50 protein-coding genes, 1 tRNA gene and 3 rRNA genes (2 of these 54 running past the window's edge) are annotated in these 57,671 nt (G+C 45.8%); 42 read left to right on the top strand and 12 right to left on the bottom strand.

The genetic code is table 11. From position 1 onward, the window contains the following. From argF to FQV43_RS04770, 14 genes are all read left to right on the top strand, one after another. On the top strand, positions 1–331 hold the final stretch of the coding sequence (gene argF, locus FQV43_RS04700) for an ornithine carbamoyltransferase (protein WP_146339181.1). The gene continues 635 nt to the left of window position 1, outside the view; only the last 331 of its 966 coding nucleotides appear in the window; its start codon lies beyond the left edge, outside the window; the stop codon is at positions 329–331. Positions 332–556: 225 nt separating this feature from the next. Next, positions 557–1,081, top strand: coding sequence for an arginine repressor (locus FQV43_RS04705; RefSeq protein ID WP_144274920.1), 525 nt, complete (start codon positions 557–559; stop codon positions 1,079–1,081). A 53-nt stretch (positions 1,082–1,134) separates the two neighbouring features. Then, complete coding sequence (locus FQV43_RS04710) at positions 1,135–2,337, top strand: argininosuccinate synthase (protein WP_146339183.1); 1,203 nt, start codon at positions 1,135–1,137, stop codon at positions 2,335–2,337. 60 nt (positions 2,338–2,397) lie between these two features. Beyond that, positions 2,398–3,831, top strand: coding sequence for an argininosuccinate lyase (argH, locus tag FQV43_RS04715; RefSeq protein WP_144274924.1), 1,434 nt, complete (start codon positions 2,398–2,400; stop codon positions 3,829–3,831). A 38-nt stretch (positions 3,832–3,869) separates the two neighbouring features. Next, complete coding sequence (locus tag FQV43_RS04720) at positions 3,870–4,049, top strand: Trm112 family protein (RefSeq protein ID WP_144274926.1); 180 nt, start codon at positions 3,870–3,872, stop codon at positions 4,047–4,049. A 35-nt stretch (positions 4,050–4,084) separates the two neighbouring features. After that, positions 4,085–5,368, top strand: coding sequence for a tyrosine--tRNA ligase (tyrS, locus tag FQV43_RS04725; protein ID WP_146339185.1), 1,284 nt, complete (start codon positions 4,085–4,087; stop codon positions 5,366–5,368). Positions 5,369–5,784: 416 nt separating this feature from the next. Continuing rightward, positions 5,785–7,298, top strand: a 16S ribosomal RNA gene (locus FQV43_RS04730). Between the two features lie 324 nt (positions 7,299–7,622). Then, a 23S ribosomal RNA gene (locus FQV43_RS04740) occupies positions 7,623–10,684 on the top strand. Between the two features lie 158 nt (positions 10,685–10,842). Then, positions 10,843–10,959, top strand: a 5S ribosomal RNA gene (rrf, locus tag FQV43_RS04745). Together the 16S, 23S and 5S rRNA genes form the textbook arrangement of a ribosomal RNA operon. Positions 10,960–11,468: 509 nt before the next feature. Next, the gene (locus tag FQV43_RS04750; protein WP_146339187.1) at positions 11,469–12,110 is read left to right on the top strand and encodes a hypothetical protein; all 642 of its coding nucleotides are present in this window, start codon (positions 11,469–11,471) and stop codon (positions 12,108–12,110) included. 790 nt (positions 12,111–12,900) lie between these two features. Continuing rightward, the gene (locus tag FQV43_RS04755; protein WP_146339189.1) at positions 12,901–13,497 is read left to right on the top strand and encodes a class I SAM-dependent methyltransferase; all 597 of its coding nucleotides are present in this window, start codon (positions 12,901–12,903) and stop codon (positions 13,495–13,497) included. Between the two features lie 286 nt (positions 13,498–13,783). Then, positions 13,784–14,419: an ABC transporter ATP-binding protein gene (locus FQV43_RS04760; protein WP_168195048.1), complete on the top strand. Its 636-nt coding sequence runs from the start codon at positions 13,784–13,786 to the stop codon at positions 14,417–14,419. Then, on the top strand, positions 14,416–15,081 hold the full coding sequence (locus FQV43_RS04765; protein WP_144272828.1) for a hypothetical protein: 666 nt from the start codon (positions 14,416–14,418) through the stop codon (positions 15,079–15,081). Before FQV43_RS04760 ends, FQV43_RS04765 begins: the two co-directional genes overlap by 4 nt. A 20-nt stretch (positions 15,082–15,101) precedes the next feature. Further along, a complete protein-coding gene (locus FQV43_RS04770; protein WP_146339193.1) occupies positions 15,102–15,332 on the top strand; it encodes a hypothetical protein in 231 nt (76 codons plus the stop codon). On the opposite strand, the gene FQV43_RS04775 is transcribed toward FQV43_RS04770, so the two are convergent. Together FQV43_RS04775 and FQV43_RS04780 are read right to left on the bottom strand one after the other, a co-directional pair. Continuing rightward, entirely contained in the window at positions 15,301–17,094 is a 1,794-nt protein-coding gene (locus FQV43_RS04775; protein WP_146339195.1) for an ABC-ATPase domain-containing protein, read from the bottom strand. The genes FQV43_RS04770 and FQV43_RS04775 overlap by 32 nt on opposite strands. Before the next feature lie 11 nt (positions 17,095–17,105). Further along, positions 17,106–17,798, bottom strand: a complete 693-nt coding sequence (locus FQV43_RS04780) for a hypothetical protein (RefSeq protein ID WP_146339197.1) — start codon at positions 17,796–17,798, stop codon at positions 17,106–17,108. 70 nt (positions 17,799–17,868) lie between these two features. Here FQV43_RS04780 and FQV43_RS04785 point away from each other — a divergent pair, with 70 nt between their 5' ends. From FQV43_RS04785 to der, 21 genes are all read left to right on the top strand, one after another. Then, on the top strand, positions 17,869–19,575 hold the full coding sequence (locus FQV43_RS04785; protein ID WP_146339199.1) for an ABC transporter ATP-binding protein: 1,707 nt from the start codon (positions 17,869–17,871) through the stop codon (positions 19,573–19,575). Positions 19,576–19,774: 199 nt separating this feature from the next. Then, a complete protein-coding gene (locus FQV43_RS04790) occupies positions 19,775–20,773 on the top strand; it encodes a hypothetical protein (RefSeq protein ID WP_371710933.1) in 999 nt (332 codons plus the stop codon). A gap of 34 nt (positions 20,774–20,807) precedes the next feature. After that, positions 20,808–21,791, top strand: a complete 984-nt coding sequence (locus tag FQV43_RS04795) for an HAD-IIA family hydrolase (RefSeq protein WP_146339201.1) — start codon at positions 20,808–20,810, stop codon at positions 21,789–21,791. Positions 21,792–21,797: 6 nt separating this feature from the next. After that, positions 21,798–21,977 carry a hypothetical protein gene (locus FQV43_RS04800; protein WP_146339203.1) on the top strand — a complete coding sequence of 60 codons (180 nt, stop codon included), beginning with the start codon at positions 21,798–21,800 and terminating at the stop codon, positions 21,975–21,977. 18 nt (positions 21,978–21,995) lie between these two features. Next, positions 21,996–22,811 (top strand): TlyA family RNA methyltransferase, encoded by an 816-nt coding sequence (locus FQV43_RS04805; protein WP_146339205.1) that lies wholly within the window; start codon positions 21,996–21,998, stop codon positions 22,809–22,811. 4 nt (positions 22,812–22,815) lie between these two features. Further along, positions 22,816–23,739: an NAD kinase gene (locus FQV43_RS04810; RefSeq protein WP_144272837.1), complete on the top strand. Its 924-nt coding sequence runs from the start codon at positions 22,816–22,818 to the stop codon at positions 23,737–23,739. Between the two features lie 118 nt (positions 23,740–23,857). Beyond that, positions 23,858–25,600 (top strand): DNA repair protein RecN, encoded by a 1,743-nt coding sequence (gene recN, locus FQV43_RS04815; RefSeq protein ID WP_146339207.1) that lies wholly within the window; start codon positions 23,858–23,860, stop codon positions 25,598–25,600. A gap of 57 nt (positions 25,601–25,657) precedes the next feature. After that, entirely contained in the window at positions 25,658–26,851 is a 1,194-nt protein-coding gene (gene steA, locus FQV43_RS04820; protein WP_146339209.1) for a putative cytokinetic ring protein SteA, read from the top strand. A gap of 7 nt (positions 26,852–26,858) precedes the next feature. After that, entirely contained in the window at positions 26,859–27,824 is a 966-nt protein-coding gene (locus tag FQV43_RS04825) for a copper transporter (protein ID WP_146339211.1), read from the top strand. A gap of 222 nt (positions 27,825–28,046) precedes the next feature. Next, positions 28,047–29,714, top strand: coding sequence for a CTP synthase (locus FQV43_RS04830; RefSeq protein WP_146339213.1), 1,668 nt, complete (start codon positions 28,047–28,049; stop codon positions 29,712–29,714). Positions 29,715–29,719: 5 nt separating this feature from the next. Beyond that, positions 29,720–30,415, top strand: a complete 696-nt coding sequence (locus FQV43_RS04835) for an NUDIX domain-containing protein (protein ID WP_146339215.1) — start codon at positions 29,720–29,722, stop codon at positions 30,413–30,415. Further along, positions 30,405–31,349, top strand: a complete 945-nt coding sequence (xerD, locus tag FQV43_RS04840) for a site-specific tyrosine recombinase XerD (RefSeq protein WP_146339217.1) — start codon at positions 30,405–30,407, stop codon at positions 31,347–31,349. The genes FQV43_RS04835 and xerD overlap by 11 nt, the downstream gene beginning before the upstream one ends. A gap of 195 nt (positions 31,350–31,544) precedes the next feature. Further along, the gene (locus FQV43_RS04845) at positions 31,545–32,420 is read left to right on the top strand and encodes a ParA family protein (RefSeq protein ID WP_144272844.1); all 876 of its coding nucleotides are present in this window, start codon (positions 31,545–31,547) and stop codon (positions 32,418–32,420) included. A gap of 6 nt (positions 32,421–32,426) precedes the next feature. Beyond that, positions 32,427–33,278: a ScpA family protein gene (locus FQV43_RS04850; RefSeq protein WP_146339219.1), complete on the top strand. Its 852-nt coding sequence runs from the start codon at positions 32,427–32,429 to the stop codon at positions 33,276–33,278. A 14-nt stretch (positions 33,279–33,292) separates the two neighbouring features. Then, positions 33,293–34,609 (top strand): adenosylmethionine--8-amino-7-oxononanoate transaminase, encoded by a 1,317-nt coding sequence (locus tag FQV43_RS04855; RefSeq protein ID WP_146340410.1) that lies wholly within the window; start codon positions 33,293–33,295, stop codon positions 34,607–34,609. Between the two features lie 15 nt (positions 34,610–34,624). Beyond that, positions 34,625–35,302 carry a dethiobiotin synthase gene (gene bioD, locus FQV43_RS04860; protein ID WP_146339221.1) on the top strand — a complete coding sequence of 226 codons (678 nt, stop codon included), beginning with the start codon at positions 34,625–34,627 and terminating at the stop codon, positions 35,300–35,302. 52 nt (positions 35,303–35,354) lie between these two features. Then, a complete protein-coding gene (locus FQV43_RS04865) occupies positions 35,355–36,932 on the top strand; it encodes a sodium:proton antiporter (protein ID WP_144273412.1) in 1,578 nt (525 codons plus the stop codon). A 42-nt stretch (positions 36,933–36,974) separates the two neighbouring features. After that, positions 36,975–37,523, top strand: coding sequence for an SMC-Scp complex subunit ScpB (gene scpB, locus FQV43_RS04870; RefSeq protein WP_146339223.1), 549 nt, complete (start codon positions 36,975–36,977; stop codon positions 37,521–37,523). A 246-nt stretch (positions 37,524–37,769) separates the two neighbouring features. Then, a complete protein-coding gene (locus FQV43_RS04875; protein WP_371710935.1) occupies positions 37,770–38,591 on the top strand; it encodes a pseudouridine synthase in 822 nt (273 codons plus the stop codon). Further along, positions 38,591–39,304 carry a (d)CMP kinase gene (gene cmk / locus FQV43_RS04880; protein WP_146339227.1) on the top strand — a complete coding sequence of 238 codons (714 nt, stop codon included), beginning with the start codon at positions 38,591–38,593 and terminating at the stop codon, positions 39,302–39,304. Before FQV43_RS04875 ends, cmk begins: the two co-directional genes overlap by 1 nt. Beyond that, positions 39,297–40,805 (top strand): ribosome biogenesis GTPase Der, encoded by a 1,509-nt coding sequence (gene der, locus FQV43_RS04885; RefSeq protein WP_246846972.1) that lies wholly within the window; start codon positions 39,297–39,299, stop codon positions 40,803–40,805. Before cmk ends, der begins: the two co-directional genes overlap by 8 nt. Positions 40,806–40,815: 10 nt before the next feature. Here the strand turns inward: der and FQV43_RS04890 are convergent, their stop codons facing one another. The 4 genes from FQV43_RS04890 to FQV43_RS04905 form a co-directional block, all read right to left on the bottom strand. Further along, the gene (locus FQV43_RS04890) at positions 40,816–41,622 is read right to left on the bottom strand and encodes a class I SAM-dependent methyltransferase (RefSeq protein WP_146339229.1); all 807 of its coding nucleotides are present in this window, start codon (positions 41,620–41,622) and stop codon (positions 40,816–40,818) included. An 85-nt stretch (positions 41,623–41,707) separates the two neighbouring features. After that, positions 41,708–42,373 (bottom strand): hypothetical protein, encoded by a 666-nt coding sequence (locus FQV43_RS04895; RefSeq protein WP_144272852.1) that lies wholly within the window; start codon positions 42,371–42,373, stop codon positions 41,708–41,710. Between the two features lie 510 nt (positions 42,374–42,883). Further along, a tRNA-Pro gene (locus FQV43_RS04900) sits at positions 42,884–42,957 on the bottom strand. A 163-nt stretch (positions 42,958–43,120) separates the two neighbouring features. Beyond that, positions 43,121–44,311 carry an alpha/beta fold hydrolase gene (locus FQV43_RS04905; RefSeq protein WP_144272853.1) on the bottom strand — a complete coding sequence of 397 codons (1,191 nt, stop codon included), beginning with the start codon at positions 44,309–44,311 and terminating at the stop codon, positions 43,121–43,123. Positions 44,312–44,494: 183 nt separating this feature from the next. On the opposite strand from FQV43_RS04905, the gene secA2 reads away from it, so the two are divergent. The 5 genes from secA2 (at position 44,495) to FQV43_RS04930 (ending at position 49,846) form a co-directional block, all read left to right on the top strand. Continuing rightward, a complete protein-coding gene (gene secA2 / locus FQV43_RS04910; protein ID WP_146339231.1) occupies positions 44,495–46,789 on the top strand; it encodes an accessory Sec system translocase SecA2 in 2,295 nt (764 codons plus the stop codon). A 334-nt stretch (positions 46,790–47,123) separates the two neighbouring features. Continuing rightward, the gene (gene odhI / locus FQV43_RS04915) at positions 47,124–47,552 is read left to right on the top strand and encodes an oxoglutarate dehydrogenase inhibitor Odhl (protein ID WP_144272855.1); all 429 of its coding nucleotides are present in this window, start codon (positions 47,124–47,126) and stop codon (positions 47,550–47,552) included. A 108-nt stretch (positions 47,553–47,660) separates the two neighbouring features. After that, entirely contained in the window at positions 47,661–48,389 is a 729-nt protein-coding gene (locus tag FQV43_RS04920) for a MerR family transcriptional regulator (RefSeq protein ID WP_146339233.1), read from the top strand. Between the two features lie 59 nt (positions 48,390–48,448). Further along, the gene (locus tag FQV43_RS04925) at positions 48,449–49,033 is read left to right on the top strand and encodes a bifunctional nuclease family protein (protein WP_146339235.1); all 585 of its coding nucleotides are present in this window, start codon (positions 48,449–48,451) and stop codon (positions 49,031–49,033) included. Positions 49,034–49,297: 264 nt separating this feature from the next. Further along, positions 49,298–49,846 carry a MerR family transcriptional regulator gene (locus tag FQV43_RS04930; protein ID WP_146339237.1) on the top strand — a complete coding sequence of 183 codons (549 nt, stop codon included), beginning with the start codon at positions 49,298–49,300 and terminating at the stop codon, positions 49,844–49,846. A gap of 51 nt (positions 49,847–49,897) precedes the next feature. On the opposite strand, the gene FQV43_RS04935 is transcribed toward FQV43_RS04930, so the two are convergent. The 5 genes from FQV43_RS04935 to gndA all read right to left on the bottom strand — a co-directional run bounded on the left by FQV43_RS04935 (position 49,898) and on the right by gndA (position 56,172). Continuing rightward, positions 49,898–50,773, bottom strand: a complete 876-nt coding sequence (locus FQV43_RS04935; RefSeq protein WP_146339239.1) for a 3-methyladenine DNA glycosylase — start codon at positions 50,771–50,773, stop codon at positions 49,898–49,900. 1 nt (position 50,774) lies between these two features. Next, entirely contained in the window at positions 50,775–51,830 is a 1,056-nt protein-coding gene (locus FQV43_RS04940) for a hemolysin family protein (protein WP_144272859.1), read from the bottom strand. Then, the gene (locus FQV43_RS04945) at positions 51,830–53,251 is read right to left on the bottom strand and encodes a hemolysin family protein (RefSeq protein ID WP_146339241.1); all 1,422 of its coding nucleotides are present in this window, start codon (positions 53,249–53,251) and stop codon (positions 51,830–51,832) included. Before FQV43_RS04945 ends, FQV43_RS04940 begins: the two co-directional genes overlap by 1 nt. 79 nt (positions 53,252–53,330) lie before the next feature. Further along, the gene (locus tag FQV43_RS04950) at positions 53,331–54,695 is read right to left on the bottom strand and encodes a DEAD/DEAH box helicase (protein WP_146339243.1); all 1,365 of its coding nucleotides are present in this window, start codon (positions 54,693–54,695) and stop codon (positions 53,331–53,333) included. 19 nt (positions 54,696–54,714) lie between these two features. Beyond that, entirely contained in the window at positions 54,715–56,172 is a 1,458-nt protein-coding gene (gene gndA, locus FQV43_RS04955) for an NADP-dependent phosphogluconate dehydrogenase (protein ID WP_146339245.1), read from the bottom strand. Positions 56,173–56,343: 171 nt separating this feature from the next. Between gndA and FQV43_RS04960 the strand changes: the two genes are divergently transcribed. Next, entirely contained in the window at positions 56,344–56,805 is a 462-nt protein-coding gene (locus FQV43_RS04960) for a PaaI family thioesterase (protein WP_146340414.1), read from the top strand. A 76-nt stretch (positions 56,806–56,881) separates the two neighbouring features. Continuing rightward, entirely contained in the window at positions 56,882–57,196 is a 315-nt protein-coding gene (locus tag FQV43_RS04965) for a GlsB/YeaQ/YmgE family stress response membrane protein (RefSeq protein ID WP_144272863.1), read from the top strand. 87 nt (positions 57,197–57,283) lie between these two features. On the opposite strand, the gene FQV43_RS04970 is transcribed toward FQV43_RS04965, so the two are convergent. Continuing rightward, on the bottom strand, positions 57,284–57,671 hold the 3' portion of the coding sequence (locus FQV43_RS04970) for a magnesium and cobalt transport protein CorA (RefSeq protein ID WP_246846994.1). Its footprint extends 692 nt past the window's final position; 388 of the gene's 1,080 nt are visible here — the last part of the coding sequence; its start codon lies off the right edge, out of view; it ends in the stop codon at positions 57,284–57,286.

The raw sequence follows: 57,671 nt of genomic DNA on the forward strand, positions 1-57,671 counted from the left end.
ACTTACTGGTGCTCATGTGCTAGTCACTGATGATGTAGCCCATGTGCGTGATGCAGATGTTGTGATTACCGACACGTGGGTTTCAATGGGAATGGAAAATGATGGCATTGATCGTCGTACGCCTTTTTTGCCTTATCAAGTCAATGATGAACTTATGGCTCAAGCGGGTGAGAATGCCATTTTTATGCATTGTCTACCGGCTTATCGAGGTAGTGAAGTAACTGCTAGTGTCATTGATGGTCCACAATCGGTGGTGATTCAAGAAGCGCATAATCGATTGCATGCACAAAAGGCCTTAATGGTATGGTTGATTGAGAATCAGCCACAATAATATGTGCATTCTCTGCGCATGGTTCTGCTGTGTGTTTTAGACATCGTACCCATGTAAAGGGTGATGTGTGTTCCCCGAAAGCAAGTTGTATTTATTCCATTTCTTTAATAATATGAATACTTATCGGCTTGATGACATTCGCTTAACCGAGGTCTTATGCCAGATATTTCCATATTATGCATGGCTTTATGTCAAATGATTGCTACAAATTGAGGATACTAATTAATGGCTATGGGGCAGATGACACGCACAATGCGTCAAGCATTGATTGTGGATCTTTTGGAGACGCAGCAGGTGACAAGTCAGAAACAATTATCTGACTTGTTAAAAGAAAAGGGTGCAGAGATTACCCAGGGAACACTATCGCGTGATCTTGACGAGCTTGGTGCTCGAAAAGTACGTCCTGATAATGGTGCTTCGTTTTATGTTGTAGGTGAATTAGAAAATCCTCAAGTAAATGCGGGGAGTGGTACCTGGGAACGATTGCGGAAAATGCTTGAAGATCTTTTGGTTTCCACGGACTATTCTGCGAATATGGCAGTTTTGCGTACTCCACCGGGAGCTGCTCAGTTTTTAGCTAGTTTTATTGATCGAGTTGGCATGGAAGAAGTAGTGGGAACAATCGCAGGTGATGATACTGTGTTTGTTTTGGCACGTGATCCTATGACCGGCAAAGAGCTCAGTGAAATCATTAGTCAGCGAAAGTACCGGATGCCTGATACAGAGTCGGTCGACGCAAAGAAGCAATAGAGTTCATTAAATAAGTGCTAATTAAGTATTAATTTATTAATTAAGGAGAAACAATGACAAATCGTGTAGTGCTCGCATATTCAGGAGGCCTTGATACCTCCGTAGCAATCCCATACTTGGCAAAGATGACTCAGGGAGAAGTGGTTGCTGTATCGCTTGATCTTGGTCAAGGCGGGGAGGACATGGAAAATGTTCGCCAGCGTGCCCTTGACTGTGGAGCCGTAGAGTCCATCGTGATCGATGCTAAAGATGAATTTGCAGAAGATTATTGCTTACTGACGATCAAAGCCAATGGTATGTATATGAAACAATATCCACTGGTATCTGCAATTTCACGTCCATTGATTGTGAAACACCTGGTGCAGGCAGCTCAAGAACATGGTGGTACGCACGTATCTCATGGCTGCACTGGTAAAGGTAATGACCAAGTGCGTTTCGAGGTTGGTTTCCGTAGCCTTGCTCCCGATTTGGAGATTATCGCTCCAGCACGTGACTATGCTTGGACGCGCGATAAAGCTATTGCGTTTGCAGAAGAGATTAATCTACCAATTGAGCAATCCAAAAAGTCTCCTTTCTCTATTGACCAAAATGTATGGGGTCGTGCTGTGGAAACAGGATTCCTAGAAGATTTGTGGAATCCACCAACGAAAGACCTCTACGCATATACCGAGGATCCTGCATTAGGAAATGCACCTGATGAGGTCATCATTTCTTTCCAATCTGGTGTTCCAGTTGCAATCGACGGTCGTCCAGTGACTGTGCTTGAAGCAATTGAAGAGCTTAACCGCCGCGCAGGTGCGCAAGGCGTTGGTCGTCTTGATATGGTTGAGGACCGTTTAGTTGGTATTAAGTCTCGCGAAGTATATGAGGCGCCAGGGGCGATTGCCTTAATCACTGCTCATGAAGCACTTGAAGATGTGACTGTTGAGCGTGAGCTTGCTCGTTATAAGCGCGGTATTGACGCGCGTTGGTCTGAAGAAGTCTATGACGGTTTATGGTATGGACCGCTAAAACGCTCACTTGATGCGTTTATTGAGTCTACTCAACAGCACGTTACCGGTGATATTCGTATGGTGCTTCATGCTGGAAAATGTGTGGTCAATGGTCGTCGATCAGCTTCATCGCTTTACGACTTTAACTTGGCAACATATGATACCGGCGACACTTTCGACCAGACCTTGGCTAAAGGTTTCGTCGAATTGCATGGTTTATCATCTAAGATCGCTAACAGCCGTGATCGCAAATCAGCTGAATAAATCTTGCTAGAATAGCGCTGAAAACTAAGCGTTGAGGATGAATTAAGGAGCTTGATAGCAGTGGAAAAGCATGGCACAAATCAAGGTGCATTATGGGGCGGTCGTTTTTCAGGCGGACCAAGCGACGCAATGTTTGCCTTGAGTGTGTCTACACATTTTGACTGGGTATTGGCTCCTTATGATGTGTTGGCGTCGAAGGCTCATGCAAAGGTTTTGCATAAGGCTGGGCTTTTGAGTGATGCTGACCTCGATACCATGCTGTCTGGACTTGATGAGCTTGGAAAAGCTGTCGCAGATGGTAGTTTTGCACCATTGCCTACTGATGAGGATGTGCATGGGGCAATGGAGCGTGGCTTGATTGATATAGTCGGTGCTGAAGTGGGAGGTCGATTAAGAGCTGGACGTTCCCGAAATGATCAAGTTGCCACACTATTTCGTATGTGGGTGCGTGATGCAATCCGCGCATTGGCATTAGATGTTAGTGAGTTAGTAGATGCATTATCTGCACAAGCGGCTCAGCACCCTGGTGTTATTATGCCAGGGAAGACACATTTTCAAGCAGCTCAACCAGTGCTTTTAGCTCATGCGCTCTTAGCTCATGCACATCCATTGTTGAGAGATATCGAGCGATTGCAAGATCTCGATAAGCGTTTGGCAGTCAGTCCTTATGGATCAGGTGCATTAGCGGGTTCATCGCTGCAGTTAGATCCAGAGGCGATTGCAGCTGAACTTGGTTTTGATAGTGCAGCCGATAATTCTCTCGACGCCACAAGTTCGCGTGATTTTGCAGCTGAAACTGCATATGTCTTGGCTCAAATTGCGGTTGATATGTCACGGCTTGCCGAGGAGATCATTGCATGGTCCACACCAGAGTTTGGGTATATAACTTTGCATGATTCCTGGTCTACGGGATCCTCTATTATGCCGCAGAAAAAGAATCCGGATGTTGCAGAATTGGCGCGTGGAAAAACTGGACGCCTTATTGGCAATTTATCTGGTCTTATGGCTACGCTGAAAGCGATGCCATTGGCATATAATCGTGATTTGCAAGAAGATAAAGAGCCTATTGTGGATTCAGTTACTCAGCTTAAGCTGTTACTGCCAGCAATGACTGGGTTGGTATCTACTCTGGTATTCCATCCAGATCGTATGTTGGAGTTAGCACCAGCAGGATATACCTTGGCTACCGATTTGGCAGAGTGGATGGTGCGTCAGGGAGTACCATTCCGAGAAGCACATGAGGCATCGGGAGCTTGCGTGCGTATCGCTGAGCAACGTGGTGTCGAATTAGATGAATTAACCGATGAAGAACTCGCTAGCGTCGATGAGCGACTTCATCCAGCTGTTCGAGAAGTGCTTACTGTAGAAGGCGCAGTTGCTGCCCGTAGTACGCGTGGTGGCACTGCGCAGCCCTGTGTGGATGAACAGCGTGTGCGCGTGAATGAACTTAATGCACAGTACAAAGAGTGGGCTGAGCATGGTGTACGCGATTAGCGCACCTGTCTTTGGTCTTCTAGAGTAGGGTGGAACACATGGCTATTTCTGCTGAGCTTATGGATATTCTTGTATGTCCTATTGACAAAGGTGATCTGACGTATATTCCAGAAGATAATGTTCTTCTCAATGAACGCTTAGGGAAGGCATATCGAATCGAAGATGATATTCCAGTGCTTCTTGCCGAGAAAGCCTTTGACTGGAATAAAAATTCATAATTCACAAACATACTGATGTAAGTAAAAGGATTTCTATGCCTGATAATATTATTGATGAGCTGCAGTGGCGCGGTTTGATTAACGACTCAACCGATATAGAGGCATTGCGCCAAGAGTGTGAAAAACCAATTACGTTATACTGTGGATTTGATCCGACAGGTGATTCTTTGCACGCTGGACATCTAGTTCCTATGCTCATCATGCGCCGATTCCAGCAATATGGGCATCGCCCTATTATGTTGGCTGGTGGGGCTACTGGCATGATCGGCGATCCACGTGATGTAGGTGAGCGTGTGATGCTTACCGAAGAAAAAGTTGCCCAGAATTTGGAGTCCATCAAAAAGCAACTTCGACGTTTCGTTGATTTTGATGGTGGTGAGACTGGTACAACAGCACATAAAGCACTCATGGTCAATAATGCTGACTGGACTTCTGGTATGTCTGTAATTGAATTTTTGCGTGATGTTGGAAAAAACTTTTCACTTAATACCATGCTTGATCGCGATACTGTGAAGCGTCGTTTGGAAAGTGACGGCATCTCTTACACCGAGTTCTCCTATATGCTGCTGCAAGCTAATGATTTCGTGCAGTTACGTCGTCAGTATGATTGCGTTCTGCAAGTAGGAGGCGGGGATCAATGGGGAAATATTGTCTCTGGTGTTGATCTGAATCGTCGTGTTGATAGTGCAAAGGTGCATGGAATAACAGTGCCTTTGGTTACTGACGCGCAGGGAAATAAGTTTGGTAAGTCTACTGGTGGCGGAAAACTATGGCTTGACGATCAATTAACTAGCCCGTATGCGTGGTATCAGTATTTCCTTAATGCGGGTGATTCAGTTGTTTTGGATTATCTGCGTTGGTTTACTTTCCTGACTCAAGAAGAAATTGCCGAGTATGAAGTTGCTGTGCAGGAGCGTCCGCATTTGCGTGAAGCTCAACGACGACTAGCGCAAGAAATGACTAATCTAGTGCATGGTGAAACTGCCACCCATGCTGTTGAGTTAGCTGCTTCTGCCTTATTCGGACGCGCAGAATTAGCGGATCTTGATGAGGAAACACTTTCCGGAGCCTTGCATGAAACAAAAGTTGCTGAATTATCACTAGACAATGGCTACACAATTATTGATTTGTTAGTAGAAAGTGGTCTAGTTGATTCTAAGGGAGCTGCGCGACGAACAATCAAAGAAGGTGGCGCCTATGTTAATAATCAGCGGATTAGCGATGAGAACTGGCAACCTGAGTCAGTGGATTTATTGCATGATGCATGGTTAGTGTTGCGCAAAGGGAAGAAGAATTTTGCTGGTATTCACTTTTCATAGACCCTAATTCGTTATCGGAGCAAGTATATTGCTCCGATTTTTTTTCTAAAAACCTGTTGTGTGCTGTGTGTTTGACAGTGGTGGGGTGTTGTTTGTATTGTTTATTTTCGCTGCTGTTGAGTGCTGGCTTCTTTGTTGGGGGTTGGTGTTTGGTGGTGGGTGTTGTTTGAGAACTCGATAGTGTACTGATAGTGATCATTTTTTGATGGTTGATTAACATTGTTTTTTGTGGGGAGTGTTTTTGTCTCGTCGATGGGATGCTCTTCATTTGTTTTTTTGGTGGATTGATTGATTGCGCTGCATGGCATGGTTGTGTGTTGTGTGGGTGTGGTTGGTTGGTTTGCTGGTTTTTGTTTTTTGTTGGGTATTGGGCTTTTCACGGCCTGTGCTTGCTTACTTTTTTGTTTGTGAGTGTTTTTGTGGAGAGTTTGATCCTGGCTCAGGACGAACGCTGGCGGCGTGCTTAACACATGCAAGTCGAACGGAAAGGCCCTGCTTGCGGGGTGCTCGAGTGGCGAACGGGTGAGTAACACGTGGGTGATCTGCCCTTCACTCTGGGATAAGCCTGGGAAACTGGGTCTAATACTGGATAGGACCATGCTTTAGTGTGTGTGGTGGAAAGTTTTTTCGGTGGAGGATGAGCCCGCGGCCTATCAGCTTGTTGGTGGGGTAATGGCCTACCAAGGCGTCGACGGGTAGCCGGCCTGAGAGGGTGGACGGCCACATTGGGACTGAGATACGGCCCAGACTCCTACGGGAGGCAGCAGTGGGGAATATTGCACAATGGGCGCAAGCCTGATGCAGCGACGCCGCGTGGGGGATGACGGCCTTCGGGTTGTAAACCTCTTTCGCTAGGGACGAAGCGTAAGTGACGGTACCTAGATAAGAAGCACCGGCTAAATACGTGCCAGCAGCCGCGGTAATACGTATGGTGCGAGCGTTGTCCGGAATTACTGGGCGTAAAGAGCTCGTAGGTGGTTTGTTGCGTCGTCTGTGAAATTCTGGGGCTTAACTTCGGGTCTGCAGGCGATACGGGCATAACTTGAGTGCTGTAGGGGAGACTGGAATTCCTGGTGTAGCGGTGGAATGCGCAGATATCAGGAGGAACACCGATGGCGAAGGCAGGTCTCTGGGCAGTAACTGACGCTGAGGAGCGAAAGCATGGGGAGCGAACAGGATTAGATACCCTGGTAGTCCATGCTGTAAACGGTGGGCGCTAGGTGTGGGGGTTGTTCACGATTCCTGTGCCGTAGCTAACGCATTAAGCGCCCCGCCTGGGGAGTACGGTCGCAAGGCTAAAACTCAAAGGAATTGACGGGGGCCCGCACAAGCGGCGGAGCATGTGGATTAATTCGATGCAACGCGAAGAACCTTACCTGGGCTTGACATATGCAGGATTGGCGCAGAGATGTGTTGTCCCTTGTGGTCTGTATACAGGTGGTGCATGGTTGTCGTCAGCTCGTGTCGTGAGATGTTGGGTTAAGTCCCGCAACGAGCGCAACCCTTGTCTTATGTTGCCAGCACGTGTGGTGGGGACTCATGAGAGACTGCCGGGGTTAACTCGGAGGAAGGTGGGGATGACGTCAAATCATCATGCCCCTTATGTCCAGGGCTTCACACATGCTACAATGGTCGGTACAGTGGGTTGCGATACTGTGAGGTGGAGCTAATCCCTTAAAGCCGGTCTTAGTTCGGATTGGAGTCTGCAACTCGACTCCATGAAGTCGGAGTCGCTAGTAATCGCAGATCAGCAATGCTGCGGTGAATACGTTCCCGGGCCTTGTACACACCGCCCGTCACGTCATGAAAGTTGGTAACACCCGAAGCCCATGGCCTAACCTTTTGGGAGGGAGTGGTCGAAGGTGGGATTGGCGATTGGGACGAAGTCGTAACAAGCCGTACCGGAAGGTGCGGCTGGATCACCTCCTTTCTAGGGAGTTTTTTGTGCACCCCCTTTTTTTGTTTTGTTTTGTTGTTTGTGGGGTGTTGTTTTTTGTGGACGATGCTGCGCGCATGGTTTTGTGTGTGTGGTTGGTTTGTGTTGGTTGATTGTTGGATTGTGGTTGTTGTTGGTGCATTGTTGGGTGTCTGGGATGGCACTGTGTGTTTGTCCTTGGTGGGGATGCTGCTGTGCGCGCATGGTTTTGTGTGTGGGGTGTTTCTTGTGTTGTGTGAGAACTGTATAGTGGACGCGATGCAATTTTTTTTTGTGTCTATTCTTTTTTGTGTCTTAGTTGTTTTTTGTTTTTGTTTGTTGTTTTTGTGTAAGGGCACACGGTGGATGCCTTGGTAGTGTGAGCCGATGAAGGACGTGGAAGGCCGCGATAGTCCTCGGGGAGTTGTCAATCGAGCGTTGATCCGAGGGTGTCCGAATGGGGAAACCTGGCCATAGTTATGTGTGGTTACCCGCCATTGAATGTATAGGTGGTGTGGGGGTTACGCGGGGAAGTGAAACATCTTAGTACCCGTAGGAAGAGAAAATAATAATGATTCTGCTAGTAGTGGCGAGCGAACGTGGATGAGGCTAAACCTGTTGTGTGTGATACCGGGCAGGGGTTGCATGATGGGGGTTGTGGGTGTGTGATGTGACTGGTCTGTCTGCTGGTTGCTTGTGGCATGTGTGTTAGCGGAAGTGGTTTGGAATGGCCTGCCGTAGTGGGTGAGAGTCCCGTACGTGAAAGTGTGTGTGTCATGGGTTGTTGCGTTACCCGAGTAGCAGCGGGCTCGTGGAATCTGCTGTGAATCTGCCAGGACCATCTGGTAAGCCTAAATACTTGCATTGACCGATAGCGGATGAGTACCGTGAGGGAATGGTGAAAAGTACCCCGGGAGGGGAGTGAAATAGTACCTGAAACCGTGTGTTTACAATCCGTCAGAGCCTTTTGGGGTGATGGCGTGCCTTTTGAAGAATGAGCCTGCGAGTCAGCGGCATGTCGCGAGGTTAACCCGTGTGGGGTAGTCGTAGCGAAAGCGAATCCTAATGGGGTGTGTGAGTGGCATGTTCTGGACCCGAAGCGGGGTGATCTACCCATGGCCAGTGTGAAGCAGCTGTAAGAGGTTGTGGAGGCGCGAACCCACTTAGGTTGAAAACTGAGGGGATGAGTTGTGGGTAGGGGTGAAAGGCCAATCAAACTCCGTGATAGCTGGTTCTCCCCGAAATGCATTTAGGTGCAGCGTTGTGTGTTTCTTGCCTGAGGTAGAGCTACTGGTTGGTTGAGCGGGACTATCATCTTAGCAATGTCAGCCAAACTCCGAATGCGGGTGAAGTGAGAGCATGGCAGTGAGACTGCGGGGGATAAGCTCCGTTGGTCGAGAGGGAAACAGCCCAGATCGCCGGTTAAGGCCCCTAAGGGTGTACTAAGTGGGAAAGGATGTGGGATCGCGAAGACAGCCAGGAGGTTGGCTTAGAAGCAGCCATCCTTGAAAGAGTGCGTAATAGCTCACTGGTCGAGTGGTTCTGCGCCGACAATGTAGTGGGGCTCAAGTACACCGCCGAAGCCGCGGCAAGCAATTTTTTTGTTGTTTGGGTAGGGGAGCGTCGTGCATGGTGTGAAGCAGTCTGGTGATGGGTTGTGGATTGTGTGCGAGTGAGAATGCAGGCATGAGTAACGAATGAGAAGTGGAAAACTTTTCCGCCGGATGACTAAGGGTTCCTGGGTTAAGCTAATCTTCCCAGGGTGAGTCGGGACCTAAGGCGAGGCCGACAGGCGTAGTCGATGGATAACCAGTTGATATTCTGGTACCCGTATATGCGCGTCAAGTGGTGAATCGGTGATACTAACTGCCCTGAAGCATGTGATGGCTTTGTGTTGTTGTGTGTGGATGCGTGGGATCTGAGCTGGTAGTAGTCAAGTGATGGGGTGACGCAGGAAGGTAGCCGAGCCACTTATTGGATTGTGGTGTAAGCGTGTGGCCCGTATGCTTGGTAAATCCGGTGTACATGTGGGTGAGGCGTGATGCGTACCCGTTGTGGGGATGTTGGTGATCCTATGCTGTCGAGAAAAGCCTCTAGCGAGTGTGTGTATGGCCCGTACCCATAACCGACACAGGTGGTCAGGTAGAGTATACTAAGGCGTTCGGGTGAACTGTGGTTAAGGAACTCGGCAAAATGCCCCCGTAACTTCGGGAGAAGGGGGGCCACTGTTGGTGAACGACGTGTTGAGCTGGTGGTGGTCGCAGAGAATAGAGGGAAGCGACTGTTTATTAAAAACACAGGTCCGTGCGAAAACGTGGAAGTTGATGTATACGGACTGACGCCTGCCCGGTGCTGGAAGGTTAAGAGGACCTGTTAGATCCTTGTGGTCGAAGCGGAGAATTTAAGCCCCAGTAAACGGCGGTGGTAACTATAACCATCCTAAGGTAGCGAAATTCCTTGTCGGGTAAGTTCCGACCTGCACGAATGGCGTAACGACTTCCCTGCTGTCTCAACCACAGGCCCGGTGAAATTGCAGTACGAGTAAAGATGCTCGTTTCGCGCGGCAGGACGAAAAGACCCCGGGACCTTTACTATAGCTTGGTATTGGTGTTTGGTGCGGTTTGTGTAGGATAGGTGGGAGACTGTGAAGCTGTGACGCTAGTTGTGGTGGAGTTGTTGGTGAAATACCACTCTGATTGTATTGAGCATCTAACCTTGGCCCGTGATCCGGGTTGGGGACAGTGCCTGGTGGGTAGTTTAACTGGGGCGGTTGCCTCCTAAAGTGTAACGGAGGCGCCCAAAGGTTTCCTCAGCTTGGTTGGTAATCAGGTGGTGAGTGTAAGTGTATAAGGGAGCTTGACTGTGAGAGTGACGGCTCGAGCAGGGACGAAAGTCGGGACTAGTGATCCGGCATCTACGTATGGAAGTGGTGTCGCTCAACGGATAAAAGGTACCCCGGGGATAACAGGCTGATCTTCCCCAAGAGTCCATATCGACGGGATGGTTTGGCACCTCGATGTCGGCTCGTCGCATCCTGGGGCTGGAGTAGGTCCCAAGGGTTGGGCTGTTCGCCCATTAAAGCGGCACGCGAGCTGGGTTTAGAACGTCGTGAGACAGTTCGGTCTCTATCCGCCGCGCGCGTTGAAACTTGAAGAAGGCTGTCCCTAGTACGAGAGGACCGGGACGGACGTACCTCTAGTGTGCCAGTTGTTCCGCCAGGGGCATGGCTGGTTGGCTACGTACGGGAGGGAGAACCGCGAAAAGACATCATAAGCGGGAAGCCTGTTTTGAGATGAGGTTTCGTTTGGGTTCCCTGTAGATGAGGGGTTGATAGGCTGGGTCTGGAAGCCATGTGAGTGGTGGAGGTGACTGGTACTAATTGGCCGATAAAAAAAACAACAATAATGGGAAAATATATGGTTGTTGGGATGCATTTGGGGTAGATGTGTGTGCTGCTGTGCTGTGTTGTGTGGTGGTGAAGAAAGAGTTGTGTTGTGTTTGCTGTGCAGTGTCTGGCATGGCATGGGGGGCATCCTTTTGTGGTGTTTCTTGTGGTTGTGTTGGTGGTTGTTGTGTCAGGGGTACACCCGGTCCCATTTCGAACCCGGTCGTTAAGTCTGATTGCGCTGATGGTACTGCATCTGGGAGGGTGTGGGAGAGTAGGTCGCTGCCAACATTGGTTTTTTAATATTGTGTTGTGGGGTGTGCGTTGTGCATACCCCCCTTTTTTTTGTGCTTGTGTTGTTGTGTGCACACAAGGGGTGCAGGATCACAGGGGTGTGGGGGTGTGCTACCCGGGTGTGTGGGGGCTGTCCGGGTGTGTGTTGTGTGATGTTGATTCGTCCTATTGCAGTTCAACAAAAAACTGGTGTTTGATGTCAATTTTAGTAGAGCACAGCATCTAGAGGACACCGATACCCCGCAGACCCCCAACTCACCCCACCACCTGAACCCCATGATGTCACCATAAAATCTGCACATTATATGACCCGGCTCACCAGGAAGGTCGATTTTCGTACACACCTATAATGGGGGATACGCCTCCGTTTCCATGCAAGGGTCAAGATAATGCTCTAAGGTTCAATTCAACAGAAAGGCGATGCAGCATAGAGAATCGAAAATAAAAGCGTACCCAGAATTTTTTCTTTACTGAAACCAAGAAAGGTTGAAGCAATGAGAAAAACCATGAAAGCAATTGCACTAAGTACCACTCTCGCATTAAGCTTTCTCCACAGCATCGCAGGTGCAGAAACTGACAATGAAAAAGAAACCGTCTGGTCGGAAGATGCAATAGCAGAAACGCTAGAAAATATATCGGAAGAGGATCTCCAGTTTGTCGAAAAGGTAGCTTCCATCGGAGAGCACTACCAGGGAGCAGAAGACGGAAAGCTAACTGTTGACCTGACCGATGAGGAAATCAAGTCAAACTACGATTTCTCAGATTCCGAACTTGAGCAGCTTCACGCAATCATGAATCTCGATCGAGAGACCCTTGATCGCGGCAAGAATGATAAGCGGATTGTCACAACATATGACCATCGTCTTGGACATATCAGTAATAACGATCTCGAGTACGGTGCTGCAGCTACTCTCGTTGTTGCAGCCGAAGCGGGTCCCTATGCCTTAGAGGCAGCCTTCATTGCCTGGGCATTCATCGAAGCAGGTCCAATTGGGACACTGGTTGCCTCAGTCGGTGGTGCACTTGGTTTTGCTTTCTTCGCTGATCTCGCTCTTAAAATCACTGGAGCTGTCGCACAGAGTAAGGGGATAACCTTCTATAGCAAATGCGGCTTCCCGCCGCTCAGGGCAGAAATCGAGGATGATTAATATGATATCGTCTACTGGGTTCACATCTCGAATCTATGAGTTGATTGGTGCAGTTTTCGCAGTCTGCGCATCTTCCATCATAGAGGTTCATGGGTTTTCCGGTTTTCTCGCAGATTCTTGGTACCCATGGATGTATGCAATAGTCCTGCTTGCAACATTCGGTATGGCCGTTTATGCGAAGAGGAATCTACAGGACAGGTGGGCAGAGCAGATTCGCACCACGTCATTTTTCATGGCAATCATTTTCATTTCCATAGCATTGCCCAATGACATTTCACGTGCTGTTACTATCATTTTTGCAGTTACCCATCTATTTATCCCGACGAAACTTAATTCAAACCGGGATAAAATAGAGGGAAACTAGCCAAAAGGCCGCACTGCAGTGGGTAAATAAAGTGCTGTGTTCTACCAAAATTGACATAGACTAACATACCCCCTCACCTGCACAGACAGGGACACAACCTGGCATAAAGTGTCCTCTTTTTCACGTTGTTGACGGAGGTGCCGCACTCTCTAATTAGTAAAATACCAGGAAAATATCTATATATTTTATGGGTAAGATCTATAGTCAATTTTGGTAGAACACAGCCCAACAGCACGTGTGCGGGGGCACGCTACCCGTGAGGGTACGGCAAGTGGCGTCTGGGTGTGCCGTGTGTGTGAGGGTGCGGCACACCAGGCACACCAGGAATGATCCTCTTGGTTAGTGGTTGCATTTATCGTAGGGGTCTCCTAAAGGTAAGCTGTCTACTGGATTTTTAGTCAGATTCTAATTTGTAACAGGATACCCATGCTGGATCGTACAATAAGCTCATATTCTCAACGTGCAACTGAATATATTGAGGTATTAGGTTCCATTGAAGGTATGGACCCTCTTGATATAGCCCTTATTAAAGATTGGGGTTGTAATGTGGAAGGCGCTATTCTCGATGCGGGAGCGGGGCCAGGGCATTGGAGTGGATTATTAGAAAAATGTGGATGTGATGTCTATGGAATGGACATGGTTCCTGAGTTTGTGACTACTGCTGCTCAGCATTTTCCTGATGTTGAATTTGTTTACGGAAATATCTTGAATGTACCTTTTCGTGATTCTCTTTTTGATGGCGTTCTGGCCTGGTATTCGCTTATTCACATGGAATCAGATACTTGCGCTTACGCATTAAAGGAATTGGCTAGAATTCTTAAACCGGGTGGAACTATTCTTGTGGGTGCTTTTCTTGGTGACCATGACCAGGCTTTTGACCATGCAATTACTCAAGCTTTTTATTTCTCAGAAGACAGATTATCTGAACTGCTAACAGTAGCTGGTTTTTGTATTTGTTCTGTTCAGAAACGGCACCCAGATAATGCTCGTCCTCATATTTCAATCGTGGCAGAGCGCATCTAAAACACTAAACGTCGGGTGTTGGTATGAAGATACTCTTGCGGCAGTGATGATCGTAAGAGGGATAGTTCAGCAGAGTTGCTGCAAAAATAGCTCGTAGGGTGCCTATGTGGAGGAAAGAAGAATGCACCTGCGAAGCGATGGTTTTCACTGTAGCTTAGTGAATTTGTAGAAGAACTTGATGGGGGGGGGGACACCATCTTTATAGAGTAGAATGCGTAGTTTTCGTTACATCTTGTTGTGCTTGAAAATTTGAGCTAGAAGTGGGAAAACCTGTCTAAGGATAATAGTGATTACTGAACTTATAGTAGAGAATATTTCGCTGAATATAGAGCACCGAGCGATTTTAGAGTCTCAATCTTTTTGTCTTTCCTCGGGAAAAGCATTAGGCATAACAGGTGCCAATGGTGCAGGGAAAACTATGATACTAAAAATTTGTGCTGGGGTTCTCACACCATCTACCGGGACTGTGCATTATCTCAAAGACAAAAAGTTAATCAGAGCTGAAAATGCTCGTGGGCATATTGGAATGGTTCTCGGAAGTCCAGTATTCTATCCCGGTCAAAGCTGCCGAGAAGTAGTTCGATTTCATGCAGCGCATTTTGATGGGAAGTCGGAAGTGGACGTCACACTTAAAAAGTTTGGTCTAGAACAAGTTTTAGATGCGTCGCATGAAAAACTTTCACTGGGACAACGAATGCGCTTGGCGCTGGCGAGGGCGTGGATAACTAATCCAGATGTATTGATTCTTGATGAACCAGATAACGCTCTCGACGATGTTGCAATGAATATCCTGCTTCAAGAAATAAACAAGAAATTAGATTCTGGCAGGATATGCATACTTGCGACGCATAATAAAGATTTACTAAAGAAAATGGCGAATGATAATAGATGGGATTTTCTCCATCTGGAGAAGAACATATGAATTATCCATATACTATATCGACAAAAGAAGTTGTGTGCCGTTGTGCAGTATTCAGTGCTGTTATTTTTCTCGCGCTACTTTTCTTTTCTATTGCTGAGCCAAGTGAATCAGAGATGAATATCCAAACATCGATATTACCTTGGTTTTTATCATTGGCTATTGGCGTGTGGGTGTTTTCCGTCGTCAATACTGTTGCACAGCGTGAAAAATTGCTACAGCTTTACAATCGCAAATTTCTCTCTATTTTTATCAGCTACCCATCCAAATCTGGAGCATATTTTGCTAAAGATTGTCGCAGAATGTGGCTATACACAGCACTAATTGACTTCTGTGGTTTAGTCATCCCTATGGGTGTAGGTCTATTATTTGTGCATCCATCTTCCGAAGTTTTCATTTCAGTCAGCATTGGTATGATCTTCAGCGCGATTCTAGCAACCTCTATATCAGTTATCGCAGTTTCTTGTGGAGTGCGGTGGGCAAGTGATTCAGGTGCAATTTTAGTCTCATTCTGTCTTTCTATGCTTGTAGCAAATGGGTTTGCCAACGGACCTTCGGGGGCCTCACTATCGACAATTATTTGTTGTTCGCTTGTTATGTTCTGCATAGCTATTGGTGTATTTCGATACACAACAGCCTGGCTTTCGACGCAGGAATTAGTCTGAATTACTTTAAGGAGAGACATATGAGTAAAAGTGATTGGTTGCTTACCATTGCAGCTCTATCTTCTCTTTTACTGGGGCTGGGATTCATTATTATTTTTTACAGCACTAACCTATTAGATTTTTCTACAATGCTCGCTAACGCCATCTCCTTCATAGCGTTAGCGATTGGGTTATGTTGTGCCCTAGGGTGGCGTCGAAGGCAGACAAAAAAGCAAAGTCTTAGCGCACATCCAACTCTCGGTAGCGGTTAATAGCCGCCATGACTTCTAATACCCTGGGTAGAGCAAGATGCCCCGGGTGAGTAGTCCCATGACCTCCTCGACGTTCCCCACCGCTCAAAGAATCCATGCCCTCCTGCTGCGCCCGCATAATAAGCTCTGAAACCTGCTCTACCAGTGGCGTTGTATCATCATCACGGTCTTTGAGTACACCAATAATCCGCGCAATAGCCTGGGTCTGTGATCTATCAACTAACTGTGCCACGGCACTAAGATCAATAACGCTGCGACCAAGAATAATGCTATCCCTGGACTGCGCCTTTGGGGGTTTAGCGCCATGTTTGCCAAACTTTTCGCTTTTAGCTAAACCGCCTTGGCGTAAGCGTCGTGCTGCAGGAAGCTCAAAAGTCTGCGCTGCTGCAACTGGTTGAGTGTCAGCTGGTTGGGTGGGAGTTGGCTGACTAGTACTTGGTTGAGTCACAGCTGGTTGAGCCCTCAGAGTTGGCTCTAGCCCTTGCGCCTGCTCCGTCACATCCTGTGGCTCATAAGAATCCATCATGATCACATGATCCGCCACATCAAAGAAATCCCCAGAACCACCGGCAACAAGAACAGTCGAAACACCACAATCTGTGTACAGTGCACGAATCCTGTCAATAAAAGGGGTAATAGGCTCCTTATGGGCAGGAACAATGCTGCGCATCCGTTGGTCACGGATCATAAAGTTTGTTGCCGACGTATCCTCATCAATGAGCAAACAATCAGCACCTGCCTCCAACGCCTCCATCAAAGACGCAGCCTGGGAGGTAGAACCCGAAGCATTCGTAGTAGAAAAATGGCGGGTATCAGTGCCCGAGGGCAAATTATTGATGAAAGGAGAAATATCAGTACGCGCCACACTACGCCCGTCTTCGGCACGGATAGCACACGCATCAGGGCAGGTGATTGCCCACTCACGCCCATCACCCGCAATGTGGTTATAAATACCGCGCTCTATAGCCCGCAACACAGTGGATTTACCGTGATAGCCACCACCAATAATCACACTAATTCCTTGCGGCACACCCATGCCTGTGACCTCACGCCCTGACGCCAGGCGTATCGTCGTGCGCAAAGATTCAGGTGAGGAAAACTCCCGTGCTCCCTCCAATGGCAGATTAGAGTTCCCCGCAGCACGCGGCAACACACTGCCATCACCCAGAAAAGCCACAAGCCCCCTGCCCGCAAGTTGGCTCCGTAGATCTTCCTGGTCACAGACCAATTGGATATGTGCCTGGAGTTCCCGAGCATCCATATCCCACACAGCTGCTTGCGCTAGATCCGGTAGAGTCTCGTAGAGTAATTTTTCTGCCGCATAGCCCCGGATACGACGCCCCCTCGCCGGCAATGCCACCTCAATCCGCAGCTCAGCATATTCTTTTGTGAGTACGACGGCAGCCCGCTGGAGAACTTCCTGCCCAGGAATATCAATAGCAATAGAGCCATGTTCTTTATTGCCTGTGAAACGGTATTTTTTGATTTCACGGGCGAAACGTCGTGCAATAAAATCTGTTGCGGCGTGATAGGCGGCACGGTGTTGGTTAGGTCGGCTACAGCGAGATAGTTCTGCTATGACTGTAGGGTCAACTACTGCTTCCGTGAGATTGAGCCTGATCCTGGCTAGTGAAGGGGCAGCATAGGGGTCTGATTGGACTCGGTCAATAAATAGATCAGTGTCATGGTCAATATCCCAGCGCCCACGGAGGCGTTTATATGCGCCAAAACCAGCACCGTCAATGTCACGGAAGATACTCATAGTCTCCCATGCTAGTGCATTGGTTTCTTCTTCCGTGGTTTCGTGAGCCAGGGGTGAAACTTCTGAGTTAGAAACGGAAGGATCAGGTAAACCATCAGTGGCATCACGATGACCACAGCAAGAGTAACTTTCACAGGAAGTGGTGTTGTTGCTGGTAGAAGCATTGATAGGAGGATATTGATGGTCATGGTCATGGGGTAGAAACCACAGAAAATAACAATCATCTGTTTCCAGCGTGGGGGAATGATGCTTTCTTGTTCTGCAGCTGTAGGAGCGCTGGTATGTGATTCCCCATCTCTATCTTCTATAAAGCTGTCGACGTTGTCCGTAGCTTGAATACCATGAGAATCATCATCGATGATTGGGCTATCAAACCAACCTTCAACACCTGTGCGCTTATGGGCTTTTTCTTCTTGGATATGTTCCTTAAAGCGCTGTGACCAGAGCTTACGTTCCTCTGATTGTTCCCAGAGTGCTAGGTTTTCTGGGGAATCAAAGCGATAAATCATCACCCACAGGTCAGAGTTGGGTTGAGTCCGGATAAACCCAGATCCTAGGTAACCAGGGAAATTAATGATGATGCTTTGCCCTATACTAAACCAGGGTGCAACCTTCTCTGCGGCGTGTGTGTCCACTTTTCTAAAAATTTGGACAGTAACAGAGGATGGTGAAACTGCCTTATTAGTTTGAGATGGTGTACTCATAGGCAGGATTTTAGTGCTTGATATTCTTTGTTGGAATGCGACTGAAGAAATTTTACCTAAAATTAATTTTATGAGCCCATCGCCCTCTTTTATGACTTTGCTTACCATGATGCTGAAGCATCGTGTTGTGCTAACGGTAGCAATTGTTTTGTCGCTTATTGCCTCGGCGGTCAATCTTGTTCAGCCAATGATTATTAACACCATGATCAATAATTTGGGGGATAAGCCGGTTAGTTCTTCGGTAGTTCTCTTAATCGCATTACTTCTCATTGGTGCCATAAGTAGTGGAGTACAGATTTATTTGCTTAACAAAACCGCGGAGCGATCTGTGTATATCACGCGGCGTGCTCTTATCGCTCGAGTGCTGCGTTTGCCTATGAGTCGCTTAGATCATGTGCGTTCAGGTGATCTTGTTGCACGACTAAGCTCGGATACTACTGTTATTCGTTCTGCGTTTATCGACGGGTTTGTGGATGGCATTGCCAGTGTCGTAACAATGATAGGTGCCATTGCCTTTATGGTGATCGTCGATCCGCTGTTATTTGCCGTTGTCGCTGCTGTACTGGGTGTATGTGTGGTAATTGTCCTGTTCCAGTCATCCAAGATGCAGAAGTACACCAAGCAGCTTCAAGAAGCAGTGGGAGATGTGGGTGCGGATATGAATAGGGCTCTGGTTGCTGTTCGTTCAATTCGTGCCGCTAATGCGCAGGATAGGGTAGAGGCTGAGCTGGATAAGCAGTCCGTGCGCGCATGGGATCAGGGTAAGAAAATTGCTCGATACGCGGGTATCTTATACCCAGTTACAGGTATTGCTATTCAATTATGTTTTCTCATGGTTCTTGGTGTTGGTGGTACTCGTGTTGCTCAAGGGTCCATGAGCCTGGGAAATCTGGTTGCATTTGTGATGTATTTATTTACGCTAGCGATGCCGTTGGGAATGTTGTTTCACTCAATTACGACGATCCGCTCAGCAATGGGGGCTGTTGAAAGGATAGAGGAAGTTCTGTCGTACCCGGCAGAGACTGATGAGGGGCCTGATATAGAGCCTTCGGGGGATTTATTTTTTGTGAATGTCAGTTTTCGTTACGATCAAGAATCAGAGATGATTCTCAAGGATCTGAACTTTCATATTCCTGCTGGTACCACCACTGCTTTTGTGGGTGCTAGTGGTTCAGGGAAATCCACTATTTTGGCCCTGATACAGCGTTTTTATGACCCGTGTGAGGGGCAGATTCTTGTGGGGTCTCAGAATGTTTTTGATTATAACCGCAGTTCGGTGCGTCGTTGTATTGGTTTTGTGGAGCAAGAAGCTTCTGTTTTATCGGGAACTATACGGGAGAACTTGTTATTGGGTCATGCTGATGCCACGGATGAGCAGTGTTGGGATGTTATTCGGAAGGTTGGTTTGGAGGATAAACTTTCTGGGGCTCAGGGGTTGGAGACTTTTTTGGGTGAGCGAGGGATTAATCTTTCTGGTGGGCAGCGTCAGAGGTTGGCGTTGGCTCGTATGTTGTTGATGGATACTCCTATTTTGCTTTTGGATGAGCCGACGAGTGCGGTGGATTCTCGTAATGAGCAGCTTATTCTTGACGCTATTGCGGATCGTTCTGAGGGGCGCACTCTTGTGATGGTGGCGCATCGGTTATCAACGATTGTGGATGCTGATCAGATTATTGTTATGGATCAGGGGCGTATTGTTGCTCGTGGTACGCATGAGACTTTGATGCGTAGTAGTTCTGTGTATCAGGAGCTTGCACGTCATCAGTTATTGGATTAGCTATTGGTCTGTCTCGCCACGATTGACAGTTTTCAACACCGCTAGGAGCCTTGAAATAGGATAGACAATCGCGAGATTGTGATAGTCCGTATTAATTTTTCTCTACAGCTTAAGAGATTTTGGCGCACTTAAAAGAAGTTGTGCATAGTGAGCTGTGATAGAATCCAATCATTATTTGCTTGAAGAAAAGCTAGTTGGTATTCAAGAAAAACCTACATTATCTACAAGAATTAGCACGAGGAATATGCCTGAATATAATTCACATCGATACACGCGAAGTGGCGATAAGAAATCCGAGAGTACCTCTCGAAACAAACAACATCATGGTGATCGGCATGAGAAATCTGACGTAGAACGCCCATCTCGCTATCAGCGTCATAATGATCAAAATTCTAAGCAGCGCGATGACGAAAAGCACTCTCGCTATGCCGGATCAAAACGTCGGACGCGGCATTCGCAGCGTGGTGGGAAAGGGCGCGATAATTTTCATGGACCACATCGTGCTGGATATCGCGATGAGCGTATAGCAAAACGACAGAATGAACCTGATTTACCAGGCGATATTGACATAAAAGATTTAGATCCATTGGTACTGCAGGATTTGCGTGTGTTGTCTAAAGACAATGCGGATATTGTAGCTAAGCATCTGATCATGGCGGCAACACTGCTGGTTGATGATCCACAGCTGGCCTTGCGCCATGCTCGTGCGGCTAAGGATCGTGCTGGTCGTGTGGGAGTTGTGCGGGAAACAGCTGGTATTGCTGCATATCACGCCGGAGAATGGAAAGAAGCATTATCTGAGCTGCGGGCTGCACGGAGGATGGGAAATGGTCCAGGCCTTGTTGCGGTCATGGCAGATTGTGAACGTGGTTTAGGTCGTCCAGAAAAGGCGATTGAGATTGCGCGAGAACAAGATCAATCTCAACTGGATCTAGAAACAAAAATTGAGTTAGCGATTGTTAGCGCAGGTGCGCGACAAGACCTAGGGCAGTATGACTCTGCTCTTGCTACTTTGGAGCGTGCACCTTTATCTGCTCGTCGCACTGGCATTTCTTACGCTCGCCTTTCCTATGCATATGCTGATGCGTTGGTGGCAGCTGGTCGTATTGAACAAGCGCGAGAATGGTTCCGGAACGCAAATAAGCAAGATATTGATGGCTTGCTTGATGCATCTGAGCGTCTCGAAGAATTGCAGTAAACGGCTAAGGTTAATAGATTAAGTGGGTAGTGATATGAGCTTGTGCACGCATTATGATGCAATGCTCTTCGATCTTGATGGCACGGTTTGGGAGGGCACGACTGCATTGCCACACGCAGTTTCTGTCCTCAATGCACTTGATGCTCATATTTTTTATATCACCAATAATGCTTCGCGTAGTGCACAAGAAGTCACTAAATTATTGAATGAATGTGGCATTATGACTCGCACTGATCAAGTGCTGACGGCAGCACAGGCAGCAGTCAATCTTGCTACGCAGCACCTTCAGGCAGGGGACACGGTGCTTGTGCTTGGGGCTGATTCATTTCGAGATCTTGTGCATGAAGCTGGATATCGCGTGGTGGATAGTGCTGATGATAATCCTAAGGCTGTAGTGCAAGGGCATAGTCCAGAAACGGGTTGGAAAGAACTTTCAGAGGCAGCCTTGGCTATTCGACGTGGTGCCAAATACTTTGTGAGTAATTTAGACGCTTCTTTGCCGTCACCACGTGGTCTTATGGTTGGTAATGGTTCAATGGTCGCTGCAGTTGTTTCGGCCACTGGTCAGCAACCTATTTCTGCAGGTAAACCCGAACCTACATTGTTTCATCAAGCAGCACAAAAATGTGCTGCGCGTCGTCCGCTTGTGATTGGTGATCGTCTTGATACGGATATTGCTGGTGGCGTTGCTGCTCACATGGACACATTGCACGTTCTGACTGGTGTTTCGCAAAGTTATGAGCTTATTCACGCAAAAAGCTCTCAGCGACCAACATATATCGCTCAAGATCTACGGGCATTGCATGAGGATAGAGATCGGTTAACACCCCAAGAACAAGGTGGCTTTATCGTGCGTCGAGATGCCCGAGACATTATTCTCTCCGGTGGTAGTGAACAGTCTCATAGCATTGAAGCATTGCGTAGTGTTGTGGCATATGCGTGGGAGGATGAGCAATTTGAGGGAAACATTATTGCTGAGAGTCCTCGTGCTCAGCAGATACTTGAAGAATGGGCATGATGAACCATGAACAAACCTATGAATGCTGCGCCAAAGCCACATGATCCCAGGAAAACTCATCAGGTAACTGTAGAGGAACTTAATCAGGAGTTTGAGTCCTTTTTCTCACAGGTTGCTACCTCTTTACAAGAAGAATATATGAGGCTTGACCAGGCGCATTCTGTGCTCCATAAGGCATTGGGCTAGTAGGAAGGTAAGAATTAGGTGAGCACTGCTAGGCTCGATGCAGAAATTGTACGACGCGGTCTTGCACCTTCACGAGAAAGAGCACGATTGCTCATTAAAGAAGGAAAAGTATCTCTACCAGGCTTTTCGACGATAAAACCAGCCACTCAAGTAGATGAGACAACGCACATTATCATTGATGCGATTGAGCAGGAATCCTGGGCTTCTCGAGGGGCTCATAAATTATTGGGTGCATTAGCTCATTTTGAGAAAAAAGGACTGCAAGTAGCTGAGAAGCGTTTTTTAGACGCTGGAGCATCTACCGGTGGTTTCACTGATGTTTTGCTGCGTCATGGGGCACGAGAAGTGGTTGCGGTGGATGTCGGACGCGATCAGCTCATACCTCGATTGCAGTCGGATCCACGCGTAGTAGTCATCGATGCTATGAACATACGGTATCTCGATGTATCGGATACGAATGGTTTATGCGATGCTATGGTCGGTGATTTATCTTTTATTTCGCTTACTCTTGTGCTGGAGTCTATTGCACGCGTATTGCACGATGAGGCTGATTTATTGCCTATGGTCAAACCTCAATTTGAGGTAGGAAAAGAACGGCTTAGTCACACTGGCGTTGTTAAAGATCCTCACTTGCGTGTTGAGGTAACAACCAAAGTAGCAGAGTACGCACAAACACTTGGTCTTAGCCTTATCGACGTTGTCGCTAGTCCATTACCAGGTCCATCGGGTAATGCTGAATACTTTTTATGGTTGAAAAAAGATAACAGAAAACGAAAAATGGAGCTGACAGCTGTTGAGCGGTTGGTGCGTAAAGCCGTAGAGGAAGGACCTTAGACAGATGGCTGCACAAAAAAAGCGTGAAGTATTATTAGTGCCGCATTGTGGCAGAGCCACTAATGTTGAATCTGCGGCTCTAGCTGCAACTATGCTGGATGAAGCACGTATTGGTGTGCGCATTGTTGTGCCGGATAACAATCCAGGTGTTGCTGATCATCCGGTGCTCAAACATTTTCCGCAAGTGCCACATAATGAACACGCAACTGATGGAATTGAATTAGTCCTGGTGCTGGGAGGTGACGGCACTTTTTTGCGGGCAGCTGATTTGTCTCATCATGCGGATATACCTGTCCTAGGGATCAATTTGGGGCACATTGGTTTCCTTGCGGAATGGGAACAAGATGTGTTAGATGAGGCAGTAATTCGGGTGACGCAAGAAGATTATCGGATCGAAAAACGTATGACCTTAGATATTACTGTGCGCGATGAGCATAATGATGTCATTGGTAGAAGTTGGGCGCTCAATGAGGTATCAATCGAAAATAGCAATAAAAGTGGAGTGCTTGATGCGATTCTCGGTATCGACGGCAGACCAGTAAGCTCTTATGGTTGTGATGGCGTTATTGTTTCGACGCCTACCGGTTCGACTGCATACGCATTTTCTGCAGGAGGCCCCATCCTATGGCCGGAACTTGATGCCATTCTTGTTGTGCCGAATAATGCTCATGCTCTCTTTACGAAGCCTCTAGTGGTGAGTCCGGCCTCGACAGTAGCCATAGAAAGCGCAGCGACGACCAATACTGCTACTGCGGTTATGGATGGATTCCGCAGAATTAGTATGCCACCAGGTTCACGAGTTGAAGTGTGTCGTGGTGCGCGTGATGTGAAATGGATTCGTTTGGATAATTTGCCTTTTACTGATCGTTTAGTGCGTAAATTGCACCTACCGGTAGAAGGCTGGCGTGGCGTTAATAACTCGCATTAAAAACCATTGCTATTCATTATTGAATCATCGGATCAATGAATCAATGGCAAATGATAAAGCGTAAAAATTCTCGCACATATTTTCGCATGATTGTTTTTCATGCTGTACTATGTTCAGTATGCTCGCGGAAATTGCGATTGAAAATTTAGGTGTCATCCCTCATGCATCATTGGAACTAAGTAAGGGGCTTAGTGTCCTCACTGGTGAAACTGGTGCAGGTAAAACGATGATCATCACCAGTCTAAGATTATTGACTGGTGGCAGAGCTGATTCTGCTCGTGTTCGAGTAGGTAGCGAACAAGCAGTGGTTGATGGCACTTTTAGCTTTGAGGGGATCAATGCTGACCAAGCAGGGAAAATTGATGAGTATGCACAGCAATTGGGGGCAATTGTTGATGAGAATGGAGAATATCTAGCAAGTAGAGTAGTTAAAGCAAGTGGACGTTCTAAAGCATATTTGGGCGGTAAAGCGATTCCTGCTGCGCATTTAGGAAAATTTAGCACTGAGCTATTAACTATTCACGGGCAAAATGATCAGCTCAGACTATTGAATTCTGATAAACAGCGTGATGCACTTGATCGCCTAGACCCAAGCATAAAGGGATTAGTATCTTCCTATCAGGAAAGTTTTTTCCGCTGGCGGGAATTATCGCGAGATCTAGAAAAACGTACTGCGTCTCGTATGCAATTGGCACAAGAAGCTGATCGCTTAGAATACGCTATCAAGGAAATAACGGATATTGATCCTCAACCTGGTGAAGAACAAGAGCTAGTAGAGCAGATTCGACGTTTACAAGATGCTGATGAACTGCGAGAAGCATCTACTCAAGCATTAGTAGCGCTTGATGGTTCTGATTCTCTCGGCGATTTTCCAGATAATGGGGAATCGGCAGCTTCAGATTTATTGGGGCAAGCGGAAGCTGCTCTAAGTTCAGCTGATGATGTTCAATTAGGGCAGTTGGCGTCTCGTCTTGCTGAAGCTCGAGTTATTCTTGGTGAAGTATCAGCAGAGCTAGGTACTTTTTTATCGCACTTGCCTACTGATGCTCAGGAATTAGAACAACTTTTGACTCGTCAACAACAGTTAAAAACGCTTACTCGAAAATATGCTCCTGATATTGATGGGGTTCTTGCATGGTTAGCTAAAGCTGAAACCAAATTAGCTAGTTTAGATTCTTCTCCAGAAGCATTGGAAAAACTAAAACAGGAGGTTGATGCTGCCTATGTTGAAGCCAAGGAAAAAGCGGCTAGCTTAACTGAGAAGCGTCGTGCAGCAGCCAAGCAACTTGCGGAGTTAGTGACCGAAGAACTACATGGGTTATCTATGCCAAAAGCTATCTTTCATGTTGCACTAACTGATACTGACTTACATAAGTACGGATGTAATGAGGTGGAGTTTCAATTAGCTGCTAATTCAGCTATGGCGCCGCAACCATTACATAACTCAGCTTCTGGTGGTGAGCTTTCTCGAGTAATGCTTGCCTTAGAGGTGATTTTATCTGCGGGAAATCACGGTAATACCTTAGTTTTTGATGAAGTTGATGCTGGTGTTGGTGGCAGAGCAGCAGTGGAAATTGGGCGTCGACTTGCCCGCTTGGCGACGAAGAATCAGGTGATCGTCGTAACGCATTTGCCACAGGTAGCAGCGTTTGCGGATACTCACTTACATGTTTCTAAAGAAGTAGGGGATGAATCAGTTAGTTCAGTGGTCACTACCCTCAGCGATGAAGAAAGAGTTGAAGAGTTGGCACGTATGTTGGCAGGTCTGGACGATACTGATACAGGGCGAGCTCATGCTAAAGAATTACTGCAGAAAGCACAAACTGAAGTTGCAGGAATGAGAAAGAGTCTGAAAATGTAAGGAAAAATGTTACTTTTTCTGCGCGTCTGCCACGATAGGAAAACTTTTTTATAGACAATAGGGAGCATGAGTCTGTTCTCGCGTACTTCTGATATTCCGGGTATCTCTGGCACAGCCCGCGATTGTCGTGCAACCTCTAAAGGGCTGAAAAAATTTGCTGCAGGTGATATTGCCGTTATTGATTGCCCAGATATTTCGAGGTCTTTTGCGCAGTATCTCATTGATGAGAAACCAATTGCCGTGGTCAATACAGCGCAATTCTCTACAGGTGCGATTCCTAATTTTGGTCCGCAAATGTTGCTCGAAGCAGGCATTGTGCTTGTTGAAGGAGTGGGAAAAGAGATCTGGTCCAAGTTTAAGGATGGTAAAAAAATCCTCCTTACAGAGCAAGGCGAATTGCTCTATGGTGACAAAACCATTGCTGCTGGTAACGTCTTAGAATTAGAGTCTGCTGACAAAATTTTTGTTGACGCACAGCAATCTTTGACAGACCATATGGAAGCCTACTTTGGTAACACAATTCAGTTCATTCAGTCTGAAGCGCCTTTGCTTATCGATGGTTTGGGGATTCCGGATTCAGGAAAATTTTTAGCGCATCGAAAAGTTCTGGTTGTTAGTCCCGGAGCTGGTTTTAAGGAACAGCTTGATCAGTTGCGCAATTTCATCCGTGAATATGAACCAGCTATTATTGCCGTGGATTCTGCTGCGGATACTCTTGTGGACATGGGATATACTCCTGAGCTTATTGTTGGAGATCCATCAGGAATAGGTGCTGAAGCCTTGCGTAGCGGAGCGCAAGTGATTCTTCCTGCAGAACCAGATGGACACGCAGCAGGACTAGATCGTATTCAAGATCTTGGTATTGGAGCAATGACTTTCCCAGCAGCAATAGATTCTGCTACCGATCTAGCATTGTTGCTTGCTGATTATCATGGTGCAGAATTGATTGTTAATGCAGGTGCTCCTCTTGATTTGGATGCAATTTTTGCTGGTAAAGACTCGGCTATGCCTTCTTCCTTGATCACTCGAACCAAACTAGGTGAGAAGCTTGTCGACGCTTCAGCTATATCTCACCTCTATACAGTGCGTTCAAGTGCAGGAGTGGGGTGGCTATGGGCATTTTTTGGTTTGTTAGTCCTTGTGGCAGTCATTATTCTCATTGCCGGACTTAACGGAAATGGTTCTTTTGTTGATAATCTCATTGATACATGGAATAACATTGCCGTAACTGTTCAAGGTTTTTTTAAGTAGGTGCTGCATGACAGGTAGAAATAAAAACTCTGGTGGTGTGATTGCCGGTTTAGCTTTTGGCCTTGCTGGAGGAATTGCATTAGGTGTGTTTGCATTAGCGCCTAATCTTGCCGATGGTGCTAATCAACATGAGGCACAACAAACAGCACATATTGATCAAGCTCAGCAGCAATTGGATATTGCACAAGCACAAGCAAGCAGTGCCGATACCTTTATCGATACCTTATCATTATCAACAGTTGCTGCTACGCTTAAAGACCAAGCGGTCATGCTTTTTGTTGCTCCCGACGCTAATCAGAATGATGTTGATGCACTGCGTGGCTTGCTTGACGCTGCTGAGGCAAGGGAAGCGGGAGTTATTGAGCTTAAGGATAAGTTCTTTAACCAAGATGGTGCAGATAGTCTAAAAAATATCGTATCGAATACGCTGCCTGCAGGTGCAGAGTTATCTGTGCAACAACGTGATGCTGGGACGCATTCTGGCGAATCTCTTGGTAGTGCAGTAATGCTTTCTGCTGATAATGCTGCTCAGGCAACCAATGAAGAACGCGCAATTGTGTTGGATAGTCTAAAAGAAGCTGGTTTTTTGGAATATCAAGAGGGTACTATTTTGCCAGCTCAAGCTGCGATTATTGTGTTAGGCAATGATGATGGCAGTGGAAATTCTTATACGGCTCATGCCCAAGCTAAATTTGCGCAGGCTCTTAAGAGTCGTAGCCGAGCAGTTGTTATGGCTGGTGAGATTAACACAGCAAGCGATACTGGAGCGATTGGTATTGTCCGTTCTGAAAAAAATAAAGGCAATTTAGTTTCCTCTGTTGATTCAGTGAACCGCGCATGGGGACGGATTGCAAGTGTATTGGCACTGCGCGAACAGCTAGAAGGGCAAGTTGGAGCTTATGGGGCTGCAGCAAATGCTGATGCTACATCACCTGTGCCACATCAATCGAACGCAAGTGATCAACTTCAGTGAGAGCAGCGTTCTGAAAGCTAACAAGCCGTTTTCTATTGAGTAATTGAAATCTGTGCTCAGTAATGTTAGACTGAAAGCCCGTAGGTTATTGTATGCACCTACGGTTTTCTTTATTTATATAGATTTTCCGCAAGGACATACATAACACATAATGCCTGTACTGTAAGGTGCCTTGGCAAAATTTATACAAGTAAAGATTGTGATAGAGAGAAGGAAAGCCATATGCCTCAGCGCAATAGTGAGCATACAACAAAGTTTATTTTTGTGACCGGAGGCGTTGTTTCCTCTCTAGGTAAAGGACTCACAGCAGCTAGTTTGGGTCAGTTATTGATTGCACGCGGTTTGAGCGTGACTATGCAAAAACTTGATCCTTATCTCAACGTGGATCCGGGCACAATGAATCCCTTTGAGCATGGTGAGGTTTTTGTTACTGAAGATGGGGCAGAAACAGATCTTGACCTTGGCCATTATGAACGCTTTTTAGATCGAAATCTTACAAAAAACGCTAATGTCACTACTGGAAAAGTCTATTCCACAGTGATTGCCAAAGAGCGTCGTGGTGAGTTTCTTGGAAAGACCGTGCAGGTTATTCCGCATATTACAGATGAAATTAAATCACGTATTCTTGCTATGGCGCAGCCGGATGAACAAGGCAATCGTCCTGATATTGTTATCTCCGAAATTGGTGGCACTGTTGGCGATATTGAGTCTCAGCCTTTTTTGGAAGCTGCACGACAGGTTCGCCAAGAAGTCGGACGCGAAAACATCTTTTTCATTCATGTTTCTCTCGTGCCGTACTTGGCACCTTCAGGTGAATTAAAAACGAAACCTACTCAGCATTCCGTTGCACAACTGCGTTCTATCGGTATTATGCCGGATGCTGTGGTACTTCGTTGTGATCGTGAGGTGCCCCTAGATCTTAAAAAGAAAATAGCATTGATGTGTGATATCGAAGATGATGGGGTGATCTCTTGCCCTGATTCGCCATCAATCTACAATATCCCTGAGGTGCTCTTCAAGGAACGCCTTGATACCTTTATCATCAGAAAAATGGGATTGCCATTCCAGGATGTTGATTGGACTGCGTGGAGTGACTTGCTTACTCGGGTGCATAATCCTCGCTCAGTAGTAAAAGTGGCTTTAGTCGGTAAATACATTGATTTGCCCGATGCATACCTTTCTGTTGCAGAGGCAATCCGTGCTGCTGCCTTTGCTCACCATGTGAAAGCTGAAATCATCTGGGTTACGTCAGATAGCTGTGAAACAGATCGTGGCGCCCATGAGCAACTTGCCGATGTTGATGCAGTGGTAGTTCCTGGTGGATTTGGTATTCGTGGTATTGAGGGAAAAATTGGCGCAATCCGATATGCCCGTGAGAACCATATACCTCTGCTTGGTTTATGCCTTGGTTTGCAGTGTACTGTTTTGGAAGCTGCTCGTCATGCAGGTATTAACAATGCATCTTCTACAGAGTTTGATCCGCATACCACTGAGCCTGTGATTGCAACGATGCAAGAGCAGGAAGAAGCAGTATCGGGTAACGCAGATTTAGGTGGTACCATGCGGTTGGGTGCTTATCCAGCTGTGTTAGCAGAAGGGTCGGTAGTAGCTGAGCTGTACGGGACAACCGATGTGAGTGAGCGTCACCGCCATCGCTACGAGGTCAATAATAAGTATCGTGAGCGCATTAGTGCAGGATCTGATTTGGTTTTCTCTGGCACATCTCCCGACGGGAACCTTGTTGAGTTTGTCGAATATCCAAAGACCGTGCACCCTTTCTTAGTGGCAACGCAAGCTCATCCTGAATATAAATCTCGTCCTAATCGTGCACATCCGCTGTTCAAGGGGTTGATGGCAGCTGCTTTGGAACGTCGTGATGCTGAAAAATAATGACCATGGCTTTTGAGTTTTCGGTTATCAGTTCTGATTTATTGCTTGAGACGCCTATTTTTGCCGTTCGCAATGATTGCGTGACAATGCCAGAAGGCACTACGAGTTACCGACAGGTGGTTGAACATTTTGGCGGCGCTGCAATTATTGCTTATGACAAAGCAACTGAATCGATTGCACTTGTTGAACAGTATCGACATAGCGTAGCGCGACGTCTATTAGAAGTACCTGCAGGATTGATTGATAATGCACATGCGAGTGCCTATGAATGTGCTCAATGGGAATTGCGTGAAGAAATAGGTGCAGCAGCGAAAACATGGAATGTATTGATCGACCTTATGACCAGCCCAGGGTTTTGTGATGAAGCAGTACGGGTGTTTTTCGCTACAGATTTATCTCGTGTACCACGCCCTCACGTTACCGAGGAAGAAGCAGATGCAGAGATTGTGTGGATACCATTAAAGCAAGCTGTGCAGTTGATTCTCGAGGGGAAGATCTATAATGCAATCAGCGTATCTGCGATTCTTGCTGCATATTATGCCCTTGAGAATCGTTGTGAATTGTCGGAGCCCACATCAGCTTTTGCAGTACAACCTACTCGTTTAGCTAGTCGACGTCGTGAGCAAGGCTATGATGACATGAAACAATCAGGCGTTTTGGTGTTACCAGAGAAAAAGAAAGCTATTGTTAGTGACTCATAAAAAGCAAGCGCTACGTGGTCTATTAAAAATCTGGCTCACTCATTTGGGGGTTGAACAAGGAGCTAGTCAGCATACGTTGAGCAATTATCGTCGTGATGCAATACGCTATTGTGACTTTTTAGAGCGCGAGGGAATTACTGATTTAGCGCAGGTCAAAGCAACAGATATTGAACGCTATCTCATTGAGTTGCGTACAGGGAATAAGGAGCAGGGAATAGCGCCTTTAGCAGCATCGTCGAGTAGTAGGGCTTTGGTGGTTGTGCGAGGATTCCATAAATTCGCATTATCAGAGGGGGTAGTAGATGTTAATGTAGCAGCTGATATTGCGGTACCTGACAGTGGTAGGCATCTGCCCGATACGTTAAGCATTGCTGAGGTAGAGGAGCTTATTACTGCAATCGCTGTTGATGAAGCTGCGTCGGTATTAGATTTACGTGATGCGGCATTGCTCGAGTTACTGTATGGCACAGGTGCACGCATCAGTGAGATAATGCAGCTTAATCTTGATGATATAGCGGGGATAAAGGAAACTGGTATCTTAAAAATTACTGGTAAAGGTGCTAAGCAAAGAATTGTTCCTATTGGTTCGCAAGCGTTAGCAGCGGTGGAGCGTTATCTCGTGCGTAGTAGACCGGTGCTCAGTAATGGTAAGAGCCATGCACTTTTCGTGAATAAGCGTGGTGGAAGGTTATCGCGTCAAAGTGCTTGGACGATTCTGAAAAATACTGCACAGCGTGCTGGGTTGGCCAAGGATATATCACCGCACACGTTGCGGCATAGCTATGCGACGCACCTCTTAGAGGGGGGTGCTGATGTACGTGTTGTTCAAGAATTATTGGGACATTCTTCTGTCACGACAACACAGATATATACGCATATTACTGCGGATAGTTTGCGACAGATATGGGCAGAGGCACATCCTCGGGCAAAGTAAACCCCTAGAGCTTGATATTCCTTCTTGTTCTTATATTTTATGTGGATAATTGTAGAATTAATGACATCACTGTAATTTTTTATTGTGCCGCTTCGTGATTTATTGCTTATAATCATCGGTAGTGATGTGTGTAATGTGGGTGTATCGATAGTGCAAAGTTGAGCATTGCGTATAGTCAAGGAAGAAGGGTAGATTATGGGTGATTCGGGCTTATTTGGAGCGCCTGTCAATAAAGTTGGTTTGACTGGGCGTCCGTTGCGCGAATTCCCGGAACCACAGCCACTTGATCGACACGGGCCTGCCACAATTTTGGCAATGTGCAACCAAAAAGGTGGTGTCGGCAAAACTACATCAACAATCAACCTTGGTGCTTGCTTAGCAGAAGCCGGCAGGAAAGTGCTTCTTGTCGACCTAGACCCTCAAGGTGCGTTATCGGCTGGCTTAGGTATTCCGCATGATGAACTCGACATCACAGTATATAACCTCATGGTTGACCATCATGCTTCCATTTTTAATGCAATCCATAAAACAGCCGTCGCTGGTTTAGATGTTGTACCAGCTAACATTGATTTATCAGCTGCCGAAATCCAATTAGTTAATGAAGTAGGTCGAGAACAAACTCTTGCTCGAGCATTGCGCCCTGTAATGAAAGACTATGATTTCATTATTCTGGATTGCCAACCTTCCTTAGGGCTACTTACTGTGAATGCACTGGCGTGTGCTCAGGGAGTTATTATCCCGATGGAATGTGAATACTTCTCTCTACGTGGGCTCGCGCTGCTTACCGATACTGTTGAGAAAGTACGTGATCGCCTTAACTTTAATTTAGAGATTCTTGGCATTTTGGTCACAATGTTTGATAGGCGCACTTCCCATGCTCGTGAGGTGATGTCACGCGTGGTAGAGGTTTTTGCTGATCAGGTTTTCGATACTGTCATCACGCGAACAGTTCGTTTTCCGGAAACATCGGTAGCGGGAGAACCCATCATCACCTGGGCTCCTAGTTCACCAGGAGCACAACAATATCGCCAACTAGCGCGTGAGGTGATTGAGCGTACTGATAGGCATTAGACAGTCATGACTATCAGTGTAGATTTTCCTCAAGATCAGCTAGACCATAAGGAAAAGGACGAGGCACAAGAAACACAAAAAGGTTTTCGTATCGTTCTGAATAATTTTCAAGGTCCTTTTGATCTGTTGTTGCAGTTGATTTCAGCCAAAAAATTAGAGATCACTGAAATTGCTTTGTCGGAAGTTACTGATGAGTTTGTTGCCTATACAAAAAAACTGGGTGAGCATGCTGATTTGGATGAAATTACAGAATTTCTGCTGATCGCGGCAACTTTACTTGACCTTAAGGCGGCACGGTTAGTACCTAGCGGTGAGGTCGATAGCAATGAAGATCTGGAACTATTAGAGACTCGCGATCTTCTTTTTGCTCGATTGCTCCAGTACAAAGCGTATAAAAGTGTCGCTGATTTATTTGCTACATGGCAAGAACACGCTCAACGACGCTATCCACGGGCAGTCAGTGTTGAAGAACAATTCTCCTCGATTATTCCGCCAGTAGAGATAAAACATACGCCTGCAAGTTTTGCCCAGTTAGCTGCTAGCGTATTTCGACCTAAACCACCAGAAACTGTGGCTACAGGCCATATTCATCATGTGGCAGTTTCTGTGCCGGAACAAGCAGGAAAAATTTTAGATACCCTTAAAATTATCGGAAAAAATCAGTGGCTGAGTTTTGATACTCTTACCAGAGACTGCCAGGTATCGATGCACATTGTGGGTAGGTTTTTAGCCTTGTTAGAGCTGTATAAAGCTAAAGCAATTGATGTCGGGCAAGAAGAGTCGCTAGGACAATTGAACATTTCCTGGACAGGGCTAGAGGTAGACCCTGCAGTTGTTGCTTCATCCAATTGGTCTTAAGGGCAAGTCAAAGTATATGGAAGGCAGAGCCTGTGGATAATGATTCTATTGCCTTAGTGCAATTTGACCAGCAGCATATTTGGCATCCCTACAGTAGTTCACCCGCAAAAGTGGATCCGCTATTTGTTCATGCTGCATCAGGAGTGTATTTGCAGCTCAGTGATGGTACACAGCTTATCGACGCTATGAGTTCTTGGTGGGCAGCTGCTCATGGACATTCACATCCACATCTTGTAGCAGCAGCGCATCAGCAAATTGATCAGATGAGCCATGTAATGTTTGGCGGTCTTACTCATCGCCCCGCCATTGAATTGGCGCAAAAGCTCATTGAGCTTACGGATTCTGCATTGACCAAAGTATTCTTTTCTGACTCGGGGTCTGTAGCAGTTGAAGTTGCTCTGAAAATTTGTTTTCAATATGCATTAGCAATGGGCAAACCTGAGCGGAAGAAAATTTTGACATGGCGTCGAGGGTATCATGGGGATACTTTTGCCACGATGAGTCTTTGCGACCCAGATACTGGTATGCACAGTATGTGGGGTGATCTTGTTATGGAACATATTTTTGCCCCACAACCGCCTGCACAGGGTAGTGATAAAGAAACAATCGACGATTATCTCACTCAGTTTGAGTCGCTTGTTGATCAAACCACAGCTGGTGTTATTATCGAACCAATTGTGCAGGGTGCAGGCGGTATGCGCTTTCATGATGCAGAGATCGTGCAAGGTATTCGGCGTATATGTGACAAACATAAAATTGTTTTTATTGCTGATGAAATAGCTACTGGCTTTGGACGAACAGGTGCGCTTTTTGCCACTCAAGGAGCAGGTGTATGCCCTGATATTCTTTGCTTAGGAAAAGCCTTGACCGGTGGTTTTATGTCTTTGGCTGCTACATTGACCACGGAAGAAATTGCACAGGCAATCAACTCACCACAAGGTGGTGGCGCACTCATGCATGGTCCGACTTTTATGGCAAATCCTCTAGCGTGTGCTGTAGCCAAGGCCAGTGTCGAGCTATTTGCTCAAAACCAGTGGCAAGCACAAGTGGCACGTATTGAACAGCAACTTCAACAGGGATTAGCTGGTATTCATTCTCCTGCGGTAGCTGATGTTCGAGTGTTGGGTGCGATTGGGGTTGTAGAACTCAAAGAGGATATTGATATGGCAATGGTCAGTAGGGTGTGCCTAGCACAAGGGGTATGGTTACGTCCTTTTGGCACGCTGATATATACAATGCCGCCGTTTATTTCTACGCATGAACAAGTAGAAAAAATTATTACGGCAATACAAACCCTTGTTGAAGAGCATGAGAAAATGATAACAAAGTGATGAGGACACATAGCTATGAGTATTTTCATCGTTACCGGTACTAACACAGATGTTGGGAAAACTATTGCTACCGCTGCTTTGGCAGTGAAGTTTCAACAGGCAGGATATGTTGTTGAGGTGCTCAAACCTGTTCAGACTGGTGAAGTACATGGTAGTGGTGATGCAGTAACTATTGAGCGCTTAAGCGGAGTGAAGGCTCAGGATTTGGTTCGGTATCCTGATCCATTAGCACCCAATCTAGCTGCACGTTATGCCGGATTGCCACAAGTTGGCTTTCGCTGGATAATGTCACAGATTCGCGATCATCATGCACGTCTAGGGGAAACAGGAATTCTCTTGGTAGAAGGTGCAGGTGGCTTATTGGTGCGTCTCGCAGATACGTTTTCGATTGCAGATATTGCACAGGAATTATCGGCACCACTTATCGTCGTGAGTTCTTTAGGACTGGGTTCATTAAATAGTGCAGAGCTAACAATTGAAGCAGCACGTCATCGTGGGCTATCAGTACGAGGGATTATTGGTGGTTCTATGCCTGCAGAACCTGATTTAGCAACGCGTCTTAATATAGCTGAGCTGGAAGTTCTTACCGGAATAAAATTATTGGGATGTATCCCAGAAGGCAGCGGCCAATTGAGCCGCACTGAATTCGTTAGAATGGTAGAAAATCAATTACTACTGCCAGAAATCGAATGAAATCAAATGATAATGATTGAGTAAGACTCGATCGCAAGAAAAGAGGTTTAGTGTGGAAGTGCTCATCGGGTTGATAACACTGCTTTTTTCTACAGTGATTATGATTGCTATCGGTGATAAATTCCGCCTGCCTTGGCCAGTTTTACTCACAGTTGTGATTGCTTTGGGCATTTTCATTCCTTGGATGCCGCAGGTAGAAATACCAGCAGAGTTGATGCTCCCAATTTTCATTCCGCCATTGCTATGGGCGTTGGCTCGACGGACGAGTTGGTCTTCAATTAGAAATAATTGGCGTTTTATTTTATTGTTATCAATTCTGCTCACCATTATTAGCGCGATCACCATTGGGTTTACGGCTTATCTTCTTGTTCCTTCATTGAGTATTGCTGGTGCTTTTATCATTGGTGCGGCGATTTCTCCGCCAGATCCAGTTGCTGTCGATGCGGTTGCAGAGCCTGCCGGCGTGCCACGACGCTTAACTAATGCTTTAGAAACTGAAGGTTTATTTAACGATGCTGCGTCCATCGTGGTATTTAACCTTGCGCTTCACGCATTAACCATGGGTGAGAAAATAACCTGGTACAAAGCACTTTTCACCTTTTTCTATTCCGCGGTGATCGCTATTATGCTCGGCATTGCCATTGGAAGAATTAGTGCATATATCACTAACTGGTCTACAAATTCTTCTGCTCGCAATGCTCTTACCTGGATTATCCCGTTTACTACTTATATAGCAGCAGAAGAATTACACGCATCCGGTGTTATTGCAATTGTCATAGCGGCGATTGAATTTAATTCTCGCGTGCAAATTGAAGCAGAGGACAGGCTTTCAGGTGCTGCGTTTTGGGAAGTAGTAGAGTTGCTCTTTACTGGTGTTGCTTTCGGGCTTATTGGTTTGACTGTGCGTGGTGCAGTTGAAGCGGTAGGAACAGATTTATGGCATGCGGTTTGGCTTGGTGCCGTACTTTCTTTGGTAGCTTTTCTGGTGCGTGGGTTATGGCTCTATGTCATTTATCGACAAAACATTCGACGTAATGCTCGTACAGGAGCTCCGCTACGACTCCAAGAGGTGCTTTTGCTGACCTGGGGTGGTATGCGTGGCCTGGTTACATTGGCGCTGGTACTTTCTGTGCCTTCTACTGCGGGTTTTACACTTTATAACGAGTTAAGTGTTATTGCTTTGGTCGTGCTGTTTTTAACAATGGTAATTCCAGGACTGACCTTACCGCTGTTAACCAAAAAACTTAATCTCAATGCTGGCCCTGATCCCTTTGGTGATAAAGCCCGTGAGCTTTTAGTTAAACGGGCGCGTAAAGCAGCAATCGAAAGCATGAAGACTCACTCTGATGATATTTCTGAAGAGATGATGAGCGTTATTCGCGAACGAGTCCTTGAAAACTCGACCATGGAACTTGAGGAGTTCCAAGAGCTCAGTGCTGAAGAACGAGCAGAAAAAATAAAACAGGTTGGTGTTGTGATGAATAGTATCCACTTGGAGGCATTACGTGCTGCAGAACAGGAATTATTGCAGGCGCGTCGTGAGCGGCATATTGATCCAGTAATTGTTGATGATGTGCTAAAAGAAATTGATGCTCAAATCATCGTGACTGAAAAACGTGTTCGAGCATAGGCACGGGTCATGTACTTGTGCTACGTAAACTAAAGGGTGATTATGCAAGAAATATCAGTGTTAAGATCACAGGTTGAGTCCATCTTACTTGTTGTTGATACTCCAGTGAGTAGCCAAGACATTGCACGAGTGACTAATAGTGAAGAAGCATCAGTGCGTGCTGTGTTAAAAGAGATACAAGAAGAGCTAGTGCACCGTGGTAGCGGCATTGATTTGCGTTTTAGTGATGAAGGTTGGCGATTCTACACGTTGCAAAAGAATTCAGAAGTGGTAGAGAAGTTTTTGCTGGATGGCACTCACACTAAATTATCCCGTGCTGCTCTGGAAACTCTTGCCGTTATTGCTTATCGACAACCAGCCACGAGGGCGCAAGTAGCTGCTATTCGAGGGGTAAATGTTGATGGTGTTATCCGTACTTTGCAGCTGCGTGGTTTAATTCGAGAAGCTGATATCCCTGAGGAAACACATGGTGCTCATTATTATGTCACCACTGAACTTTTCCTGGAACAATTGGGTATTGATTCCTTGGATCGTCTTCCTGATTTAGCACCATTATTACCTGATATTGATGGAATTGATGAGCAGCTGTAGCGGTGTCGCATATTCTTTCATCGAGGTGCAACTGGGGCAGCTGGAAAAAGAGAGGATACTCTACTAGAATAAGCGAGTATTTATAACCGCATATTTATCGATAGGATTATCGTGAAACATACCGCTCGCCGAGATGGCACACCGGAAAAGAAAACTCGAATTTCAGCTTCGCACAGCCAAGCAAAAAGACCACATCGAGGGCAGAAAGCGCAATCAGGTTCTGGGTCTGAGCAGAAGCGAAAAAGCGTGCAGGATCTCATCATTTCTCATGCAAAACCTGCAAAGAAGCAGCACGTAAAGCGCAGTGAGCTGCAATCTGGATCTGAACATTCTTCAGAGGGTATTCGCTTACAAAAAGTATTGGCGCAGGCAGGTGTAGCCTCAAGGCGTCATGCTGAGATTCTTATTGATGCTGGTCGTGTCGAGGTCAATGGAAACATTGTGATGAAACAAGGGATGCGGGTGCATCCAAATGTTGATGTCATTCGTGTTGATGGTGTGCGTGTCAATGTTAATGAGGAACATCGCTATTTTATCCTCAATAAACCTCGTGGATTGCACTCAACGATGCACGATGAAATGGGGCGTCCTTGTATTGGCGATCTCGTCGGAGAGCGCATAAGTGCAGGGCAGCGTCTATTCCATGTGGGGCGTCTGGATGCAGATACAGAGGGGCTCATTCTTTTGACTAATGATGGTGAGTTAGCGAACCGACTCATGCACCCACGTTATAAGATCTCAAAAACATATCTTGCCACTGTTCAAGGTGAAGCAGATCGTTCTTTGCTGACGACCTTGCGTAAAGGAGTGGAATTAGATGATGGTGTGGCACAGGCAGATTATGCACAAATCATTGATACTCACCAAGGTAAATCGTTGATTCGTGTGGAATTGCATGAAGGGCGTAAACATATTGTTCGTCGTATGCTCAAAGAATGTGGTTATCCAGTTTTGCGCCTGGTACGTACTAAACTGCATACTGTTCAGCTAGGAGAACAGACACCTGGTGCATTCCGTGCCTTGAATAACGCGGAGCTTACCAGTCTTTATAAAGCGGTGGATATGTGATGAGCTTGATAACCAATACTGGAGAACACGGTCTTCTCGTAGCTGTGGATGGTCCGGCAGGAGCTGGAAAATCCACTGTTTGTCGGGCTGTTGCTAAAAGACTCGAGGCAAAATATCTCGATACAGGAGCAATGTATCGGGTGGCTACTTTGTATGTGCTGCAACAAGGTGTTGCCCTCGCTGATACCCAAAAAGTTATTGAATTAACGCATACTCTTCCGCTAACAATTAATGATGATCCTTACTCACGGGAAGTGTTATTGGACGGACACGATGTATCTGAGTTGATTCGTACCCCGGAGATCAATAAGAATGTTTCGGCAGTTTCTGCCATTGCCCAAGTGCGCACTAATCTGGTACATAAGCAACGTGAACTAGCGAAAGAAGCTGGTAGATGCATTCTCGACGGTCGAGATATTGGTACCCATGTGTTACCAGATGCACCGGCTAAATTCTTTTTGACTGCCTCGCCAGAGGTTCGAGCTCAACGACGCTATGAGCAAGAGCGTGCACAAGGAATAGAGACTGATTATGCTCTTGTTCTCGCTGATGTGCTTCGTCGTGATGAGTTAGATACCAATCGAGCAATTTCACCTTTACGTCCAGCACAGGATGCGATTATCGTCGATAGCTCGGCGCTTAGCTTAGAACAAGTGATAGATACCTTAATTACTTTGATTGAAAAACAAGCAGGGAGGACAACTCATGAGTGATGAGCATATGTCTGATGAGTTTTTTAATGACATCGATGAGTTCGGTGAACACGAAGACACCGATGTCACTTTTGAGTATGTCGATGATGACTTTGCTTCATTGGATTTTGGTGAAGAATACACCGAGGAGCAGTGGGAAGATTTAGAGCGTGCTTTTGGTGTGTCACCCCAGCAGCACTTGGAGGAAAATCTTTGCACCGTTGCTATTGTTGGACGACCTAATGTTGGAAAATCAACTTTGGTTAATCGCTTTATCGGTCGTCGAGAAGCTGTTGTGGAGGATTTTCCAGGAGTCACACGCGATCGAATTTCCTACCTTTCAGATTGGGGCGGTCGTAGGTTTTGGGTGCAAGATACTGGTGGCTGGGATCCAAATGCTAAGGGAATTCATGGTGCTATTGCCCGGCAGGCAGAAGTAGCAATGGATACTGCAGATGTGATTGTCATGGTTGTTGATACCAAAGTAGGTATTACAGAAACTGATGCAGTCATGGCGCGTAATTTGCAGCGTTCTCAGGTTCCAGTGATTCTTGTGGCGAATAAGTTTGATTCTGAGACTCTCTATGGTGATATGGCAGAATTCTATGCATTGGGGCTAGGCGATCCTTGGCCAGTTTCGGCATTGCATGGTCGCGGTGGCGCTGATGTTTTAGAGGAAGTGCTGCGTTTATTTCCTGAACAACCTCGACAAACTTCTATTGTTGAAGGACCGCGTCGAGTAGCTTTGGTAGGAAAACCCAATGTGGGTAAGTCATCGTTGCTCAATAAAATAACGGGAGAAAACCGTTCAGTTGTTGACAATGTTGCTGGTACTACAGTTGATCCGGTTGACTCGCTAGTGCAATTGGAACAAAATCTGTGGAAGTTCATTGATACGGCAGGGTTACGTAAAAAAGTAAAAAATGCGCAAGGCCATGAGTATTATGCGTCTCTACGAACCCGTGGTGTGATTGATGCAGCTGAGGTATGTATTTTCATGATTGATTCCTCAGAACCAGTATCCGAACAGGATCAGCGCGTCTTGGGAATGATACTTGAAGCCGGTAAGGCGCTTGTCCTCGTCTTCAATAAATGGGATCTCATGGATGAGGATCGTAGATGGGAGTTGGATCGCGAGATCGATCAGCAGCTAAAACACATTCCCTGGGTAAAACGAGTCAATATCTCTGCAAAAACTGGACGTGCGCTGCAAAAACTTGAGCCATATATGATAGAAGCTCTAGAGAATTGGGATAAACGTGTTACTACCGGTCAGCTCAATAACTGGTTACGCGCTACTATCGCGCAAAACCCACCACCTATGAAATCAGGACGCGTGCCTCGTGTGCTTTTTGCTACTCAGGCTTCAACGCGCCCACCAGTTATTGTTCTGTTTACCACAGGGTTCTTAGACGCAGGCTATCGACGTTTTCTCGAGCGAAAATTCCGAGAGACATTTGGTTTTGAGGGAACACCAGTAAAAATTGCGGTTCGTGTTAGAGAACGCCGATCAAAGAAATAGAGCGGCACAATCATTGTTTCCGATAAAGGAAGCAATCAAAGCGATAGGGAAGTTGTATTGACTTCCCTTTTTCGTATTGAAGGTGGTCATAGAGGTACCACTGCAGATTGTGCATAACTTTTGCACGAGTATGTTCATTTGATCGTAGCCAATAACTACGAGTTTGTACCAGCTTCTCTATATCCTCTGGAACTACGTTGTGGTTCCAGCGCAATCGCAGTTCTTGGGCTAGCGACCACGGAGTTTCCACGTGCGGATAAAACCCTTCTTTGAGGGTATCACCTGCGTGCATAATACGACTAAGGCGATGTACCCAGGGAATTGTTACGTCGAGACTATTCCATGCCAGGACTAAGCGAGCGTTACTTGTCGAAATACGATCGCATTCTGCTGAAGCTAATGAACTATCGACCCAGTGCCATGTTTGTGCACACGTGATAACGTCAACGCTGTGATCACGTAGAGCAGTGTTTTCTGCAGTGGCTTGGATACATGGCATAGCCATCTTCCTGCTAAATACACGTAGCATATCCATGCTGGGATCAATACCAATCACGTCATGATCCCTGCTTGCTAGTAGACTACTCAGTTTTCCTGTTCCACAGCCTAAATCTATGACTTTCTGTGGCGTGCGCGGTAGTAGATCAAGCAGTTCCTCACGATAGCCTGGACGAATGTCATCGTATAAATCCGAATTATGGTTGAAAGCCTGTGCTGAGCGCTTTCGTTGGTGTTCATTATGAAATTTTGGCTGATCTTTTCGAGAAATAGGAGGGGCAGTAAGTGTGACTGTAGATGAATCAAAGGGAAAGGTCATGATAATAATCAAATGCCTCTGCATTAAGCAGAGGCATGGGATTGGTGTTGTATCTAACTCGATGTAGAGTTAAAGAATTTTTAGCTTATTCACCAGAACCTGGAAGGCTAGGAAGACCTGGGATACCCAAGAGATCGTGGATATCTGCGCCGGTTACGTCGGTCTTAGGCTCGGTGATACCAGTTACATCGGTGTCAGGCTGAGCGATACCGGTTACGTCGGTCTTAGGCTCGGTGATACCAGTTACAGTAGTCTCTGGCTGAATGGTGTCAGCACCCTTGAGATCTACAGCGGTGTCACCTTTGGTGCTGTTAAGAGCGCTTACGTCACCAGAAGTAGTATCACCCTTGGTGAGGAATTCAGTGTTGGTGGTCTTGTCGCCTGTATCAACGTCTGCATCCACATCTGCGTCAAGCGAGTGTCCTCGGGTAAGGAACTCGGTAGCAGTAGAAGTATCGCCCTTGGTCAAGAACTCAGTATCACCAGAAGTGGTGTCGCCTTTGGTCAAGAACTCAGTGCTGCTATCGCCCTGAGAAGGAGCGAAGGTGATGTCTCCAAAAGAAGAACCGAAGTTGAGGTTGTTTCCTGAAACAGCAACCTCTCCTGAGCTTGCGTTATCTGCAACTGGCGCTGGTGCTGGTGCAGGTACAGCAGGAAGGTTGAGGTTGAAAAGGGAACCAAGATTTAGCTTTACCAAAAGATCCTTAATTGGACCTTCAACGAATTCCTGAACCTGAAGGAGGAAATCCATAGTGTTCTCCTAAGAACTATACGAAAAGTTTTCATTACACTTCACTCTTATCCTTATCCCTACTGAACGCATGGAAAGGCATGGAGTATGTGCTCAAGAAAGAATAATATGCGTATATTTATTTGATTGCAACGGCTAGATAACGATTTATTAGGATTTTCTCAGAAATGTCATGTGTGTAACGGATTTCGTGCACCAAATATCTTCCCAAACAGTTTTGTGAGTTCCAAGAATAAGGGCGGAGTGATAGGGGGACCTAGCTGTATTGATTCTCAAGGCCTAGCCAAGATTGTGGTGGCAAACCTCTGATATACGCCAGAGGGTTTAATAATGGTGCTTCACCATATGGGATTTTATTTCACCTTTTTGGGGGTGTTATGAAAATGTTACATAATTATCCATAGAACATCTACAACACTCAGTACAGAGTGAAAAGATATATACATAAATTTCCCACAAAAGAAAAACTAAACAGTGGTTATAGCACACTATAACCACTCGAATAACTTGTCGGAATGACAGGATTTGAACCTGCGACCCCTTGACCCCCAGTCAAGTGCGCTACCAAACTGCGCCACATCCCGATGGCACCGTCATAAATGTTTCACATACGCTGAACCAGATATACAGATATATCAGTGAGTCTGTGATTATTGACGACGAACCTAGCCTACAACAGTCAGTGCTCATTGAACTAATCAGCTGGTTGTTTCTACTATCCAGTGCATACAATGAGCCACTAGAAAGCTACTTCTTTATTTCATCCTGGATCATAGTATTGCCCGAAAGCATATCCTGTACCTCATTATGCGAAGCAGCTGTAAGCAATTCCTGCCGTTGTTCATCAGTCAATTGACCAATCAGAGTGATTTCTCGTCGCAAGTGTACTTTGTTGTCACTGCTGAGTGTACGCGAAACACTTACCTGTACATCATCTAAGCCAGTGATTTTTCCTTCCCGTGCAGCATGACGAATAGCCTGGCTAGTTGCTGCTGCCAAAGCCGAGACAATGAGCGAAGTAGGGCTATAGCCTAGGTTTTTTCCACCTTGAGCTTTTTCTTTATCCGTTTCCAGCATACGAGTACCAGTACGGATAATATCTGTGTATTTTCCGGCCTTCGTTGAAGTAGCAATGGCAACACCTTCAGGAATGACATCGCTGTTGTATTCGGTATTTTCTGGAACGATATGCTGCTTAACCCAGGTATAAATCATTTTTGCAGCTTCTTGCGCAGCACCAGGGCGAGTCACCAAATGATCTACCTTATGGAGGCTAATAAGTGATTTAGGGTAACGAGTCAGCGTGTAAATTTTAATGGCATTGTCGATTCCCACTGTTTGATCAATAGGGGAATGCATCACAAGGAGTGGCTTTCTTAGTTTCGGCAGATAGCTTTCGACGTTTGTCTCTGCAAGATCTTCCAGGTATTCACGAGACATGACAATCTCACGACCGCCAAGGTTGAGTGTTACTGAACCTGCTTCATCGACTTCTCCGATACGGTCAGCAAAGTGCAACACTGCGTGAGCAGGATCAAATGGAGCACCAATGGTAGCTATTGCTTTGAGATTTTTGATTTTTGTTGCAGCTTTCAAGGACGCAGCGCCGCCAAGGGAATGTCCAACGAGTAACTGTGGCGCTGAGTAATGCTGCGTAAGCCAGTTGTTTGCAGCAATAATATCTTCGACGTTTTCGCTGAAAGATGTTTCGGCAAAATTTCCTTCTGATTGTCCAAGACCTGGAAAGTCAAAGCGCAAGCACGCAATACCCATTTGTGCTAGTTGTTTGGAGGTTCGGGCAGCAGCTGGGGTAAAACGTGATCCGACGAAGCAATGAGCAAAAATGGCAAAGGCTTCTGGCTCAGTATCAGGCATATCGAGTGTTCCAGCCATCTGATATCCCTTGCTAGAAGGTACCTTTACACTTATTGAATGCACTATTTTCTTCTTTCGTAGTTTCTAAAGGTTTATGAGGTGAAATACCTATTAGTCTAGGCAGTTCAACTTGTTTCTGCACTGTTTAGAAATGTTTACTTAATTAAGCTCTTGCTATAGTTGCAATGTATCTCACAGTGAGAAAAATGAATGTGAAACAAATGCAAATTAAGGTATGGAATCTATATGGCTGGATTTGATTGGTTCTGGAAAACGATGGGCGCGCGCTCAGGAAGGAACCAAAAGCGTAGTCTTTCCATCGTGGCTCAGGCCCAGTCACGACGCAGCAGCTTAGAAACATTAAGTGACCAGCAATTACGTGCACAGGCTCACGAATGTATCGCCGGAGATAAACTTATTGATCCAGCACAATTCCTGGCTTTATTATCTATTGCGTCACAGCGCACTTTGTCCCTTGTGCCTTTCGACGTCCAACTGCAGGCTGTTTTGAGATTGCTTGAGGGAGATGTAATCCAAATGGCAACAGGCGAAGGAAAGACTCTCGTAGGTGCTATGGCCAATACTGGTTTTGCCTTGATGAATAAACGAGTACATTCAATCACTGTCAATAATTACTTGGCACAGCGTGACGCCACATGGGTAGGTCCGTTAGCGCAATTCTTTGGTTGCAGCGTAGCAGCTATCAGTGAAGAAATGGACGAGCAGCAGCGTCGTAAAGCATATACTGCAGATATTGTTTATGCATCAGTCAATGAAATAGGTTTTGACGTCTTGCGTGATCAATTGATTTATAGTCGCAGCGATGCCATACAACATGGTGCCGATATTGCATTGGTTGATGAGGCAGACTCAGTTTTAGTTGACGAAGCATTAGTACCTCTTGTTTTAGCAGGCAGTGAGGATGACCATGCACCTCAGGAAAAAATTACTAACGCGGTACGTGCCCTCAAAGAGAAAATTCATTTCGATGTTGATGAGGATCGTCGCAATGTATTTCTTAATGAGCAGGGAGCAAAGCTCATAGAGCGTAATTTGGGCATCGAAAATCTTTATGACGAACAACACGTCGGTACAACATTAGTTCAGGTTAATTTAGCACTACATGCGCATGCCTTATTGATTAAAGACGTACATTATATCGTGCGTGATGGGAAAATAGCTCTTGTTGATTCTTCCAAGGGACGAGTTGCTGATTTACAGCGTTGGCCTGATGGTATCCAAGCGGCGGTAGAGGCGAAAGAAGGACTAAATATTAGCCAGCGTGGCAAAGTGCTCGACACAATCACGATTCAAGCATTAATGAATCGCTATGGCACAGTTTGTGGTATGACTGGAACCGCAGTAGAAGCAACAGATCAATTACGTCAATTCTATGATTTGCGTGTTTCTGTCATTGAGCGGGCTCAACCTTTAGTACGCATTGATGAACCTGATCGAATATATGCGACGCAAGAGCAAAAAATGCGTGCACTGGTTGCTGAAATTAAACAGATTCATGCCACTGGGCAGCCGATTCTGGTTGGTACGCTCAATGTCGCGCAGTCAGAGGAACTTGCGCAGTTGGTGCGAGAAGCCGGCATAGAGGTAAGTGTGCTCAACGCTAAAAACGATGAGCAAGAGGCACGCATCATTGCTGAGGCTGGTGACCTTGGTCGGGTGACTATCTCAACGCAAATGGCAGGTCGCGGTACTGATATCAGGCTTGGGGGAGCAGATGAAAAAGACTATGATCAGGTAGTTCAGCGTGGAGGTCTCGTAGTCATAGGTACCTCCCGGCATCGTACAGCGCGCTTGGATAATCAATTGCGCGGTCGGGCAGGTAGACAAGGCGATCCAGGTCGTTCCGTATTTTTTCTCAGTCTTGAAGATGATGTTCTCATAAGCGGAGGGGCTGGTGAAGAAATAACAGCATATCCTGATCAAGAAGGAAGAATAGACGCAAAGCGCATCTATGATTGGGTCGAGCATTGTCAACGAGTAACAGAAGGCCAATTGCTGGAAATCCATGCACAGACGTGGCGATATAATAAATTACTTGCTGATCAACGACATATTATTGATCAGCGTCGGAGCAAGCTGCTCGATAGCGATCAAGCATGGGTGGAATTATCGCAACGAGCACCGCAGCGCGCTCAAGAACTGACTGGTCATATCGCGGAAGATGTTTTAGAACAAGCTGCACGAGAAATTATGCTTTTCCACCTTGACCAGTGCTGGAGTGAGCATTTGGCTATGATGAGCGATGTTCGTGAATCGATACATTTGCGTGCTGTTGCGCGAGAAACTCCGATAGATGAATATCACCGAATAGCTGTCCGTGAGTTTAAGAGGCTGGTACACCGTGCAGTCGATGAAGCGGTTGTTACATTCCAAAAAGTGCTTATCGACGAAGATGGAGCGCATTTGGCTGATGTCGGTTTAACTCGGCCATCTGCAACATGGACATATATGGTCAGCGATAATCCTTTATCTACATTTGGTCAATCTTTTGCCAAGAAAATGCGTGAGACATTTCGATGATAAATGTTATTAAAAGTTAATAAATTTGCATAAGTGCTGATAAAAGTATGTAAATCTTTAATTCAAGGAGTGGGTAATAGATGAAAAAGCCTAGACAACTCCCTTTTATTTTTCGCTGAGGAAAATTTTGTCTATCTGTTTCTAAACTAATGGCGCTATGATGGGATTCATAGATTCATCAATATGGTTTTGTGGATTCTTCGCTGAGGTACTCTGAAGCTATCATGTAGATAAAAGTTTTATATGAAGCAGGCTATACTAAGCGAAGAGCTATCTTAACGGGAAAACTTCTCATAACAAGGATCACAAGTCCATATTTGACTAGGAGGTTGGAATGAGTGACAACACTGCTGCACCTGAGGTGCAAGTAGAGACTACATCAGTTTTTCGTGCTGATTTATTAAAGGAAATGGAAAATGGTGCAGCTGCACCAGCTACTGGTGCTAACCTTACCCCTCCTGCTGGTGCAGGCATGCTCGTGGTTAAGCGTGGTCCTAATGCTGGTGCACGTTTTTTGCTTGATCAACCTACTACGACAGCTGGTCGTCATCCCGATAGTGATATTTTCTTAGATGATGTTACTGTTTCTCGTCGGCATGCGGAATTTCGCCTTGAGGATGGAGTATTCCAGGTTGTTGACGTGGGAAGTCTCAATGGAACTTACGTCAATCGTGAGCCACGCAATGCACAACAGCTTTCTACTGGCGACGAGATACAAATCGGTAAGTTTCGTTTAGTTTTTCTAGCTGGTGCTGAAGAATAAACCCCATGAAAATAGAACACTACTGAGTAGTTAGTAGTGTTCTGTTTGTCTTGGCATACACAGAACCTGTCAACCCAAAGATATTCAAGAAAACATCGAGAAAATTTTATGAGTGCGTTACCTTCACATTCTTCCTTGAACAGAAGAACATCATCGACAAAAACTATGTCCATTGGCGTAGTGCTTGAACAACTCAAAAAAGAGTTTCCCGATGTCACAGTATCAAAAATTCGTTTTTTAGAAGCTGAGGGCTTAGTCTCCCCACAGCGTACTTCTTCTGGATACCGACGTTTTACCCAGGCTGATCTTGATCGGTTACGTTTTATTTTAACTACGCAGCGTGATAATTACCTTCCGCTGAAAGTGATCCGTGAGCAGTTGCAAGCTATGGACTCTGGTGCAATTACTCCATTGAGTAGTGCAAAAAGATCAGCAACTGTTGTAGATCCGGAGAATTTTCGGGCTCCAGTAGCCACTCGTCTTACTGATAGTGATATTGCTTCCCAGGCTCAAGTAGATCCATCGCTGGTCACTGAGTACATCGATGCGGGTATCATCGTGCCAGATGCTTCTGGGTTTTTTACTGCAGATGATGTCGCGATTGTCATTACGGCTACTCAGCTAAAAGAATTTGGTTTCGATGTTCGACATCTAAAATCCTTACGCAATACTGCAAGCCGTCAGGCAGATCTTATCGAGCGTGCTCTATTGCCTATGGCTAAAACTAAAGATGGTGGTGCTGAGCGTGCCGAAGAGATGACCCAAGAGATGATGGCTGTTGTGGTGTCGTTGCATACTAATTTCGTTAAATCTCTCTTGCGTAATTCTCGTCGCTAAGCAACTAGGCATGGTAATGCACCATGAGTGTCTAGAAAGATTGGTAGTAAAAACTGATTATGGATTTTGTTGAAGTTGAATACCAGGGAGTGCACTTTCTACCGCCAGAATTAGAGTCTTGTGTACTTTTTCGATGGACACAACGCAACCGCTATCTACCAATATGGATTGCGGCGGAGGACGCTGCCTTTGTTTCACTGCGTGAAGAAGGACAGACCTCTAGAAGGCCGCAGACGCACGATTTGCTTATCGATGCTCTTGACGCGGCGGGTGGTGTCAATGAGATACGCATTATTAGTTATTACCAAGGTGTGTTTATTGCTTCTTTCGTATTGGATAACGGGGAAGAGCTAGATGCGCGTGCAACTGATGCAGTTATTATCTCTCGGTTGCTTGATATTCCCATTCAGGTTTCGCCTGAGGTGCTTGACCAAGCCAGCATCTATGTCTCTGATGATGACTTGCAAGCATATCTTGGCTTAGAACCTCTTATACAGACAGACGACGATACTGCATTGCCAGATAATTCACTGGCAGATGATGATTTTTCTGGTCTCATGGAGAGCATGGGGGTGCGTGAGTCAGATATTTTTGTCGATGATTTTTTTGATATAGATTCTTCTGATCATGAGGATAAGAATTAACGCTTCATGTCTAAAAGTTATTCGCAGTGTTTTTGGAGCTCTTGGCGAAACCGTGATGGAGAGGCATCTTTTTCTGATATAGATGTGAATTATGTGCATATTTGTGACTAAAGATGACAAAGGTGTAATTTCAGTCTAAACTTAAAGTTAAAGTTTAGACTTAGGGTGTGTCGCCAAAGGGAAGGTGGAAAATACTCTAGGCTGAGAAAGCACAAAGATACTATTGCCCGTATAATTGCGAGCAGAGCATGCAGGAGAAAAGCTATGACAGATCAATCATCACAATACTCACTTTTTGATCTAGGGCCAGATGAAGAAGTAGGGTACAGGGTACCAATTGCGTGCCAAGTTGCTGGCATTACTTATCGCCAGCTTGACTACTGGGCACGGACAAACTTAGTGAAACCAAGTATTCGCACTGCTCGTGGTTCAGGTTCACAGCGCCTGTACTCATTCAAGGACATCTTGGTTCTCAAAATCGTTAAGCGCTTATTGGACACTGGCATTTCTCTGCAAAATATACGACTAGCGGTAGAAAAACTTCACGAGCTAGGGGTCAATGATCTAGCGCAGATTACTTTAGTCTCTGATGGGCATACCGTTTACGAATGCCGCTTTCCCGAAGACGTTTTTGATTTGCTTGGTGGCGGTCAGGGCGTATTTGGAATTGCCGTACCTGGAATTGTCAAAGAACTCACCGGTACTATCTCATCCTTCCCAGCAGAACGCATTGATGATTATGCTGCAGAGAATCACTCCGTGATTGGATTTGATGACGAACTTGCACTTCGTCGTCAGCGCAAGAGCTCCTGATTAAGTTTTTCTTTTTTCTTGCGTGGTCAAAACTTTAATTACCATCGATGATTATTTGTTTGTAGAGATACTGAGACAAAAATCATCGATTATTTTTATAATTCTCTCGCGCAGTTGATTTGCCCGTACCGCCAGTTCACGCTGTCGACGCACATAGTGTGCCTTTCCTTCGGCAGTTTCTATGGCCACCACTCCTAGACCATAATCTCGACAATCATAAGGACTGGCTTCCATATCAAGTACACGGGCATCCCATGCTAAAGAAAAAGCATCAAGCCACAATGAACCTGGTATCAGTGGTTGTAATTTTGTTGCCCACTTGTAGATATCCATATTGGCGTGCAAACAACCACATTGGTCTTGCTGTGGCTGTTTTTCTCTGGTCAATATGGTGAAATTCAACGGGCGAGCAGGTGGCGTAAAAAATCGAAAAGCATCAAAATGCGTGCAGCGCAGAGTATTATTTTCTACAACCTCATTTGTACCTGCAGCACCAAGGCGAAGTGGAAGCTCATGCCTGGTGGAGTTTGCTTGATAGACCATTGCCCACTCATGCAACCCGAAACAGTCGAAATGAGCTGGATTAGTATTCGTTTTTGCTAATAGCTCTCGAATATACTTGATAGTTTTGTGGCGCTGTGCCCATAAGCTCTGGCTATCTATGCTGGTGACTTCTTTGCTGACGTGATAGAACTTCCAATCCTTATGTGGTGGCAAACCAGATAGAGCAACACCAAATCCTGGATGCCACTTATGTAAATGCGCAATGCGAACAGGATAATACTCAAACAAGAAATCATATACAGGGTGGTGCTTACCAGCACGTCGTCTAGCAAGGTGATCTTTTGTAAAAGAATCAGTACGTCTGTGATGCTGCTCCATGCTTTCTTGCCATTGTTGCTCAGACAATACAGTGAAATCCATCATGCTACGTGTGTTGTCCATGAGTCCAGTCGGAAAAGGTACCTACATATTCCTCGATAAGATCTTCGAGAGTAATGACACCAAGTAACTCTCCACGATCCCGCACTTGAGCCATATGCGCTGATTTACGATGCATGAGATGCAATGCCTCTTCAAGTGATCCAGAAGCATCAACTATCGACAGTGGTCTGATTTCTGAGCGGTGGACTAATTGATCTGGTTGCGTATCCTCAAGACGATCTAGCACATCCTTTACATGGATATACCCCATGTAAGATCCATCCTTTGCTTTTACCGGAAAGCGGGAGAAACCTGTTTCTGCGACAGCCGTTTCGACGTCACTCAACCGAGATCCTCTACCAGTAAAATCAAGGGTACGCACTTTATCAAGCGGAATCATTACTTCGGTGACGGAACGAGATTCTGAAGTTAAGGCCTTACGAAGTCGGATGGTTTCTTCCGCATCCAATAATCCCTCACTACGAGATTCTGCAATCATACTTGCCAATTGCGTTTGATTTACTGTGGCGTCCAATTCATCTTTTTGCTCTATATTGAACATCCGCAACGTAATACGTGCAATCCAGTTCAACAATTCCACAATAGGACGAGAAATTTGCATGAACGCAAGCAAAGGCGGGGTTAGCCAAAGCGCAAGAATCTCCGGTCCAGCTAGTGCTATATTCTTGGGAACCATCTCGCCAAGTAATATGTGCAAAAAGGTAATGATTGCTAGCGCAATAACAAAGGAAAACGGATGAAGTAAATGATCGGCCAAGCCAAGAGCCTGAAAAGGTTTTTCAATGTAATGAGCGATAGCTGGTTCAGCAACTTTACCAAGAATCAATGAAGCAATGGTGATACCTAGTTGGCATGCTGCCAATAGCACTGACAAATTTTCTATCGCATAAAGAACTCGCTGTGCACGCCTATTTCCTTGAGCGATAAGGTTTTCGATGCGATCCCTGCGTGAGGAGATTAATGCAAATTCGGAAGCAACAAAAAAGGCATTAGCTAGCAGTAGAACGATGATTAACAACGTGGTGGTTATAACAGACACTATGTATTCTCCCGTGATTTCTTTGCCGCCGACGCAGTGATGTTCTGTAAAACGGCATGAGCCTCTGCATCAGAAACAGGTGAGAGAATAACTGTATCGACGCGTCTATCTTCCATGGCAGCGACTTTTGCTAACCATTGACTATTACTTGGTTCGGAATCTGGCAAGAAAGAAGTATCATTATGTGGCAGTAATAGTTCATCACCAGTAGCAGGTATGCGTCCTAGCTGTGCCATAACCAGACCGCCAAGAGTTTCATAAGGACCTTGAGGGGCGCTATAACCAATTTTTTCTTCTAGTTCATCTAGTCGGACAAGCCCAGAAACAGACCAGCTACTGCCAAACTTGTGAAAGTCGCGTTCTGCTTCGGCATCATCGTGTTCGTCATAGACTTCACCGAGTATCTCCTCGACTACATCTTCGATGGTAATCAACCCAGCAGTGCCACCATATTCATCTGCAACTAAGATGATTTGGGAACCAGTTGAACGTACTGTATCGAGTACCGAATCACCGTCTAAAGATGCTGGTACAACAGGAATGGGGCGCGCTAATTCTTTGAGCTGTGTTTTATCTCGATCCTCTTTGGGCACAGAAAAAGCGTCCTTATAATGAACAACTCCAACAGTGTCATCAAGATCACCGCGGATAATAGGAAAACGTGAATGTCCTGTTTCGATGGTACGAGTAATAAGATCTGTGACAGTGCTTTCAGCAGCAAGCGATTCCACAGTAGACCGCGGAGTCATGAGTTCTTCAGCGGTGCTATTACCAAATTTCAAGGATCGGTCAAGCATAAGTGCAGTAGTTTTTTCTAGACCGCCTGTTTTAGCTGAATTCCGTACTAATGCAGTTAATTCTTGTGTGGAACGTGCACTGGCGAGCTCCTCAGATGGTTCAATCCCCATCTTTCGGACGACTCGGTTAGCTGTACTATTAAGCAATTTGATGAAACCACTGAAACAGGCATTAAAGAAATTAACTGGTCCAATAACAATACGAGCAGTGTCCATGGGATTGGTGATAGCGATGTTTTTTGGGACTAACTCACCAAAAACCATGGATAGGGTAGTAGCAACGATAAGAGCTAAGACTAAAGCAATAGATGTAGTTGCGCTTTGCGGAATATGAAGTAGCTCGAGCAAAGGACCAAAGTAACTAGCTAGAATTGGCTCAGCTAGATAGCCGGTGGCTAGGGTAGTGATAGTGATACCAAGTTGTGCGCCTGAAAGTACAAAAGAGAGATTATGAAAAGCATTCTTGACTTTTTGAGCAGATTTATCGTTGCGTTGAGCTATATCGTCATCAATGGTGGAACGCTCCAAACCCGTTAGAGCGAATTCGACGGCAACAAATAAACCGGTACTTGCGGTGAGCAAAATAAAACCGACAAGCGAGATAATACTGATAACAATGTCCATATTAGAAGCAACTACGCGACGTCAGTTGCAATACCTTCTCTTTCTGTTTTCTCAATGACAGGCGGCATAGACATAACAATTATTTTCCATGCTTCTTAGTAGAACTATAGCGGTTTTTCTTTTTGGATGATTTTTTATATGAACTGCGTCCATAAACATTTCTTGGATTTTTATCATATCCATTGCCAGAAATTGGGCGCCCATTCTTTTTTCCTGAGTCATTTTCTGGAAGTACTAGTGGGGCTAGTGCTTTTCCGCTAGGAGCACGAGCACCTGCTATATGTCGTAGCACGCTAGAATGCTCGTCGACAGTATGCTCTTCAGGGTTGCACTGTGCTTGTCGAAAAAGCTGCATGAATCGATTATGCTGCTGCGTTAAGGCAAGAGTGATAACAGTTCCACTTGCCCCCGCCCGAGCTGTTCTACCTGAACGATGTATATATGCTTTGTGATCAGCTGGAATGTCTGCATGAACAACTAGATCTATTGCAGAAATATCGATGCCACGCGCAGCGACATCAGTAGCTACTAAGACTGATATCCTTCCGCTGCTGAATTCTTCGAGGATATACTCGCGCATGCGCTGTCCTTTGCCACCATGCAGGGCAGCTGCATGTATTCCTTTTTCCCTCAATTGCAGCGTGTACCGATCCACTGCGATTTTTGTACCCGCAAATACTATTGTTCTGCCGCGGCGTGCTGCAATATGGGCAAGTACAGCGTCGCGTGTACTGATATTTTCTACGAAAAAGCAATAATCCTTGCGCGGTAAGGTGTGCGTGGTATTCGCCGCAGCATCGACTACTGAATGAATGACGGGATCAACCATAAACTGTGCTACCAGCTTATCGACGTCTGAGTCAAGAGTTGCAGAGAAAAGTAGGCGCTGGGTGGTGGGCTCAGTGAGGGACAGAATTTTTTGTACCTGTGGGAAAAACCCTAAATCTGCCATCTGGTCGGCTTCATCTAATACGCTAACCTGAACTTGATCCAAAAAAAGTTCTTTCTGCTTCATCAAGTCGAGTACACGTCCAGGAGTTGCGATGAGAACATCGACTGGAGCTGCCAGGGAGCGGATATGATTTTTGATTGCTACACCGCCAACAACATGCAAAATTCGCAGTCCCAGCACTGCCGCATAGTCAGCAAGTGTTTCATAGATTTGGGTAGCCAGTTCACGGGTTGGTGCTAAGACTAAACCACGAGGATGATGCGTTTGCGATATACCACCTTTGGCAATGTTCTCTAATAACGGCAACCCAAAAGCTAAGGTTTTTCCAGAGCCAGTAGGAGCACGCCCTAATACATCTCTTTTGGATAAAATATCTGGAATAACCGCTGCTTGAATGGGAAAAGCAGCAGTAATACCTTGTTTTTTAAGTTGCTGCAGAAGTGGAGTGGATAGCCCCATTTCTGCAAAGTCAGAGGTGGTGTTGACACTCATACCGAAGTTTTTAATAACCTTAGTCTGTTTGGACTTCAGATCGGTCGCCGGACCAAAGTGTATGGAATGAGCCTGGTTTATCAACGCGCTTGTATGTGTGTGCGCCGAAGTAATCACGCTGACATTGGATCAACGCAGCTGGTAGGCGATCTGCACGTAGGCTGTCATAATACGACAAGCTAGAAGAGAACACAGGGATTGGTTGTCCTATTTGAGTAGCAACAACCACAACTCTACGCCAGGAATCAATGAGCTGAGCTAGCTCTGATCGGAAGTAAGGGTCTAAAAGCAAAGATGCTACCTGTGGATCATTATCATAGGCTTCTACAATGCGGTTAAGGAATTGTGCACGGATAATGCATCCGCCTCGCCAGATAGTTGCTAATCCTCGCGGATCAATATCCCAGTCGTGTTCATCTGAGCCAGCCTTAATTTCGTCAAAACCTTGTGCATAGGCAACAAGTTTTGAGGCATAAAGCGCTCGACGCACATCTTCAATAAAGCTTTCTCGATCAATGCCCAAAGATTCAATGGTCGTGAGGCTGCCACCAGGTAATTGATTATTAGCTGCTTGACGCTGTGCACTAGCACTTGACAATGCACGAGCAAATACAGCTTCACTAATACCTGTGACTGGTGTACCAAGGTCAAGAGCTGCTTTTACTGTCCAACGCCCGGTACCTTTCTGGCCAGCTGCGTCGACTACTATGTCCACCAGTGGTTTTCCAGTTTCTTGATCTACTTGTGCCAATACTTCTGAGGTAATTTCGATGAGATAAGAATCTAAATCACCTTGGTTCCATGTCTTGAAAATATCAGAGATTTCTTGAGGGCTCAGTCCTGCTCCAGAGTGCAAAAGCTGATATGCTTCTCCGATTACCTGCATATCTGCGTACTCAATGCCGTTATGCACCATTTTGACGAAGTGACCAGCTCCATCTGGACCGATATGGGTTACACAGGGAACTGAATCAACTTTAGCGGCGATTGACTCGAAAAGGGATCCTAATGCCTCCCAAGATTCTGCTGGTCCACCAGGCATAATAGAAGGACCATTCAAGGCTCCTTCTTCACCACCTGAGATACCTGCTCCAACAAAGTTAAGACCACGCTGAGATATCTCTTTTTCGCGTCGGATGGTATCCGTGTAAAGGGCATTACCACCATCAATGATAATGTCTCCTTCTTCCATTAGGTCAGCGAGTTGGTTGATGACCGCATCTGTCGCCGCACCAGCCTGCACCATAATAATTGCTCGGCGTGGTCGTTCTAGTGAAGCAACAAATTCTTCGATGGTCTGTGCAGGAATAAAAGATCCTTCATTACCGTAATTATCAATGAGCGCTTGTGTTTTGTTATACGAACGGTTAAAAACAGCTACTTTGTGCCCATTACGCGCAAAGTTTCTGGCCAAATTTGAGCCCATTACCGCAAGACCAATAACACCAATATGAGCCAACTCTTTATTTACAGTCATAGCATTGCATTCTACCTTGCCACTGGAGGAGTTGCTATATGGGATTTATTGCTGTCGACTTTTTATCTGATTTTTAAGCGGCAGCAACATATTCTCAACTAGATTAAAGAAAAGACTTATGAAACGTTCATAGGTACATAACTACTAATCGCTTTTCTCAAAGGGGATATGATGTCTATTTCTAAAAAAACGGTAGATATTCTTGAACTTTTAAGCACTATACCTAGTGAAGGTTTGAGCCAGGAAGACCTATCTATAGTGCAACAATATAGTGGGGGATTTACTAACCATTTAGGGTTACTGTTCACGCATGCTAATTCTGAAAAAGTATGCGCTCAGTTACCGGTTAAGGAGAATCACCTACAGGTGACAGGTGTGGTTAATGGCGGTGTTTATTGCGCTATTGCAGAAACTATTGGTTCTGTTATGGGACTTATTGCTTCTAAAGGTGTTGTGGTTTTAGGCGTGAACAACAGCACCGATTTCCTTTCCTCAGTTGCTGATGGAGTTATTGAAGCACAGGCGCGTGTTATTAAAGCAGGGCGCAAGACGCAGCTGATTTCTATCGAGATGTTTAATCAGGAGAAATTGGTTGCGCGTTCGACGTTACGCACATTGCTCGTTCCGCAATAGATCGTTATCCTTCCTATAAGGAAATGTTGTCAAAAGTTTATTGAAGTTTTCAATAAGTGTAGGCATGATTGTAAGTATGACTTTATTATCTCAAGCACAGGAAAGTGTTACATATCTTGCAGCTAGTGCGCCTGCATTAAGTTTTATTGGTTGGCTTGTTATCGGTGGTCTTGCTGGTTGGATCGGCTCAAAGATCATGGGAACCGATGGCCAAATGGGACTCGGACTCAATATCCTCGTTGGTATTATCGGTGGTTTCCTTGGCGGTTGGGTGCTATCGCTGATTGGTTTTGATGTTGCTGGTGGCGGTAAGTTCTTTAGCTTCTTGACCTGCTTGGTCGGGTCTTGCTTGTTCCTCTGGATCTTCAAGTTAATTTCTGGCAAGAAATAATATGAAGGATATTAAAGCCTGGGTGATTGATATCTCCCAGGCTTTTCTTATGGCTGCACTTTGCTAGACATTACAAATTACTAATGCTTATAGCCATTTTTGTTTGTGGAACCACCACCACATTATGCATACAACCGCGACAATAATAAAAAGCACAACATAATAGCCATACCGGTAATGCAACTCAGGCATATTATCAAAATTCATGCCATAGATTCCGGCTATTAGGGTAGGTACTGCTGCCATGCCAACATATGCAGAAATGGCACGCATATCTGCATTTTGCTGGATACTTACCTTGGTTTCTGCCGCTTTGATCAGTGTCATGAGTCGTTCGTCATGGCTGGCAATATCATCTTTAACTCTGATTTCATGATCAAGGACATCACGAAAATAAGAGCGCATCTGTTTGTTGAGAATGTCCTTATTACCCGCAATCATCATCTTTAGGGCAGGGTCGAGAGGATCAATGGCA

It is taken from the genome of Corynebacterium sp. sy039, from assembly GCF_007904105.1.
Lineage (GTDB): Bacteria > Actinomycetota > Actinomycetes > Mycobacteriales > Mycobacteriaceae > Corynebacterium.

What these genes read in the sequence shown, in the direction of transcription:
- FQV43_RS04705 (WP_144274920.1), top strand. Translation starts at nt 557, where the DNA reads ATGGCTATGGGGCAGATGACACGCACAATGCGTCAAGCATTGATTGTG.
- FQV43_RS04710 (WP_146339183.1), top strand. Translation starts at nt 1,135, where the DNA reads ATGACAAATCGTGTAGTGCTCGCATATTCAGGAGGCCTTGATACCTCC.
- FQV43_RS04720 (WP_144274926.1), top strand. Translation starts at nt 3,870, where the DNA reads ATGGCTATTTCTGCTGAGCTTATGGATATTCTTGTATGTCCTATTGAC.
- tyrS (WP_146339185.1), top strand. Translation starts at nt 4,085, where the DNA reads ATGCCTGATAATATTATTGATGAGCTGCAGTGGCGCGGTTTGATTAAC.
- FQV43_RS04750 (WP_146339187.1), top strand. Translation starts at nt 11,469, where the DNA reads ATGAAAGCAATTGCACTAAGTACCACTCTCGCATTAAGCTTTCTCCAC.
- FQV43_RS04755 (WP_146339189.1), top strand. Translation starts at nt 12,901, where the DNA reads ATGCTGGATCGTACAATAAGCTCATATTCTCAACGTGCAACTGAATAT.
- FQV43_RS04765 (WP_144272828.1), top strand. Translation starts at nt 14,416, where the DNA reads ATGAATTATCCATATACTATATCGACAAAAGAAGTTGTGTGCCGTTGT.
- FQV43_RS04770 (WP_146339193.1), top strand. Translation starts at nt 15,102, where the DNA reads ATGAGTAAAAGTGATTGGTTGCTTACCATTGCAGCTCTATCTTCTCTT.
- FQV43_RS04775 (WP_146339195.1), bottom strand. Translation starts at nt 17,094, where the DNA reads ATGAGTATCTTCCGTGACATTGACGGTGCTGGTTTTGGCGCATATAAA.
- FQV43_RS04780 (WP_146339197.1), bottom strand. Translation starts at nt 17,798, where the DNA reads ATGAGTACACCATCTCAAACTAATAAGGCAGTTTCACCATCCTCTGTT.
- FQV43_RS04785 (WP_146339199.1), top strand. Translation starts at nt 17,869, where the DNA reads ATGAGCCCATCGCCCTCTTTTATGACTTTGCTTACCATGATGCTGAAG.
- FQV43_RS04795 (WP_146339201.1), top strand. Translation starts at nt 20,808, where the DNA reads ATGAGCTTGTGCACGCATTATGATGCAATGCTCTTCGATCTTGATGGC.
- FQV43_RS04800 (WP_146339203.1), top strand. Translation starts at nt 21,798, where the DNA reads ATGAACAAACCTATGAATGCTGCGCCAAAGCCACATGATCCCAGGAAA.
- FQV43_RS04810 (WP_144272837.1), top strand. Translation starts at nt 22,816, where the DNA reads ATGGCTGCACAAAAAAAGCGTGAAGTATTATTAGTGCCGCATTGTGGC.
- recN (WP_146339207.1), top strand. Translation starts at nt 23,858, where the DNA reads ATGCTCGCGGAAATTGCGATTGAAAATTTAGGTGTCATCCCTCATGCA.
- FQV43_RS04825 (WP_146339211.1), top strand. Translation starts at nt 26,859, where the DNA reads ATGACAGGTAGAAATAAAAACTCTGGTGGTGTGATTGCCGGTTTAGCT.
- FQV43_RS04830 (WP_146339213.1), top strand. Translation starts at nt 28,047, where the DNA reads ATGCCTCAGCGCAATAGTGAGCATACAACAAAGTTTATTTTTGTGACC.
- FQV43_RS04835 (WP_146339215.1), top strand. Translation starts at nt 29,720, where the DNA reads ATGGCTTTTGAGTTTTCGGTTATCAGTTCTGATTTATTGCTTGAGACG.
- FQV43_RS04845 (WP_144272844.1), top strand. Translation starts at nt 31,545, where the DNA reads ATGGGTGATTCGGGCTTATTTGGAGCGCCTGTCAATAAAGTTGGTTTG.
- FQV43_RS04850 (WP_146339219.1), top strand. Translation starts at nt 32,427, where the DNA reads ATGACTATCAGTGTAGATTTTCCTCAAGATCAGCTAGACCATAAGGAA.
- bioD (WP_146339221.1), top strand. Translation starts at nt 34,625, where the DNA reads ATGAGTATTTTCATCGTTACCGGTACTAACACAGATGTTGGGAAAACT.
- scpB (WP_146339223.1), top strand. Translation starts at nt 36,975, where the DNA reads ATGCAAGAAATATCAGTGTTAAGATCACAGGTTGAGTCCATCTTACTT.
- cmk (WP_146339227.1), top strand. Translation starts at nt 38,591, where the DNA reads ATGAGCTTGATAACCAATACTGGAGAACACGGTCTTCTCGTAGCTGTG.
- der (WP_246846972.1), top strand. Translation starts at nt 39,297, where the DNA reads ATGAGTGATGAGCATATGTCTGATGAGTTTTTTAATGACATCGATGAG.
- FQV43_RS04890 (WP_146339229.1), bottom strand. Translation starts at nt 41,622, where the DNA reads ATGACCTTTCCCTTTGATTCATCTACAGTCACACTTACTGCCCCTCCT.
- FQV43_RS04895 (WP_144272852.1), bottom strand. Translation starts at nt 42,373, where the DNA reads ATGGATTTCCTCCTTCAGGTTCAGGAATTCGTTGAAGGTCCAATTAAG.
- secA2 (WP_146339231.1), top strand. Translation starts at nt 44,495, where the DNA reads ATGGCTGGATTTGATTGGTTCTGGAAAACGATGGGCGCGCGCTCAGGA.
- odhI (WP_144272855.1), top strand. Translation starts at nt 47,124, where the DNA reads ATGAGTGACAACACTGCTGCACCTGAGGTGCAAGTAGAGACTACATCA.
- FQV43_RS04920 (WP_146339233.1), top strand. Translation starts at nt 47,661, where the DNA reads ATGAGTGCGTTACCTTCACATTCTTCCTTGAACAGAAGAACATCATCG.
- FQV43_RS04925 (WP_146339235.1), top strand. Translation starts at nt 48,449, where the DNA reads ATGGATTTTGTTGAAGTTGAATACCAGGGAGTGCACTTTCTACCGCCA.
- FQV43_RS04930 (WP_146339237.1), top strand. Translation starts at nt 49,298, where the DNA reads ATGACAGATCAATCATCACAATACTCACTTTTTGATCTAGGGCCAGAT.
- FQV43_RS04935 (WP_146339239.1), bottom strand. Translation starts at nt 50,773, where the DNA reads ATGATGGATTTCACTGTATTGTCTGAGCAACAATGGCAAGAAAGCATG.
- FQV43_RS04945 (WP_146339241.1), bottom strand. Translation starts at nt 53,251, where the DNA reads ATGGACATTGTTATCAGTATTATCTCGCTTGTCGGTTTTATTTTGCTC.
- FQV43_RS04950 (WP_146339243.1), bottom strand. Translation starts at nt 54,695, where the DNA reads ATGAGTGTCAACACCACCTCTGACTTTGCAGAAATGGGGCTATCCACT.
- gndA (WP_146339245.1), bottom strand. Translation starts at nt 56,172, where the DNA reads ATGACTGTAAATAAAGAGTTGGCTCATATTGGTGTTATTGGTCTTGCG.
- FQV43_RS04960 (WP_146340414.1), top strand. Translation starts at nt 56,344, where the DNA reads ATGTCTATTTCTAAAAAAACGGTAGATATTCTTGAACTTTTAAGCACT.
- FQV43_RS04965 (WP_144272863.1), top strand. Translation starts at nt 56,882, where the DNA reads ATGACTTTATTATCTCAAGCACAGGAAAGTGTTACATATCTTGCAGCT.